Here is a 45,751-nt window from a genome sequence, read left to right on the forward strand (position 1 = left end):
GGGCCACGGCGCCGGCACCAAGGGCGCCCCCAAGCCCCTCGGATGACCCGACCCCGCCAGGACGGATCCCTAACCAGACGCCCCCGGCTCCCCCCGACATCCCCCCAACTCGCGAACCCCGCTCCCGTCCCCGGACGAGAGCGGGGTTCGTCGCGTCCGGAGGGGGCCGCGTCCCGGTGGCGGCGGGCGACAATTGCCGCTGATCGGGGAAGAGCGTAACTTCTTGGCGGGATCCGGATGCCGAGCGAAGGCGGGGCGATGGCGGCAGGCGGTTCGGCCGGGGAACGGGGACGGCGCGCCCGCGAGCAGGCGCTCGAACTGGCCCGGCGCTCCCGGGAGGCCTACCGGCTGGCCGGGCGCTGGCAGGCCGCCGCCGAGGCCGAGCGGGCGGTCGCCGCCACGCTCGTCGGGCTGACGGCGGTCGGCTGGCGGCTGCTCGTGGACCGCCGTTGGCCGGGGACGCGGGCGGCGAACATCGACATGATCCTCATCGGTCCCGCCGGCGTGTTCGTCATCGACGTGAAGCGCTGGCATGACCGCCCGGTCGTCAGCGACGGGCGGCTGGCCGCCGGGGGCGTGCCCCGGGACGAGGAGATCCGCAAGCTGCTGGCGATGACGCGGACCGCCGAGGAGGAGGTCGCGGCGCTGGGGCTGTCGCCGGTCGCGCTGGTCCCGGTCATGGCGTTCGCCGGGCACCGCCTCGACACGCGGGTGGGGCGGGTCCGGCTGCTCGGCCATCCCGACCTCGTCCACGCGCTGGTCGCCGAGCCGAAGCGGCTGACGCCCGCGCTGGTGGGGGTCGTCGCCGCGCACCTGGCGGAGGCGTTCCCCGCCTACGAGCCCGCCGCGCTCAAGGAGGGCGGCACCGGCGGCGGCCCCGGTCTCGAGGACGACGGCGCGGCCCTGTTCGCGACCGAAGAGGTCGAGAAGGCCGCCCTGGAGTCGCTCCTGCACGCGCCCATCGAGCGGTGGATGACGTTCCTGCACCCGGACCAGGTGGCGATCGCCCGCCGCGACTGGAACGGACCCGCACGCATCAGCGGTCCGGCGGGGACGGGGAAGACCGTCGTCGGGCTGCACCGGGCGGCCCATCTCGCCGGGCGCGGCCGCGACCGCGTCCTCTACGTCACCTTCGTCAACAACCTGCCGCGCGTGCAGCGGCGGCTCTTCGAGCGGATGGCCGGCGTGTTCGCCGACCGCGTCGAGTTCTCCAGCCTGCACGGCTGGGCGACGGCGTTCCTCGCCGAGCGCGGCGCCGAGGTGCCGCTCAACGCGGCCCGCGCGGACGACGCCTTCTCGCGCGCCTGGCTGACGATCGGCCGCGACAGCGCCCTCGCCGAGATCGACCCGATGCCGGGGTACTGGCGCGAGGAGATCGACCACGTCATCAAGGGGCGCGGGCTGACCTCCCTGGAGGAGTACCGGACGGTGGCCCGGCACGGCCGCCGGACCGCGCTCCAGCCCGTGCACCGGGAGGCCGCCTGGCTCCTCTACGAGGAGTACGAGCTGCTGCGCGAGGAGCGCGGCGTCTGCGACTTCAACGACGTCCTGCTGGCGGCCCTGGCGGAGCTGAAGGAGCGGCCCGCCGATCCGCCGTACTCGGCCGTCATCGTGGACGAGGTGCAGGACCTCACGCTCGTCGGCGTGAAGCTGCTGCACGCGCTGGCGGGCGACGGCCCGAACGGGCTGCTGCTGATCGGCGACGGGCAGCAGGCGGTGTATCCGGGCGGGTTCCGGCTCGGCGACGCCGGCATCGCGGTCAAGGGCCGGGGCGCGGTCCTGCGCACCAACTACCGGAACGCGGCGGCGATCCTCGAGGCGGCGATGGACCTGGTGTCCGGCGACCCCTTCGACGATCTGGACGGCCCGAGCCCGAACGGCCGCCGAGCCGTCGACCTCACCTACCACGAGGGGCGGGTCGTCCGGGTGGAGGCCGGGGACGAGGAGGAGCACGACCGCGGGCTGGTCGAGGCGCTCCGGGCGCTGGCGGACGAGGAGCCGGACGGCTCCGGGCCGTGGGCGGGCGCGGTGGTGCTGTGCCCGTCGCGCCGGGAGATCGGCCGCTACGACCGGCTCCTGACCCGCGCGGGCATTCCGGTGGTGCGGCTGGAGGGCTACGACGGGCGGCCGGTCGAGGCGGTGAAGCTCGGAACCTACCGCCGGGCCAAGGGGCTGGAGTTCAAGCACGTCTTCCTGCCGCACCACGACGCCGCCCTCACCGCTGCGGACGGGGGCACCGCGGACGCGGCGGCTCGGGAGCGGGCCGAACTGGCCCGCCGGCAGCTTTTCGTCGCCATGACGCGCGCCCGTGACCTGCTCTGGCTGGGGTCGGTCGCCGGCGGCGGCGCCCGCTGAACGCGCCGCGCCCGAGGCGCCGTCCCGGCGCACCTCACCGGGTTTCCCGGGTCCGGGAAATGGAAAGGCCCTCCGGGTGCGAGCCTTGCTCGCGACCATGGAGGGCCAGCGCGTGCGCCGTCAGGGACTTGAACCCCGAACCCGCGGATTAAGAGTCCGCTGCTCTGCCAATTGAGCTAACGGCGCTTGTCTTGAGGGCCTCCGGCCTTGGCCGGTGTCCCTGGCGACAGGAAGAACAGTAGCAGGACCCGCGGACCAGTGCGAATCGGTTACTCCCTGCCCGGCAGGACGCTCACGATGCCCCGCCACAGCGCGATCGCGGTGGCGCGGGAGCTGACGCCGAGCTTGCCGTAGATGCGGTTGACGTGGTTCTTCACCGTCTTCTCGCTGAGGAACAGCTGCCGGGCGATCTCGCCGTTGGAGCGGCCGGTGGCGATCAGGTCCATCACCTCGGCCTCGCGCGCCGACAGGCCCAGCGAGACCCGGTTGGCGTCGCGGACGCTGCGGATGAGGTCGTGGACGGTGAACGCGCCGGGCACGAGGTGCCCGCAGGCGCCGCCGCGGATCGCCGTCTCGACGGCGGGGCCGTCGTCGGGGGAGGCCAGTACGAACACCCGGGACGAGCGGCTGAGCGGGGTCGCGTGGTGCGCGGCGCCGGCGTCCAGCAGCACGATGTCGGGCCGCAGCCGCTCCGCCAGCGGCACGGCCGCCGCCGCGTCGTGGGTCTCGGCCACGACCTGCAGCTCGCTGCTGCCGTCGAGCAGGGAGATCACATCCGCCCGCACGTGGGCGTCGCCGTCCACCACAAGCACGCGCAGTGGGGCGGTCTCATCGACACTCATCCGTCGCCCTTGGGGTGTCGTTGGCGTTTATAAGGACGGAGCATAACCGTCCGATCATCCTGAGCCAACGAACGAGCACGCGCGCCGTGCAGGCGAATGCCCCGGTCCGCCGGGATCGGGACCCCGGAATCAGGGCGCGGGGGCCGTCTCGGGGCCGTTGAAGCAGAACCGGGGCGGCACGGTCGCGAGGGGCGCCTCGTCGGTGGGCTCGCCGATCCGGACGCCTTCGCGCGCCGCCATCGCCGTCACCGCCGGCAGGTGGTCGTCGTTGACGACCGGGACGCGGCGGCCGGACGGTTCGCCCTGGCCGGCGGGCAGTTCGGGCAGGACGGCGTCCCGCGTGACGCCCGCGCGGGCGGCGACGTCCAGCGCCTCGCGGGCGTCGCTTCCGTGCAGGTCCAGTGAGGCGAGCAGCGCTTCGACGGCGGCCCGGTCCACGGTGCCCTCGGTCACCGCGCGCATCAGGTTTCCGTGGGCCTCCGCCGAGGGGGAGCCGTCCTCGCCGATGATCCCGTCCAGGCTCACGGCGTCGTCGGCGAGGATGATCGGCAGGCCGTCGTCGACGTCCTCGGGGATCGGGGCACCGGCCCAGGCGCCGTCCCACCAGCGCAGGAACGCCACCGACCAGCCCTCCTTCACCAGGAGACCCTGGAGCCACTCCCAGGGCAGCCAGGCCGGGCCGCCGGCGAGCAGGTCGGCGGGCAGGTCCTGGATGTGCGTGTCCGGGTAGTCGTTGTCGTAGCCGTACAGCACGGCCCGGCCGCCTTCGACCCACCTCAGCGCCCAGTAGCCGTTCCCGATGTCCTCGGTGCGCAGGCCGCCGCCGTCGACGTGGAGCCTTCCGGCGCAGTCGTCGAGGTAGGGGGCGAGCATGGCCTTGACGACGCCGCGGGCCCAGAGTTCGGCGGGCGGCGGGACGTCCGTGCGGACCGACGGGGCGTAGGACATGGCGATCTCCTTGCGTGGGGGGAAAGGAAGAAGCCCTGGCCGTCACGACGGCCAGGGCTTCTCTCGCCTGGGGTGAGTGAGGGGACTTGAACCCCCGACATCTTGGACCACAACCAAGTGCTCTGCCAGCTGAGCTACACCCACCGTGGCCGGAATCGCTTCCGGCTCCCAGTAGTGTAGCGGCTCCCGGGGAGTGGGTCAGCCGCGGCGGGCGTCAGCCGGCCGAGATGTCCGCGGCGAGCGCGCGGGCCGTCTCGGAGTCGGGGCCGGGCTGCGGGACGAACACGGCGGCGCGGTAGTAGCGCAGCTCCTGGATGCTCTCGGTGATGTCGGCGAGGGCGCGGTGCCCGCCCTTCTTCTCCGGGCTGGCGAAGTAGACGCGCGGGTACCAGCGGCGGGCCAGCTCCTTGATGGAGGAGACGTCCACCATGCGGTAGTGCAGGTGGGAGTCCAGGGCGGGCATGTCGCGGGCCAGGAAGGACCGGTCGGTGGCGATGGAGTTGCCGCAGAGCGGGGCCTTCTTGGCGTCCTTGACGTGGGACCGCACGTAGTTCAGCACGATCTCCTCGGCCTCGGTCAGCGTGATGCCGCCCGGGAGCTCCTCCAGCAGGCCGGACGTGGTGTGCATGTCGCGGACGACCTTGGTCATCTGCGCGACGGACTCCGGCGGCGGCTTGATGATCACGTCGACGCCCTCGTCCAGGATGTTCAGCTCGCTGTCGGTGACCAGAGCGGCTATCTCGATGAGCGCGTCGGCGCGCAGGTCGAGTCCCGTCATTTCGCAGTCGATCCACACGAGCCGCTCGTTCATGGGGTTCACCCTACGACCATGGACGACTGCGCGGGGCATCGAGTTACCGGGCGGCGATGTGCGCGGGGACGGAAATGCCCGGGGCGAGGGCCGGGTCGGGGACGGGGGCGCCGAACGCCTGCCGGACGGGCAGGACGCCGGCCCAGACCGGCAGGGCGTAGTCCTCGTCCTCGTCGCCGGGCGGGCCCTGGCGGACCTTGACCGACGCCTCGTCGAGCGGGAGCGCGAGGACGGCGACGCCGGCGAGCTCCTTGCGGGTGGGCTGCCGGGCGGCGTCCCACTGGCCGGGGGCGAGCTGCTCGGTGATGACGCGGAGCGCGGCGCGCTTCTCGTCGTCGCCGGTCACCGGGGACGGGACGCCGTAGACCATGGCGCTGCGGTAGTTGATCGAGTGGTGGAAGAGCGAGCGGGCGAGGACGAGGCCGTCGAGGTGGGTGACGGTGACGCAGACCTCCTGGGACGGCGCCGTCATCATGCTGGACGCGCCGGTGGAGCCGTGCACGTAGAGGGTGTCGCCCAGGCGGCCGTAGCAGGTGGGGACGGCGCGGGGCGCGCCGTTCACGACCACGCCGAGGTGGCAGATCAGGCCGGCGTCGAGGATCTCGTAGAGGACGGCCCGGTCGGGCGTGGAGCGTTCCGGGTAGCGGCCGAGGCTGGTGCGGGGCGTGGCGGAAAGCGGCTTCATGTCCGTTTACGCTAGGACGCGAGTGGCCTGGTCAGTAGAGCCACTTGGAACGGAAAGCCGGAGACCACTTTGTCGATCGATCTGCCGCTCACCATCGACCGCGCCGCGGCCGAGCCGATGAACGCCCAGCTCGTCGGGCAGTTGCGGGCCGCGATGCGGGAGGGGCGGCTGGCCGCGGGGGAGCGGCTGCCCGCGAGCCGGGCGCTGGCCGCGCTGCTGGGCGTCAGCCGGACGGTGGTGACGGAGGCGTACGAGCAGCTGTACGCGGAGGGCTGGCTGGAGGGCCGGCACGGGTCCGGGACGTACGTGACGGACGGCGTCGCGGCCGATCCGGCGCCGGGCCGGGAGCCGCCGCGCGGCCTGGCCGGGCGGACCCGCAGGCCCGCCCGGCCGGGCGAGGTCGACCTGCGGCCGGGGATGGCGTGGGTCGGCGCGCTGGACACCCCGGCGTGGCGGCGGGCGTGGCGGCTCGCGGCGGGCATGCCGCCGCAGCAGCGGCAGGAGCCGCACGGGGTGCCGGAGCTTCGGGTGGCGCTGGCCGAGTACATCCGGCGCAGCCGCGGCGTGGCCTGCCCGGTCGACGGCCTGCTGATCACGCGCGGCGCGACGAACGGCCTGGACCTGCTGGCCGCGACGGTGCTGCGGCCGGGCGACCGGGTCGGCGTGGAGGAGCCGGGGTACCGGCGCGCGCGCTCGGTGCTGGAGGGGCGCGGCGCCGAGATCGTCTCGTGCCCGGTGGACGAGCACGGCCTGATCGTCGACGGCCTTCCGGACGATCTGCGCCTGGTGTACACGACGCCGTCCCACCAGTACCCGATGGGCGGGGTGCTGCCGGTTCCGCGGCGGCAAGCGCTGTTGGCGTGGGCGCGGCGCACGGGCGCGCTGATCGCCGAGGACGACTACGACGGCGAGTTCCGCTACGACGTCGCGCCGCTGCCCGCCCTGTACGGGCTGGACCCGGACGTGGTCGTCTACCTCGGCACGTCGGCGAAGATCCTCACCGCGGACATGGGCGTCGGCTGGCTCGTGGGGCGTCCCGACCTGGTGGCGGCGATCGCGCTGCGGCGCGAGGAGCTGAACGACCGGACGGCGGTCGTCCCGCAGCACGCGCTCCGGCTGTTCCTCGAACGCGGCGACCTGGACCGGCACGTCCGGCGAATGCGCGGGGAGTACGCGCGGCGCCGCGAGGTCGTGGTGCGGGCGCTGGACGGGCTGCGGCTGCGCGGCGACACGGCCGGGCTGCACCTCGTCGTGGACCTGCCGCACGCGGTCGCGGAGCGGGTCGCGCGGGACGCGGCGGACCGCGGCGTCCTGGTGGACCCGCTGGAGCGCCACCACGCGGGGCCGCGCTCGTTCAGCGGGCTCGTCGTCGGCTACGGCTCGGCGGGCAGCCCCGCCGAGCTGCGGGCCGGATGCGCGATCGTCCGCGAGCTGGCGTGCGCGGCACGGCCCGCGCCGGTATCCGGGGACGCGGCGGTATCCGGGGACGCGGCGGAATCCGGGCGGGACGCGTCCGGCGCCCCGCTCTGAGCCGGGCGCCGGATCCGCTGGAGACCGTGCCGGGAGCTAGTTCGACAGCGCCGGCGAACCGACCGGCACCGGTTCGCCCTGCGGCGGCGGATGGTCGGGGGTCGATTGGGGGGCGGGCAGCGGCGCCGTCCTCGCCGGGCGTGCGGGCGCGTCGGCCGCGTCCGCCCGGACGGGGTCGTGGGCCCGGGGCGGGCGCGCCCGCAGCAGCGGCGCGCCGGGCGGCTCAGGGATCGGCGCGCGGGGCGCCGGGATCGGCGCGACCGGGGTCTCGGGGCCGGTGATGCGGCGGATGTCGATGCCGCCGGGGTCGGGGCGTTCGGCCATCGGCACCTGCGAGGCGCCGAAGTGGCCGCCGCGCGCCCAGTCCCGGCGGGACCGCAGCGCGTGGTACGACTGCGGCGACGGCAGCGGGGGGCCGGCGGGCCAGCGGCGGGCGACGCCCCAGGTCTCCAGCCACGCGACGATCGCCTCGACGCCGAGGAGCAGCGAGCCGGTGAACGGTACCCGCGACTGGCCGACCACCATGATCTGCACGCAGGCGCGGCCCTCGCGGCCGGCCGGCAGGCCGAGCAGGAGCGCCGCCCGGGTGGCGGGCACGAGCTGGACGACGTCCCCGGAGCCGGGGTGCCAGACCAGGTGCGGCGGCCGTTCCTCCTTCAGCAGGTCGGCGGCCGCCGACCGCGCCGAGACGCTGCGGGGATCGCACTCACCGGACAGCCATACGGCACGGGGCGCACCTCCCCGTAGCGCTCCACCGTCGTGTCGTGCCGGCATGCGGCCGGCTCCCGGCAGCCATGCGTCTGCCACGGTTGCGTCCCCCCAATCGGGCGGTCTAGCCCCGAATGGTCTAGTCCTCTTCTCTTAGCCCAGCGGGACCCATGAGTCCAGCTTGCCGCCACGGGCTGGGAACAACGGCAGGCGCGTGCGACCACGACGAAGCCCACTCTTCGCGGCAGTCGATGCAGAGGCGTACCCATGGCGTCTTCCGAATCCACCCGAGCAAACCCGTTTTCTCCGCAAGTTTCAGCGCCTCGGAGGTTTAACGGCATTTCGGACATCATCGTCGCAGGTCACCACCGTGATGGGGGTACGGTTTACCGGCTTCGGCCGGTGTCCGGATGTGGCCGAGGGGTTACCGAGCGCATCATCCGGCCCGTCCGGGGGATGCTGCGGGCCGCACTCTGCGGGCCCCACTCCGGGGGGCGGCTGCACGGCCCGGACCGAGCCGCGTTCTAATGGTGGGTCATGACCGTTGACGCTGACCTTCCGGCCGGGGTGCCCGGCATCGACGTCCCCCGCCTCGCGGACTGGCTGGCCCGCGAACTGCCCGGCGCCGGCCGCATCAGCGCGATCGACCTGATCGCGGGCGGCCGCTCCAACCTCACCTACGGGCTCACCCTCGCCGGCGGGCGGCGGATCGTGCTGCGGAGGCCGCCGCTCGGGCACGTCCTGCCGACCGCCCACGACATGGGCCGCGAGTACCGGGTGCTGTCCGCGCTCGGCGACGCCGGCTCCGTGCCCGTCCCGCGCACCCTCGCGTTCTGCGACGACGAGGACGTCATCGGCGCCCGCTTCTACCTCATGGACTACGTCGACGGCCGCGTGCTGCGCACCCGCGAGGACGCCGACGACCTCACCCCGGAGCAGGCGCGCGGCCTCAGCGAGGCGCTCGCCGGCGCGCTCGCCGCCATCCACACCGTGGACGTGAAGGCCGCCGGGCTGGAGGACTTCGGCCGCCCCACCGGCTACATGGCCCGGCAGCTCAAGCGCTGGGGCAAGCAGTGGGACGGCTCACAGGACGCGATCAAGGCCACCGGCAACACCCACGACCTGCCCGAGTACGACCGGCTCGTGGCGCGGCTCGCCGAGCGGCTCCCCGCCGACGCCCCGGCCCGGCTCGTCCACGGCGACTTCCGGCTCGACAACGCGCTGGCCCGGCTGGAGCCGCGCCCCGAGATCGTCGCCGTCGTGGACTGGGAGATGTCGACGCTCGGCGACCCGCTGTCCGACCTCGGCCTCACCCTCGTCTACTGGGCCGAGCCCGGCGACGCCGAGCAGCTCCCCGTCGGCGCCACGATCACGGCCGCGCCGGGGTTCTTCAGCCGTCGCGAGTTCACCGAGCGCTACGCCGAGCTGACCGGCTTCGACCTCGCCGACCTCGACTTCTACGTCGCGTTCGCGTGCTTCAAGCTCGCCGTCATCCTGGAGGGCATCCACGCCCGCTTCCTGCAGAACGCGACCGTCGGCGAGGGCTTCGACCAGATCGGCGCCGCAGTCCCGCTCCTGCTCGGCCGAGCCCACGCCGTCCTCGACGCCGGCTCCCCCTGGTGACCCTCCCGGGCGGGCCGCGTCAGCAGTACCCGACGGACGCGGACCCGCCCGGGGCGAACGAGACGGACCCGTTCCTCGAGCCCCAGCACAGGCCGTTCGTCCGCGACACCGACACGCCGGCGCTCTGGCCGGCCGCCAGGTGCCCGGACCCGTGCGCGCTCAGCTCGCCGGAGGTCCCCGTGACGCGCCAGTTCACCGGGCCGCCGACGGCCCGGACGGTGACCGTGCAGGAATCGCTCACGTGCATGTCGCATCCGCTGACCGCCAGATGGCCCGTCCGGGGCGGCGGGGGCGGCGCCTGCGTGGTGGGCTGGGACGGCGGCTTGGTCGTCGCCGACGTCGACGAGGACTTCGACGCGGACGGCGACTCCGACGGGGACTTCGACGGTGACGGCGACGTGGTCGACACCGTCGGGGACGGGTCGCTCGGCATCGGCTCGGCCGGGACGCTCGGGTCGCCGGAACCGCCGGCGCCGGCGCCGGTCGACGCCGACGACGGCGTGCCCGCCGCGTCCGGCTCGCCCTCGCCGCCGAACGCCGTCATCGCCCCGGCCAGCACCACGACGGCGGCCACGGCGGCCGCGGCCGCACCGATGATCGGGCCGCGCCGCCGGCCGCCGGTGCCGCGGTCCTTCGCCCGCGCAGGCGTCGCGTCGTAGGGCAGCGGCCAGCCGTACTCGTCGAACGGCTCCGTCCACGCCGCGATGGCCCGGCGGTTGCCGGCCCGGTCCTCGGCCGTCGCCGCCGTCAGCACGTCCAGCCGCAGGTCGGCGGGGATCGCCGCGATCGGCAGCACCGACAGCAGCCGGTCCGCGGGCAGCGGCGGCGTCTCCAGCTCCGCGCACACCGGGCAGCTCGCCACGTGCCGGACCAGCGACGCCGCCGTCTGCGGCGCCAGCGGCCACGACTCCGTCAGCGCCGAGACGCTCGGGCAGTCCTTCCAGTGGTTCTGCGCGATCAGCGCGGCGCGGATCGCGGCGTCCAGCCCGGTCCGCGACCGCTCCACGAGCTCGAGGGTCTCCTCCAGCGGGATGCCGAACACGCCGGACAGGTCCACCTCGTCCAGCTCGTGCCGGACGGACAGGTCGATCGCCTCGCGCTGGCGGCCGTTGAGCGCGGCGAGCGCGCTGTGCGCGAGCAGCCGCCGCTCCTCGCGGCGGGCCAGCTGCTCGGCGGACAGGTCGTCCTCCGCCTCCGGCGCCTCCTGCCCGAGGTGCCGGTTCGGGCTCTCGCGGCGCCGCATGCACTCCTTGCGGGCGATCGCGTACAGCCAGCCGCGCAGCCGGTCCGGCTCGCCGAGCCGCCCGACGTGCTCGCGGGCCGAGATCACGCAGTTGCGCAGGGCCCCGGCCGCCTCGACGCGGTCGCGCAGCAGGCCGTGGCAGTAGTCGAAGAGGAATGGAGCGTAGGCGTCGTACACCTCGGTCAGCGCGATGACGTCCCCGGCCCGCAGCGACTCCGCCAGCCTCAGGTCGTCGTTGCGCGCGGACCCCGGCTCACCGGCCACGGAACCCTCCAGTCGAATCAGTGTCGTCGATCGTGCCCCCGGTGAGCGCCGGCGTCTGGACGCCTACAGGCGCGCTCTGGTTGCCCGATCTTGCCACCAACTTGATGGAATTTCTCCCGTTGGTCCGAATTTTGTGACCGTGACGGTACGCGGCGTGGCCGTATCGCCTTCCGGAACAGCGACTACGCAAGCGAATGTGATCTGGGTCTCACTGCCCGCCGGAGCCGCCGCCTTGCCCGTTCGGCGAGGCGCAGGTCCAGGTGACGGACGCGGCCGCGCCGGGCGAGAAGGAGACCGTCCCGCCGCCGGATTCGGTGCAGGAGTCCGCCAGGGTGACGGTGACGGTGGTCGAGCCGCCGCTCGGGAGCGTACCGCTACCGCCAGCGCTGATGAGGGACGACGACGTGCCCGTCACGGACCAGCTGACGCTCCCGCCGACCGCGCGCACGGACACGGGACAGCTGCCGCCGGGTCCGGAGATGCTGCATCCGGTCACCGACAGGGTGCCCTTGGTGGGCTTGCTGTGGGTGGGGGCGGGCTTGCTGGAGTGGGACGCCCGCGTGTGGGTGCGCGTCGGCGTGGGCGTGGCCGAGGTGCGCGTGGGCGTCGGCGTCGGGGACGTGCTGGTCGCCGACGGCGTCGGCGACTTCGTGGGGTCCAGCGACGTCGTGGACTCCGACGGGTCCGGTGCCGACGACGAGCCCGACGGCGCGGACTGCGCGCTCGTGTTCCCCGGCGACCCGCCCGGCATCAGGAAGAAGGCCCCCACGACGATCAGCACGACCGCCGCGGCGGCGGCGAGCGCGGGCCACAGGGCGCGCGGCGTGCCGCGGCGCCGCTGCTCCGCGTGCGCCTCCCCGGGGTGCTCGGGCCAGCCCCACGCGTCGAACGGCCCGGCCCGGTGCGCGATGGCCGCCATGTCGGCGGCGAGCGCCGCGTCCGTCGCGGTCGCCATGACGTGCCCGCGCAGGTCGGTCGGCATCATCGCGACCGGCAGGACGTTCAGCAGCCGCGCCGCCGACACGTTCCGCTCGCGCCGCTCGGAGCAGACCGGGCACCCCTGGATGTGGTGGACGAGCCGGCGGACGGCGGGCGGCGGCAGCGGCCAGTCGCCGTCGGGGGCGAGGTCGGCGACCGCCGGGCAGTCGTCGCGCCCGGAGTGCGCGATGTGCGCGGCGGCGAGCGCGTCGTCGAGGCGGGCCAGGGCGGTGCCGGTCAGGTCGGTGGCCTCCTGCGCGTCCAGGCCGAGGACGGCGCCGATGTCCGCCGCGTCCAGGCCGTGCCGCAGCATGAGGTCGAGGGCCTCCCGCTCGCGGCCGCGCAGCCCCGCCAGCGCGCCGTGCACCAGCCGCCGCGCCTCCAGCCGCCGGGTGAGCTCCTCGCCGTCCAGGAAGCCGTCCCCGACCTCGGGCGCCTCGTGGCGTTCGGTGGGGCGGTCCGGGTCGCGCAGCCGCCGCATGCACTCGTTGCGGGCGAGCGCGTACAGCCAGCCGCGGAACCTTTCCGGCTCGCGCAGCACCGGCACCTGCGCGTACGCGGCGACGAGGGCGTCGTGGAGGGCGCTCGCCGCGGGCTCCTGGTCGCGCAGCAGCGCGTGGCAGTAGTCGTACAGGCGGGCCGCGTAGCGATCCATGACCTGGATGAGGGCGCCGGGATCGCCGGCCGCCAGCTCCCGCGCGAGACGTTCGTCGTCCGCGCGGTCGAGGGTGGGCCAACCGGACACAGGGTCCTCCCGCGGGATCAGGGTGCTGCCTCTGGGGCGGTCCTCGTCCGCGGCGTCGCGGACGGACTCAGGGAAGTCAGGGGAGCGGTCCGCTCTCCCGGCCCGCGCTCCGGGCGGCTCCCCGTCGCGGGCCGGGGAGGAGAAGAGGTCGGAGGCCCGACGGCCCCGCTCCCCGTCGGGCCTCCACATGAAATGACGATCGACCCCCGCGCCCGGTTGACGCCGAATCCAAGAAAATCACGGAACTACCGGGCGCGGTCGGAGCGCTACGAGGTGATGCGCCGCGACAGCATCTTCAGGAAGATCTTGGAGATCTCCTGCGGCGTCATCGCGACTTGGACGTTCCCGTTGGTCGCCGCGGCGATCTTCTCCAGCTCGCCCCGGTCGACGCCCTTGCCGAAGCCGATCATGTTGACCTGGATCGGCTTGTTCGGGTCCTTCAGCCGCCTCAGCTCCGCCAGGGTCTGGTCGAGCGTCGGCCCGTCCGGGTCGTCGTTCTGGCCGTCGGTGAGCAGCAGGATCGAGTTGCCGAACTCCGGCTTGTAGGTCTTGTTCATCAGCTTGTAGGCGTCCAGCATCGTCCGGTAGAGCCCGGTGTCGCCGGTCGGCTTCGGCTTCATCTGGTTGAGCCAGGACAGCACCAGCCCGCGCCGCGTGGTGGACCCGATGCGGTCGCCGAGCGCGCCGATCGGCACCGTCTGCTTGTACGGCGTCTTGCCGTTCATGTTCGTGGAGAACAGCCACTGGCCGAGCTCGGTGTCGTTCGACATCATCGCCAGGCCGCCCTGCGACACCTGCGCGATCGCCTGCAGCCGGTTGGTGTGCGGGGCGACCTGCTCGGCCATCGAGCCGGACACGTCGATCAGCGTGAGCATCCGCAGCCCGAGCGTCAGCTTCGACCACGCCTGCATGACCTGCGCGACGTCGCCGCTCTTCGGCGACGGGAGCTGCCGCGGGCGCGCCGGGCTGACCCCGGCCGCCGCGCCGAAGCCGGTGGGCGCCTTGCCGTCGGACGTCCGGAACCCGAGCTGCCGCAGGTCGTTGCGGGTCGCGTCGGTGGTCATCGCCTTCTCGAGCAGCTGCGCGGCCTTCTGCTCATCGCCGCCCTGCGCGGTGACGGTGTACGGGTAGTCCATCGACAGCGTGCCCTCGGTCGGGTACAGCGCCACCGCGGGCTGGGCCGGCTTGGTCTGGTTGTAGCTCCACAGCGCCTGCTCCGACGACAGGGAGATCGGCTGCTTGCCGGTGCGGTCCTTGCTGAAGTGGGCGAACTCCTCCGTGGTTGACGGAACGAGGTTCTCCCGGACGGTCCTGACGATGCCGGTGAAGATGGAGTCCTTGTTGGGGTCGTTCGCCAGCAGCATGCTGGTGATCATCAACGACCCCATGCCGGCGGCGTTCTTGGTCGGGTCCGGGACCACCATCCGGACCGAGCCGGCCGGGATCATCTGGTTCTTGGTCACCGCGCCGCCCGCGACACCGCCCGCGGCCTTCAGCAGGTTGTCCCAGGACGGGCTGGCCGTGACGCCCTGCTTCTTCAGCTGGACGGCCAGCGACTTCGGCAGGCCCACCACGATCGGGCTGCTCGCGAGCGAGGTCTTCGCCGACTCCAGGTTCTTGTCGCCGCCCTCGCCGCGGGCGAGCGCCGTCCACAGCGAGGAGTCGGGGATCCACACGTCCGGCCGCTCGTTCGCCGAGTCCGCGACGCCCTGGCCGGACAGCAGCGTCGCCACCGACGCCGGGTCGGCCTTCTTCACGTCGGCCCGTACGCACTTGCCACCGACCTTGTGCTTGGCGTCGTTGAACCGGCCCGCCGCCTTCACGACCACCGGCTGGATGTCGGGCGCCGCCGCGACCGACAGGCTCAGCGCGTCGTCGCCGGAGCAGCCGCCGCCGCTCTCGGCGAACGCGTACACGCCGACGCCGAGCAGCAGCGCCAGGCCCACCGCACCGGCCATCGGCCCGATCAGCGCGGCCTTGCTCCGCTTCCGCTTGCGCTTGCCGTACTCGTAGCCGCCGGTGCCGCCGCCATAGCCGCCGGATCCGCCGGATCCGCCGCCGCCGCCCGATCCGCCGCCGTAGCCGCCGGAGCCGCCCGACCCCGCGGACCCGCCGCCGAAGAACCCGGCCGGCGTCTCGTCCGAGCTGCGGATCGCGTCGTACTCGCTGTAGCCCGTCCCGGCCAGCGGGGACGAGGACCGGCCGGGCGGCGGCTCCTGCGGCGTGGGCGCCGCCATCGGGTCCTGCGCGCCGTACCCGCCGGACCGCCCGAGCCCGTACCCGCCCGCGTCGGACGCGCCGGTGAAGCCGCCGGCGCCGTAGACCGGCTCCTCGGCCGAGCGGCGCGGCGTGAACCATTCGGGCGTCTCGCCCGGCCCGGACGCCTGCGGCGGGGCGGGGGGCGGGGCCGCGGGCGCGCCCGGCGGCCCGGCCTGCGGCTCCTGGGTCAGCGGGCGGCTCTGGGAGTCCCTGGTGCCGAACCAGTCGGAGGACCCGTCGTTCGCGGGTCCGAACACGGGCGTGGACGGGTCGTGACCGCCCCCGTCCCCCTCAGGGAAGTCATTGCGATGACGTCCGCTCATGGCTGCCCTCGATTCACCAGAAACCCGCCGATGTTCCACGGCACTGTAGTAGTACGAACTAGAGGTTACAAAGAACTCAAAATCGATGATGACGCAGGTCATCAGCGTATGTCCGGACGATCCTGGCATTGCCTCCCCACCGTCACGCCCCGCGTTCGGGGCGGCACGGGGCGGCGCCGGGGCCGCGATCATGGGTGGACCGGGCCCGCGCGGACGCCGGGACCGAGCGTGATCCTGCCGCAAACCGGAAGCGTCGCGCGCGGCCGGAACCGGCCGCCCCGCCCCCTTGCCGCGACCCGGGCACCGCGCTCCCTCCGGCACAATCGAGGCATGGCCAGCTTCGTCACCGTCACTTCCCCGGCCGACCCGCGGCTGGCCGACTACACCCGGCTCCGGGACGTCAACCTGCGCAAAAGCCTCGAGGCCGAGCACGGACTCTTCCTCGCCGAGGGGGAGAAGGTGATCCGCCGCGCGATCGCCGCCGGCCACCCCGTCCGCTCCCTGCTGATGGCGGACCGCTGGACCGCCCCCCTCGCGGACGTCCTTGACAGCGTCGACGCGCCGGTCTACGTGGCCGACGACGCCACCCTCGAAGGCGTCACCGGCTTCCCCGTCCACCGCGGCGCCCTCGCCTCCCTCGAACGCCTCCCGCTCCCGCCCCTCGGCGCCGTCGTGGAGGACGCCCGCCGCATCCTCGTCCTCGAGGACCTCGTCGACCACGCGAACGTCGGCTCGATCTTCAGGTGCGCCGCCGCCCTCGGCATCGACGCGATCGTCCTGTCGCCCCGCTGCGCCGACCCGCTCTACCGGCGCGCGGTGAAGGTGTCCATGGGCGCGGTCTTCGCGATCCCCTACGCCCGGATGGGCAACTGGCACGATGACCTGGGCCTACTGCGCGCCGCCGGCTTCACGCTCCTGGCCCTGACCCCCGACCAGACCGCCACGCCGCTCGACAAGGCCCCGCTGGGCGACCGCGCGGCCCTGCTCCTCGGGTCCGAAGGCGACGGCCTGACGTCCCACTGGCTCGACGAGGCCGACGAGCGCGTCTGCATCCCGATGAGCCCCGGCGCCCTCGCCGCTGGCGTCGACTCCCTCAACGTCACCGCCGCGGCCGCCATCGCCTGCCACGCCCTCGGCCGCGCATGACGTGACCTGCGGTCCTGCCGCAGAGCCGGCCGCGCCTGATATCGTCTTTCGCCGCGCCGCCACAAGGAGTCGCTTCTGTGGGACGAAAGACCGAGCGATCCCGCCGGGCGAGGAAGCGCCGCGACCTCGCTCTGCGCCTGGAACGTCCGCCTCGCTGGGCCACCGCGACCCTGCTGATCTCGTCTTTCCTTCTGGCCGTCGAGTTCCTGCTCGCGCCGTTGTCGTTCGTCCGCAACGGCGGCAAGACCCTGACCGTGGACACCGCCACGGTGACGTCCTGCCACCGCGACGCCATCACCGGCTGGGCGCAGTACGGATGTGCGCTCGAGAAGGACGGAGCGCCGTACGAGCCCTCGTTCGTCCACCGGCCCCGGCTCAAGACCTGGCGGCCGGTGCACGGCAAGGTCACGTTCGAGATCCGCGAAGAGCACGGGAAGGCCGGAACGTCCTACGAAATAGTCAAGAAAGGGACGTCACGGCCCTCGTTCATATGGGCCATCCTGTGCGCGCTCGTCTACTTCGGGGCGGGCGGCGCCATCTTCCTCCTGCTGCTGAAACTGCTGAAGGGATGCGCCGGCCTGCTGCGCCGCTCAGCGGACCGCGCGGCAGGTCAGGGCGCCGCTGAAACAGCCCAGGCCAATGCCGCCAAAACACGGAAGAGCGGTTGAAAAACGGCACGCTAAAGCCGGTGGCGCGCACCATGACAATGGCTTGCCCGGATGACTGCGTCGCTCACTTGCCGAACATGCCGCGGCGCGTCCGGCGGTGCATGCCCTTCGCGCGGCGCATGGCGGCCGCGGCGGCGCCGGCGGGAGCGCGCCGCTTGCCGAGCCGCAGCTGCGTGAGCAGCACCGCGATCGCCACCATCAGCGCCGCCAGCCACGCGACCTGCGTGCTCGCGACCCGCTCGAAGGTGAGGTCCTGCGCGACGGGGGCCTTGTTCCCGCGCAGCCTGCTCTCCGGCGTCACCGACACGGTGTTCGGCGCGATCGACGGGCTCGGCGCCGCGATCGGCGGCAACGCCACCTGCGGGTTCTTCGCCTGGAACGACGAGTTCGGCTCCGGCGGCACGTAACCGCTACCGGACGTCGTCCCGCTGCCCCCGGTCGTCCCGCTCGTGCCGCCCGACGATCCGCTGCCGCTGCCGCCGCCGGACGAGGAGCCGTGCCCGCCGCCGGACGCCGACGCCGACGGCGTCGCGCTCTTGGACGGCGAAGGCGACTTGGACGGCGACTTCGTCGGCTTCGACGTGGTCGGCGGCGCCGACGTCTTCAGCGGGCGGTAGGTGACCGCCGCCGTGTCGCTGCCGGTCAGGTCCTTGCCGTCGGCGGTCCCCGCCACGGTGACGGTGACGGTGACGATCATGGACTTGGGCAGGCTCTTGGGAACGAAGACGGAGGTCGTGACCGTCTTCGGGTCGGCGCCCACGTTGCCGAAGTCGCAGAGCTTGACCGTCGACGGGGGCCGGCATCCTTCGGTGAACGACGCCTTCGCGGCCTTGTTCGACGTGCTCAGGGTGACGGAGACCACATGGACGGCCTCGGCGGTGCCCGTGGTGGTGGACGCCCGCGTCGTGACGAGGGCGTTCGTTCCCGCGTTCGCCGGGCTCTCGACCGACGCCACCACCGTGAGCTTCGGCGCCGGACTGGGTGATGCGGAGGCCGAGTCGGAAGGGGCCGGCGACGTGGTGTCATCGGCGGAGGCGGACGCGCCTCCGGCGGCGAGGACGGCCGCCGCCCCGAGCCCAACAAAGATCGGTTTCACCGCCGGTCGGCAGTACACCGCCCCAGCACCTCCGTCGCATCGCCTTTGAGCGCCTGTGCCCGCTGTACCCGGGAGATCGTCCCAGGACTCATGCGAACACGGATGAACGGGCCAAAGCAACCCCGGGGACGTTCACATGACTTCCTCTCGGACGTCCTCTATCTCCGTGGCGGGCGCCCACGCCTGCCAAACGCCCTGGTCAATGCGTTCGAGGCCGAGCGATTCGGCCACCGGGGCGCGGCCGCCGACATATTCGACGCGCAGCCACGTCTCGTGCTCGCCGACGATGACGAACCGCTCCCCGCGCCACCGGCACGTCGTCCGGACGTACCGGAGCTCCTCGACCTCCGACGCCGGCACGATCCGCCGGAACCGGCCGGGGCGCAGCTCCTCGAACCCGTCCGTCGGCCCCGGCGTGTAGAGCCGGACCTCGCCGTCGGCGCCCGGCGCCGCCTCGAAGTCGCGGCCGAGCCAGCGCGCCACGTAGCCGTCCCTGATCACTGCGCCGCTCCCGCCCGGCCGTCGCGCCCGTCGGAACCGGTGGACGCGTCGGGCCGCAGCCACGCGAGCCGGTCGGGGTCGTACATCGCGACGAACCTCTCCGAACGATCCATGCCCAGGTAGTACATCTCGGCGCCGTACGGGAGCCGGACGCTGTCCACCTTGTACTCGCGGATGGAGCCCGCGCTGCCGGGCGCGAACCCGCCGCCGACGAACGGGGGCCGCTCGATCACCCAGCCCGCGTCGCCCCAGGAGGCCATCTCCTCCGCGTCGCGCCCGCCGAACGGGATCCGGTACAGGTCGGGGCAGTACGCGGGCCACCGGATGACGTACACGCCCTCGTCGGCGGGCGAGAACGGCGTGTCCTCATAGAGGAGCCCCAGCGCCTCGTACAGCTGGACGGGCGTCTGGAGTTCCGCGACGTCGCCCGTCGGGTGGACGAACCCGCCGACGCGGTCGTAGCCCTGCTCCAGGTACCAGCCGACGTGCCCGTGCGGGACGACCTTCTGCATGATCGTCGGCTGGGACACGCGGTCGTCGAGGTCCTCGGTCCGCGCCGGGGCCGCCGTGACGACGTCCTGCACGGTCATGTCCGCGGCGGGTTCCCGCGGGGCGGGCGGCGCGGCCGGACGCGCCTGGACGAGGCCGACGCGCAGGGCCCACTCGCTCAGCGCCCGCACCTGGTCACCGCGCAGGGACGCGCCGATCCGCGTGCCCGGGTTGAGTAGCAGCGCCCAGTCGTCGCGGGGCCACGCGCCGATCAGCTCACGGAAGTCGGCGTAGACGAACCGGGACTCCGGCAGGACCTCCCGCAGCCGGACGAGGGAGGTGAACACCCGGACGGCGGTGCCGTCGCGCAGCGCCGCGTCCCACCGGAACTCGCGCTGCACCGGCGTCACTTCGAGCGGGGCGTCCGCCGGGATGGGCACGAGGACGTTCGCGTTCAGCAGGACGCGGAGGAACGCGTCGGAGTCGCCGCCGAGGGCCGCCTCGTAGAGCTCCTGGTCGATGCGGTTGCCGGGCTCGAACTCTGGCTCGGGGGCGCCGACCGGCCGCAGCCGCCGCTCCGGCGCCTGCGGGTCGCCCGGCGGTTCCGTCGCGGCGGTCGACTCCGGGGCGGGCGAGTCGCTCGCGGGACCCAGGCCGACGATCGCGTGGCCGCCGGTCACGGTGGACGCGTTGGCTTCGGGCGCGTAACCGCCCGCCGCGTCCGGCACTGACGGCTCGGGCTCTGCCGGCGCTTCCGTGGCGGGGAGGTGCTGCGGGCCGGTGTCTCCGGGCAGGGCCGTGTTGTACGCACCGTAGGACGGCTCTGCGGCCGGCGGCTGCGGCCCGTAAGCGGGCGCGTCTTCTCTCCCACCGGGCGGAACCGGCGGCGCCACCGGTTCACCGCCCCCCGGAACGCCGACCTGCGGCTGCGGCGGCACGACCGTGGGGTGCCCGCCGGAGGTGGTGGACGGTGCCGCCGGCTCGTGGTCCGCTGCGCTGACCTGAGGCTGGGGACCGGTCTGGTGCGGACCGTCTCCCGGCGCGTTGAGGCCGGGCTGTTCGGTCGGCGGTGTGGGGCCGGTGGTGGGGTATCCGCCGGAGGTGGTCGAGGGTGCCGTGGGTTCGTGGTTGGGTGCGCTGACCTGCGGTTGTGGCCCGGTGTGGCGCGGGTCGTTTCCCGGTGCGGGGACAGGGTCCGCCGCGTTGAAGCCCGGCGATTCCGTCGGCGGTGTGGGGCCGGTGGTGGGGTATCCGCCGGAGGTGGCCGAGGGCGCCGAGGGCTCGTGGTTGGGTGCGCTGACCTGCGGTTGTGGCCCGGTGTGGCGCGGATCGTCTCCCGGCGCGGGGGCAGGGGCCGGCGCGTTGAGGCCGGGCTGTTCGGTCGGTGGTGTGGGGCCGGTGGTGGGGTATCCGCCGGAGGTGGCCGAGGGCACCGTGGGCTCGTGGTTCGGCGCGCTGACCTGGGGTTGCGGGCCCGTGTCGTGGCGCGGGTCGGCTCCCGGGGCGGGGTCTGGAGCGCCGAAGGCGGGCTGCTCCGCCGGAAGGGGCGGGACGGCGGTCGGGTGACCGCCGGTCGTGACCGAAGGTGCCGCTGGAGCCTGGTCCGGCGGCCCGGGGACGGCGGGATCGGCAGCGGGAAAGGCGGGCTGCTCAGGCTCGGCAGGGCTCGGGGCGGCGTGGCTACCGGACGGCTGGGCCGCCTCGCCGGTCGGGATCGCCGCCACGCCGGGGTCGGACGGGACGTAGCCGGGCCGCTGCTGCGGGCCGGTGCCGGTGCCGGTGGAGGCCGGTTCGCTTGGCGCGCCGTCGGGCACCGGGGACGCGTCCGTGGACGGGACGGCCGGTGCGACGGGAACGGCGGGGTTCTCCGGGGGAGGAGGAGTAGCGGCCGACGGCGGGGTGGCGGCCTTCTCGGGCGCGGTGCGCGGCGGCCCGCTGAGCGCGCGGACCTGCTCGCCGGGCATCGTGGCGTCGATCGGGGTGCCGGGGTTGAGGACGAGCGTCCACTCGGGGTCGGGCCAGGCGGACACGACGTCCAGCAGGCTCGGCATCACGAAGCGGGACGAGCCGATCGCCTCGTTCATCCACTTGAGGGACGTGAACAGCTGCACGGACGTGCGGCCGTGGACGGTGACGGGCCGCCACGGGAACGCCGGGTCGTCGGGCGCGATGCCCCACGGGGTGTCGGGGTCGGCGGGGACGAGGACCTGCGCGCCGAGGAGCACCTTGAAGAAGGTGTCGGTGTCGCGGCGGCGGGCGGCGTCGAAGAGGCGCTGCTCGATGTCGTTCTGCGGCTCGAACCGGTCGGTCATCCGGGCGGCGGCGCGCTGGTCGGCCCAGGTGGCGAGGCCGGGGAGCTGGGCGGCCATGACGGTGCCGCCGGCGGGGGAGCCGGAGTTGATGGCGAGGAGCCAGCCGTGGTCGGGCCAGTAGCGCAGCGCGACGGTGAACGGCAGCTTGATGTACTCGGTGCCGGTCCCGGCGGCGTGGGCGGCCTCGATGAGGCGCTCGGGGGAGGTGAAGACGGGGACGACGGTGTTGCCGTCGATCTCGCGGGTCCGCCACGGGAAGCCGGGGCGGCCGGGGCGGAGCGTGTAGTCGGTGTCGTCCGGGACGGGCAGCAGGATCTCGGTGTCCGCCATCGTCTGCAGGAACAGGTCGTGGTCGTTGTTCGCAGCGGCGCGCAGCAGTTCGCGTTCGACGTCGTTGGCGGGGTGGAACTCGGGCCGGGCCGGTTCGCGGGGCGCCTCGCGGGGCAGCTCGCGGTGCTGGCCCTGCAGCTCCTCCCACGGCGACTCGTCCGACGCCGGCGATGACGGGGCCGGCGGCGACGGGGCCGAGGGGGCCGGCGGCGCTGCGGCCTGAGCCGGAGCGGGTGGCGCCGCGGGCTCGGGAGCGGGTTCGGGAGCCGGTTCCGGTGCGGGCTCCGCCACGGGGGCGGGCGGCTCCGGCGCCGGCGGTGCCGCCGGGGCAGGCGTAGATGCGGGTGCGGGTGCCGGGGCGGCGGCGGACGCGAGGTCGGGGCGGCCGACCTGCGGCGGGCGGCCGTCGCCGTCGGCGACCTGCCGGACGAACCAGGCGGGCATCCGCGCCTCGATCGGCAGCGGGACGCCGCCCGGGTGGCCGGGCGCGTCGACGGCCAGCCACCAGCGGGCGTCGGGCCAGGTCTCGGCGAGGTCGCCGAAGCGCAGCGTCATGAAGTGCCGCCAGGACGGGCCGAGGCAGGCGCGCATCGCGGCGGCGGAGGTGTAGGCGAGGACGTGGACGCGGCCGTCCTCCTCGCGGGTCGGCCAGGCGGGCCCCGACCGCCCGGCGAGCACCCCGTCGACGGCGTCGTCCGGGACGGGCACCACGAGCTCGCTGCCCGCGAGGATGCGGAAGTAGCCCTCCTGGTCTCCGGCCCGTACGCTCTCCTCCAGTCGGCGTTCCAAGTCCGACGTGGGTCGCCACGCGTCGGCCACCGCCGCCACCCCCTGTTTCGTCCGTGCTCATCCCCGACCCGCCGGGTCCCGGTGGGAGATCCGGCGGGAAGTAGCGCGACTGCCTACGCTACAGGGGCGAACAGGACCAAAGGCCATAAACGTCTGTGCTCGCCGGCGAGTCCGCAGGTCAGCGCGGTGCCAGTCGCGCCAGCGCGGTGCACAGCCGGTCGATGTGCTCCTCGGTGGTCCCGATCCCGATGCTCGCGCGGACGGCCGCCCCCTCGCCGCCGCAGCCGGCGGAGTCGTCCCCGCCCAGCAGGTGCCGGACGAGCGGGTGCGCGCAGAACTTGCCGTCCCGCACGCCGATGCCGTGCTCACCGGACAGCGTAAGCGCCACGTCGCGCGCGTTCCAGCCGGTCACGGTGAAAGACACGATTCCCACGCGCGGCGACCGGTCGCCCCACAGGGTGAGCTCGCGGACGTGGGGGAGCGCGGCGAGCCCGGCGCGCAGCCGGGCGAGGAGCCGCTCCTCGCGGGCGGCGAGCGCGTCCCAGCCGGCGGCGGTGAGGGCCTCGCAGGCGGCGGCGAGCGCGATGACGCCGAGGACGTTGGGGGTGCCGGCCTCGTGCCGCTGCTCCGCCGCCGGCGCCCACCGGACCGCGCCGGCGACGGACGCGCTGGCGCCGCCGCCCTTGAGGTACGGGTCGGCGGCGCGCAGCCAGTCGGCGCGCCCGGCGAGCACGCCCGCGCCGAACGGCGCGTACAGCTTGTGGCCGGAGAACGCGACGTAGTCCAGGCCGAGCGCGGTCATGTCGAGCGGGCGGTGCGGGACGAGCTGCGCGGCGTCCACCGCGATGCGGGCGCCGTGCCGGCGGGCGACCTGCGCCAGCTCGCGGACCGGCCACAGCTCGCCGGTGACGTTGGACGCGGCGGTGACGACGAGCAGCCGCGCGCCGACCGGGGTCGCGGCGAGCGCGCGGTCGGCGGCGCCGATCGCCTCGGCGGGCGTGGCGGGGACGGGGAGCCGCACGGGCCGCTTCCACGGGAGCAGCGACGCGTGGTGCTCGGAGTCGAACACGACGACGCTCGTCCCGGACGGGACGGCGTGCGCGAGCAGGTTCATCGCGTCGGTGGTGTTGCGGGTGAACACGATGGCGGCGCGGCGCCACGCGCCGAGGAACTCGCGGACGGTCTCGCGCGCGCTCTCGTACGCCTCCGTCGTGACCTGCGAGGCGTAGCCGGCGCCGCGGTGCACGCTGCTGTAGTAGGGCAGCGCACGGGTGACGGCCTCGTGCACCGCCTCCAGACAAGGCGCGCTGGCGGCGTAGTCGAGGTTGGCGTAGGGGACGTGGCGGCCGTCGTTCAGCGGGACGGGCGCGTCCGCGCCGACGACGCGCGGGAAGGCGCGAACTTCCCGTGCGGTGCCCGGCGTCTCAGCAGGCGTGAGCGGGGCGAGGGACGGTGCGGAGGCGAGCGTGGCGGGCATGCCGGTTCCTTCCGGGGTCAGGGACCCCGGGGCCGTGCCTGCGGGATCCGCGCTTGCCGGAACGCGGTGCCGCGTCCGGCCAGGTCCTCACCCGGGGCACCCCATCGCGGACGAAGGGTTGCCGGCCAGCGAGCCGGGGCTTGGCGCTGGCGCTCATGACCTAGTGCGGAAGTATATGCGGAGCCTGTGGCAGATCAAGGGGGAGGGTGCGATGCGGTACCGGGTGGTTCGGGCGCTTGCCGGGGGCGTGGTGATGCTCGGCGTGTCCGGCCTGCTGGGCGCGTGCGGGGCGCTGGGGGGCAACTCCGGCCAGGTCTGCAGCGACACCAAGAAGGCGTTCCAGCAGTACATCACCCAGGTCAGGAGCGTGCCGGCGGCGGAGCCCGCGCAGTGGGGCCAGGCGACGCAGCGGCTCGCGACCCGCCTCGACGCGCTGGCGAAGGAGGCCGACGACGGGGCGCTGAAGAAGGCGCTGCGGGCCGAGTCGCAGCGGCTGCGCGCGGCGGCCACGACCGTCGGCACCGGGGACGCCTCGCAGCTCAGCGCCGTGATGAACGACACACCGGCCCGTATCGGAAAGGCGTGCGCCTAGCGGCACGGGGTGGGGCGGACGCGCAGGGGCCCGGCGGTGCGACCGCCGGGCCCCTCGCGCTCAGTTGAACATCTGGCCGCCGGTGCCGTCGCCGGTACCGCCGCCGCCGTCGTTCCCTCCACCGCCGTCGGTGCCGCCGCCGCCGTTGCCTCCGCCGTCGGTGCCTCCACCGCCGTTCCCGCCGTCACCGCCGCCGGGCAGCGTCGGGATGATGGTCGGCAGGTCCGTCGGCGGCTTCGGCTGGCGCGGCCCGCCCGTCCCGCCGGAGGGACGGTGCGTCGGGCCGTCGGTGCGCGGCCCCTCGGTGCTCGGCGCGCCGCCGCCCGGTGACGGGACGCCCCAGCCGCTGCCCGGCGTCTCCGACGGCGACCCGAACGTCTTCGGGTCGTAGCCCTTGATGTCGACCGCGTCGGTCATGTACGAGCGCCAGATCTGGGTGGGCAGCTGCCCGCCGTAGGAGCCGTACCCGGGGATGTTCAGCGCCTTGTTGTCCTCGCGGAACATCGCCACGCTCGTCGCCATCTGCGGGACGAACCCGTTGAACCAGATCGCCCGGCCCTCGTCGGTGGTGCCGGTCTTGCCGGCGACGTCGCGGCCGTCGGGCAGCTGCGCGCCGGTGCCGGTGCCGCCCTGGACGACCTGCTGCATCGCGTACGTGGCGTCCCGCGCGACCTGCGTGCCGAACGCCCGCTCGCCCTTCTCGGAGAACTTGCGGGCCTGGCCCTCGTTGTCGGTCACCGACTTCACCACGTACGGCTGCCGGTACACGCCCTCGTCGGCGAACGTCGCGTACACCCCGGCCTGCTGCACCGGGTGCAGCGACACGATGCCGAGCGGGAACGACGCCGCGGCGCGCTGGTCCGGCGTCATCTGCGACGCCGAGATGCCGAGCTTCTCGGCCATCGCGGCGATCTTGTCGTTGCCGATGTCCTGGCCGAGGTTGACGTAGGCGGTGTTGACCGAGTGCTCGGTCGCGGTGACGAGGTTGATGTTCCCGAAGCTCTCGCCGCTGTCGTTCTTGATGGAGTGGCCGCCGAAGTACTGCGGGGAGCTGCCGTCATAGGTGTCGGACAGGCTCTTGCCGTCCTCCAGCGCGGCGGCCAGCGCGATCGGCTTGAAGCCCGACCCGGCCTGCGCGGTGTCGTAGAACGCGCTGCTCGCCGCCTCCGTCAGGTAGTCGCGGCCGCCGTAGAAGGCCAGCACCTGCCCGGTGTTCGGGTCGACCGACACCAGCCCGGTCCGGATCTTCTTGCTCGTCCCGGCCGGGACGTTGTTCTCCACGGCCTGCTTCGCCGCGTCCATCAGCCGCTTGTCGAACGTCGTGGTGATCTTCAGGCCGCTGCGGTTGATCTCGTCCTCGGTGTAGCCGCGCCGCTCCTCCAGCTCCTTCTTGGCCAGGTTGACCATGTAGCCCTTCTGGCCCTTGAGGACGTCGGTGATCTTCTCCTTGCCGGGTGCCGGGAACGTCATCGACGCGGCGTCGGCGGGGGACAGCGCCCCGTCCCGGACCATGTTGTTCACCACGGCGTGCCAGCGCTGCTCGGCGTAGACGCGGTGCTGGCCGGTCGGGTCGGCGAAGTTGCTCGGCTGCTGGATCGCGGCCGCCAGGTACGCCGACTCGGCGGGCGTGAGGTCCTTGACGTCCTTGTTGTAGTAGGCGTGCGCGGCGGCCTGCACGCCGTAGGCGTCGCGGCCGAAGTAGATGGTGTTGAGGTACTGCTCGAGGATCCAGTCCTTGGACTTCTCCCGGCCCACCTTCAGGGAGACCATGATCTCCTTGAGCTTGCGGGTGACCGAGCGCTCCTTGCCGATGCCGCCGTAGTAGTTGCGGACCATCTGCTGGGTGATGGTGGAGCCGCCCTGCAGCTGCTCGCCGGTCGCGGTGGACCAGAACGCCCGCGCGGTGCCCTGGATCGACACGCCCGGGTCCTGGTAGAAGCTGCGGTTCTCGGCCGCGATGACCGCGTCGCGGGTGCTCTTCGGGATCTGGTCGAACTTCACCGCGTCCCGGTTCATGCCGGTCTTGGCGATCAGGGTCTTGCCGTCGGAGTAGTAGAAGGCGGGCCCCTGCGCGAGCGCCTGCTGCTGCGGCGAGGGGACCGGCGTGAAGATGTAGGCGATCGCGAACGCCGCGACGAGGAACCCGAGGATGCCGAGCAGCGTGAACAGGATGCGCCGCAGGTAGCGGACGCGGCGGCTGCGCGGCTTCTTCGGTCCCTTGCCGCCGCCGCCCGAACCGCCGCCGGGGCCGCGCCCCGGCGGGCCTCCTTGCCTCGACGACGCAGCCGACATGGTCTTGGTATCTCCGGCCGGGGAGCCGCTCACACCAGCGCTTCCGGAGCCGTCCGGATCGTCCCGCCCGGGGCGGTCGTTATCGGGGGACGTGCCCTTTTCGGTGGCCGGAGCGCCCGGCCCGGCGGCGGGGGATTGCGCGGTCGCGGCGGGCGCCGCGCTCTCCGCGGGGCCCTCCCCGGCGCTCTCCACAGGACCCTCTGCGGGGTCCTTGTCGCGATTCTGAGATATGTCGGTGTTCGGGGAGTTTTTCAGGTCTGGGGTGGTTTCTCCGGAGTCCACGGTGAGCGTCGCCGTCCGGGCCGCGGGGGCCTGCGCCGCGCGCCCGGCCGCCCCGTCCCGTTCCTGGTCACGGGCCTGGCCGTCGACATCGGCGGGCGCGCCCGCCGACTCCGGGCGCGGCGCGGAATCGTCTGATCCGCCCGCCGGAGCGGCCTTCGCACCGTCCTCGCGGAGATCGTCCGCAGTGCCCGGTGCGCCCTCTTCCTGACCTTTTTCCGTGCTGCTCACAAGCCCCCCGTGATTATTGCGTTACCGACGATACCTGAGGGGATCCATGCGATGGGCCGCCCAATGCACATCCTTGGCTTCCCGATAAGAGGACGGTCAAAGCGCCCTCGGGGTTGTCGTGACGGATCTCGCACGCCCCCCGGGAACCCTCGCCCCGCCAACGCGAGCGGCGGGGACCCCCACCGGGGGCGCCCGCCGCTCGTCTCCGCCTGCGCGCCGTCACGCGGCGCGGGCGCTCACTTCTGCACCTTGGCGAGGATGTCCACCACGAACACCAGCGTGTCGGTGCCCTTGATCCCGGCCTGCGCGTTGCCGTTCTTGCCGTAGCCCTCGGCCGGCGGCAGGACCAGCAGCACCCGGCTGCCGACCTTCGCGCCGGTCAGGCCCTTGTCGAAGCCGGGAACGGTGCCGCCGGTGCCGATCGGGAACATCGCCGGCTGGCCGTTCTTCCAGCTGGAGTCGAAGACCTTGCCGTCCTTCCAGATCTGCCCCTGGTAGTTGACGACCGCGTCGTCGCCCTTGGCCAGCGCCGGGCCGGTGCCCTGGACGAGCGTCTTGACCTGCAGCTTGGACGGCGCGTCCACCTTCGGGACCGTCACCTTCGGGGCCTTGCCGGCGCCCTGGTCCTCGACCTTCGGCAGGTTCTTGTCGTCCAGCTTCTGCGGGGCGCCCTGCGGGCCGGCGTTCTTCTTCACGACGGCCGCGACGTCCACGACGAAGACGACCGAGTCGTTCTTGCCGAGGCCGAGCTGCGAGCCCTGGTCGCCGAAGCCCATCGACGGCGGGACCTCCACCAGGACCCGGCTGCCGCCCGTCTTGCCGAGCAGGCCCTTGTCGAGGCCCTTGACGCCGCTCTTGCCGACGGTGAGCGCCTGCGGCCCGCCCGACCCCTGCGTCTGCTGCTCGTAGGAAGAGCCGATCTTCTTGCTCGTGCTCTTCTTCTTGGAGTCGTCGGAGTCGGTCTGCTTCGCCCACTGGTAGAAGGAGTACTGCACGAACATCGTGTCGCCGTCGGCGATCGCCGGGCCGCTGCCCTTGATCAGCGTCCGGGTCTTCAGCGACTTGTTCGGTGCGAGCTTCGTCGGGATCTTCACCTTCGACTCGGCCCCGAACTTGCCGGACACCTCGATCTTCGGCCCGGGCCGCGTCACGTAGTAGGTGACGCCGCCCGCGATGGCGAGCACGGCCACCACGATGCCGGCGATCGTCGCGATCCGCCGCTTGCGGGCCTGGGCCGCGGTCAGCGCGGACGGCCGGTTCAGCCCGCTGCCGCGCCCGGCGCTGATCCCGTGCGGGGTGAACTCCGGGCTGCGGATGTTCTTGGCGTTAGGGATCTTCGCCTTGACCGCCGGCTTGTCATCCTCGGCCATGGTTCCTCACTCGCTCCGGGGTCGACGACATCACGAAAGTGACCACCCTTCCAGCACCGGCCTAAGAACAGCGTGAAAACCGCGCAAAGGAGGCCGACCTGCAATCTACCGGTCACTCGCCGTGGAAGAGCGTTCCTGCCAGGGGGCCGCCCATGAGGACGGTCTCCGCAGGACACAGGGACTCGTCAGGATACTGCCGCGGGACCGCGGGCGAGCAAACGCCGCTTCTGGCCGTCCGGCAGGTCGTCCTGCTCCAGGACCGCGAAGCCCCCGTCCAGCAGGGACGCGGGCTCGCAGTCGCCGAGGCACCACTCGGCCGGCAGCGCGTCGCGGACGCGCCGGGCCTCCGCCGTGAACGCCTCCCAGGCCAGCAGCCCGCCCGGGACGACGGCCCCGGCGGCCCGCAGGAACACGGCGCGGTCCCAGAAGCCCGTGCACAGGACGAGCGCGTACGTCGCCGGCGCGGGCCGGAACGCCCCGAGATCGTCCTGGACGAGCGTGATCAGCCCGTCCAGGCCGCGGCGGCGCGCCTCCGCGCCGAGCCGGTCGAGCGCCACCTCGGAGACGTCCACCGCCGTGACGCGCCGACCCTCCTCGGCGGCCAGCAGCGCCGACCCGGCCGTCCCGCACGCCAGGTCCAGGACGGGCCCGTCCGGCGGCGCCTCGGCCAGCGCCCGCACAGCCAGCGGGTGCGGCGCGAACGACGGCTCGGGAGCGCTCTCGTACTTGGCGTTCCACCGGAGCCTGTCGGGATGCCCCGCGAGCGCCGCCGGCACCCCGCCCTCACCGGATTCCATGTCCCGACCCTATGCGCCGCCCCCGCCCCCCACCTCACGTTGAGCTGCGGCGTGTTGTCGCCACGAGCGCCCCATGACGACGACCCGCCGCAGCGCAACAGGGGGAGGTCAGCGGCGTTCGGCGATCAAGAGCATGAACAGGGCCGTCGGGAAGCCCTCGCGCCACCACGGGTCGTCGCGCAGCTGCTCCGGGGTCGGATGCGGCTCGCGGAGGTCGGCGATCACGAACCCGTTGTCTCGGAGCGTTCCAGAGTAGAACTCCAGCGGACGGAGCCACGATGTGATCATCGACGGCGACTCCAGCCCGTCCACCAGGAACCGCTGGTCGACCCCGCGGGACGCGAAGTACTGCGCGGCCGGCACGCTCTGCCTCGCGCCGTGCTCGGAGTTCTCCACGTAGAAGCACGGGTGCAGGGTCAGCGACACCAGCCGCCCGCCGCTCTTCAGCACCCGGCCGAACTCCGCGATCGCGCGCGACGGGTCCTGCAGATGGCTGAACAGATGGTTGCAGACGACCAGGTCGAACCCGCCGTCCTCCACGGGCAGCGCGTCGACGCTGGCCCGGGTGAACGACAGCGAGCCCCCGATCCCGGTCGCCGGCACCGCCGTGCCGGCCACGTCCCGGGCCGCGTCGATCAACCCCTGGCAGGCGTCCACGCCGACGACGTCGGCGCCCTCGGCGGCCAGCGTCCGCGCGATGTAGCCCTCCCCGCAGCCGGCGTCCAGCACCCGCAGCCCCTTGCACGGCCCGATCGCGTCGAGCATGGCGGCGTCGGTGAGCTCGGTGCGGTACCGGTCGCGGCCCTCCCTGATCACCTTCACCCAGTAGTCCGCGTTGGCCTCCCACCGCTCCCTGGTGAGATTTGCGATGGCTTCCGCCGTCTCTTCCACCGGCTCCCCATTCCCCGGCCCGCTCGCGGGCCTTTCACCTCAACGACCTGCAATGCGCGGCTCATGCGCCGCGCGGCACCCCCGAGAACGCAGCACCCGCTATGGCAGCTCTTTCAGCCGCCGCACCAGGGTGTTGCACGTCTCTCTGATCCTCCGGTCCTCGCAGTCGGCGCCGCGCAGTTCCAGTGCCCGCGTCAGCTCGGCGAGCCGCCCGCCGAAGGCCGGGTCGCGTCTCAGTGCCAGCGGAATGTACGTCGACGCCAGGTAGTACACGTAGGCGTCGTTGTAGTCGGCGATCTCCCGCAGCACCTCGTTCGCCGTGTTCCGCAGCGAAAGGGAACTGGGCAGGGTGAAGTCGGAGCTGATCCGGCCGTCCCTCATGTAGGTCGGGAACGACCATTCCTCCAGCGCCGCGTACACCGGCGTCGCGTCCAGTTCCCTGCGGTACCGCTCGGCCAGGTCGAGGTCGTTCGAACTGATCAGCGAGCCCATCACCACGCCGCGCATCATGAACGCGGTCTGCCGGCCCGGCACCTCGAACCCGAGGTCGGCCTCCATCTCACCGGTCACCTTGCTGACCTGGTGGGTGAGGATGTTCAGAGCGAGGATCGAATGGAAGGAGTAGGTCTTGCGGTTCAGCCTGGGCGCGAGCTCGACCGACGACTCGAAGAGCTTGGCGGGGTCGATCAACAAGCCGTGCCCGCGCTCGGTGGAATAGAGCGCCTCCAGCGCCGTGTCAGGCTCCCGGCCCCAGAACCGCGCGATGAACGACGACGTCCGCTGGTTCGCCTCGCCCCGGACGATCCGCAGCCCCGCCTCCAGCGCGTTCAGCAGCAGCTGCTGCGGGACGGGGGACCCGTCGAGCGCGTCCAGATCGACGGCCAGGCCCTCCGCGCCGAGGTCGGAGACGAGCCCGTCCAGCCGTTTGCGGATCGCGTGCGCCCGGGAGTACTCCGCGATTCCCGGAATGGACGCCATCAGGCTCTGCAGGGACCGCCCGCTGACCCGGTCGAGCCATTCCGCGTTGTCCCAGAGCCGGAAGACCGTGCTCTCGTCGAGCCCCGAGAACGCGGCCACGTCCGACATGTTCAGGCCCATGTCCCGGGTGATCTCCGAGAGGGACCTCGGCTCGCCGTCCGCTGTCATCACTCGCCCCAGAGCCGCCGGTCGCCGACGCTCCGATCGTAGCGAAACGCGCGGCGGCGGGACCGGTTCGCGGGGATATGCGGCCGCCTTGTGATCGAGGGTGGAGAGCATCGCGGAGGTCAGCCCGGCTTGCGCCCGACGAAGCCGGCGAGCGGCAGCGGACCGTCCAGGTCGGCGGTGTCCGCGAGCGGCAGCGCCGCCGGGTACGGGCCGGCCGGCTCCAGCGGCGCGCAGATCTCCGCGATCTCAGCGCGGTCCCGCGGCGTGAACGCCAGCCCGGCGCGGCGGGCCGTCTCCGCCAGCGACTCCAGCTGCGGCGTCCGCTCGGTGTGCGTGATGACCATGTGGCTGCCGGCGGGCAGGCCGCCGAGCAGCGTCCGGACGATCCCGCGCGGGTCCTCGGCGTCCGTCACGAAGTCCAGCACGCCGAGGAGTAGCAGCGCGACCGGCCGGCCAAAGTCGATCAGCCGCCGCAGCCCCGGATGGCCGAGCAGCGCCGCCGGGACCCGGACGTCCCCGCCGAACGCGCCGGTGCCGCGCTCGCCCGCCAGCAGCGCCCGCGCGTGCACGAGGACGAGCGGGTCGTTGTCGATGTAGGCGATCCGGCAGGACGGGTCGACGCGGCGGACGATGTCGCCGACGTTGCGCCGCGCCGGCAGGCCGCAGCCCACGTCCACGAACTGCCGCAGCCCGGACTCGGCGAGCCGCGCGGCGGCGTGCTCCAGGAAGCCCCTGTTCACCTGGGCGAGCCGCGCGACGACCGGTGCCCGGTCCAGGGCCCGTTCCGCCATCTCCCGGTCGACGGCGTAGTTGTCCTTGCCGCCGAGGAAGTAGTCGTACATCCGGGCGACGCTGGGGGCGCGCAGGAAGGCGGACGCGGCGCCGACCGGCCCGCCGGTGGAGGACTCCTCCTCCCACCGGCTCAGGCTCGGCACCGGTCCCGGGATCACGGGCGCCTCCACCGCTCCCCTACGGGCACCCCGAACCAGGTCGTGGTCGTCCCGTTGCGGTTGCGGTGGGCTCCCTGGTCGGCGGCGAGCGCCTGCATCAGCACCCGGCCCCGGCCGCCGCCGGGAAGCTGGTCGTCCGGCGGCCGGGGCGGCCCCGGCGGGACGCCGCCCTCGGTGATCTCCACCCGGACGAACCGGTCCAGGTGCACCACGGTCACGGTCAGGGTGCCGTCCCGGCGCGACCGCGGGCGCAGGACCGACTCCGTCATGGCCTCGCTGGTCAGCAGTTCGAGGTCGGCGAGCTCGGCCCGGCTCACGCCGAAGTACTGCCCGACCAGCTCCCGGACGTAGCCGCGGGCGATCCGGACGGCGGCGGGAGTCGCGGCGAGGTCGATCTCGCCGAGCAGCCGGCCGGCGGCCGTGCCGTTGCGGGCGGCGGTGCTGCCGAGTTCCAGCGAGGGGGCGGGGGAGAGGGCCGGAAGAAGCGCGGGCGTCCCCGCGTCGGTTGCGTTCATGGCAGCGGCGGTCTCACGTCTCCGTGTCGGGCTGTAAGCGAACATGTGCTCTCGGCCTGGTGTGGAGTCGGCTGTGGACGTGGAACGCGCGAGCGGCCACGGCCTTCGAGCGCCATGACGCGGCTCACACGACAGACACTCTTACGCACGGAGCAGGAGTCAGTCACCGTCGCTTGCGCGCGTGCAAGGGCCCTGCGGCACGCTGCGGGCCGTCACCGTCCGTCCAAGATCCGCCACGTCACGGCCGGTGCGGAGACCGGGTCAGGACCCGCGGCGGCGAGACGGGCCGCCGTGCCCGTCCCGCCGCCGGTCGGCTCAGCAGGACGCGGCGCCCACCGGCGCGAGCAGCCCGGCGACCGCCTCGGCGGCCTGCGGATGGCGGTCCAGGAGGCCGCGCACCTCACCATGGCCCCCACCGACGCCGGTCGCGCCCGGCTCGTCCCACTCCACCGGGTGGCCGAGCAGTGCGGCCACGGCGTCGCAGGTCGCCGGGTGCGCGGCGAGCACGTCCGCGACCGGGCCGGACGCGGCGGGAGCGGCGGACGACGCCGGTGCCGCCGCCGACTCCCACGGCGGCGTCCACCCTCGGCGCGGACGATCATGGTCCGCGCAAAGTTCCCCCGCCCGGACCGGGCAGGCGGTGAAAGCCTTGCACCGGGCACCGACAAACCAGAGGAACCGGTGAAAGCGCAGGTCAGCCGGTTTCGAGCAGCCAGTGGCGGCCCGTCGCCCAGCCGGTGAAGCGGCGCGCGGCGGGGGCCGTCCCGTCGTCGAGGCGGCCGCCCGCGAGGACGTGCCGGAGCCCCGCCAGGGCCGGGTCGAGGCGGGCGGCGGTGTGCGGCGGCTGCCGGTCCAGCTCGTCCTGCATCCACGCGATGGCGGAGACCTGCTCCTTGAGCCCGCACAGGGCGAGGAAGAAGACCGCCTGCCGCCACGCGTACGCGGCGTCCTTGACCGTGCCCAGGGGACGCGGGTTGCCGTGCACCTGCCGGACGAGGCGGCAGGCGACGCCGAACGCGCGGCGCGCCAGGTCGTCCCAGCCGGGCGACGGGCTCACCCCGATGGGATGGACGAGCACGGCGAGGTTGTGGGTGGTGAGGATCTGCGCCTGCTCGATGACCTTGCCGTTGTCGGCGACCCACGAGCGTCCCGTGAGGTCGCCCGCGCGGGACCGGCACAGCGCGTCGAAGGCGTCGGACGTGTGCCGTCCGCCCTGCATCGCGCGTACGGCCGCATAGTCGATCCCGTAGTAGCGCTCGTACAGGGTGCCTTCGAGCACCTCCGCCGCTATCTGCGCGGCCCGGAAGTACTTGGTGGAGAACGTGCCCATGAAGATGTCGGCCGCCAGTTCCTCGACGAACGGCACCCGCAGGCCCGCGCGCTTGGCGAGGGCACCCAGCTCGCTGAGCAGCGGGTTGGGCAGGACGGTCCCGGGGAAGCCCTGGAGCGCCAGTTCACCGAGCTGGACGAGGACGGCGCGCGCCTCGCGCTCACCGGTCCCGTCCGCGCGGCGGTAGCGCTGCACGGCGCGCACCCAAGGCAGCTCCTCCAAACGCACCTGGCTTTCCAGGTTCAGCAGGAGCAGGCTGCGCCTGTTGCGGAACGCCGTGTACTGCGCCGCCATCAGGCGGCGAAGCGCCGGGTCCGGATAGGAGGACGCGGTGGTGGCGCCCACGAGCTGCGGAGTGAGCTCCGCCAGCACCTCCGCCGACGGGACGATCCCGCGCTCGATGAGCGTCGGCACCGGTGCGCGGAGCGCGCTCTTGACGATGTCGCGCAGCCACTCCGGCAGTTCCGCGCCCGCCGCGACGCCGGTACGGCGCGACTCGTCGTCCGTGATGGGCGCCACGAACGGGTCGATGGACGGCACCCCGGAGTCCTGGCGGGCGTCCGCGAGGCGCGCAAGCACGATCTGCGCGACCGTGTGGTGCGCCGGACGCGCGCCGTCGGCCGCCTGCCGCTCGCGGAGCGCCGCGTGCTCCGGGGAACCGGGGACGCCGCGCTTGGCGACCATCGAGTCGACGGCATGCTGCAGCAGCCGCGACACGCCTTTGCCCGCGAAAAGGCTCTCCAGGGACGACCGGAGAATGGCGAGGTTCTCCTTGGGGTTGCGGTGCTTTCCGCAGAGGGTGTGGTTCCGTGCCAGCCGCCGGTACCGCGCCAGAAGTTCGGCGCCGCGCTCGCCCCAGCCGTGCGGCATCACCGCGAAGACGCGGCCGTCCTCGACGGTCTCGAGCCAATGCTCCAGCAGTTCGTCCGCGAACGGGTTCCACACGACGAGCGCTTCGTTCATCGCGGCGACGGCCTTGTTCTTCGGCTTCGCCTCGATGCGCTCGCGGACCTGGCCGACGGTCTGCCGGTGCACGAGCGAGGCGTCGCCGAGCGGGATTCCGGGACGCGGCGAGAAACGGAGCCGGCCGGCGAACGGGCCGATGGCGTCGAGGACGTCCAGCGCGCCCGCGCGGTCGCCCGCACGCAGCAGCCAGGCGACGGTGAGGAGCGCGCCCTCTTCCGGAAGGACGACGTCGTACTCGCCGCTGTCCAGGAGCGCGTACAGCTCGTCGAGGCCCTCGTCGGTCAGGTGGTGCAGGAACAGCGAGCGCCGGTCGCCCGCGATGCCGGCGCGGCGCGCCGCGTCCTGCTCGCAGGGCAGGAGGGGGCCGCCCGCGGCGGCCGTCCCGGTGGCGAATCCGCCCCTGACGACCTCGGGCGTCACCCATGCGGGAAGTCCCTTGACGGGCGTCCGGGAGCCGATGGAGAGGGACCCGTCCGCCATTCCGGAGAGGACGCGGCGCCAGCGCTCCAGCCGCTTTTCCGCCCGCTCGCGCGTCTCCTCGCTCTCGTGGTTCAGCGCGGTCGCGAAGGCCTTCGACAGCTGTCCCGCGGCGTAGCCGGGATTCGCCTGTACGTCCTTGTTCATAGCCAGCGTGGCGGGTTCCGCCCCCGCGCCCTTCGGGTCTGAAGCCCGATGCTCTGCTGCTGAGCTACACGCTGTCGGCCTCCAGGCTAGAGAACTCCGCCATTTCCGCGCAAAAGGATTTCTCTTTTCCGGGGAATCCCGACGCGGCGACGCGGTGTCCGGACGCGGGGTCAGGGTTTGCGGCCCCAGGCGGAGATCAGCGGCGCGATGGTGATGTCGAGCCGCCCGGCGTCCACGGCGTCGAGGAGCCGGTCGATCTCCTCCCCGGTGGCGTGGCCCGCGGCGATGAGCTGGTCGCGGAGCTGCCTGATCGTCGCCGCCTCCAGGACGCCGCAGGCCGGGGACGTGACGGGGAAGAAGGCGTCGGCGCGGACGTCGGCGAGCCCCGCCTCGCGCAGCAGCCGGGGCAGCGTGCGGCCGTAGGCGAGATCGGCGCCGCGCCCGGCGAGCAGCGCGCGGAAGCCGTTGCGGACCTTGTTCGCGAGGCGCTCCTCGGGGCCGCGCTCGTCGGGGCAGGCGAGCGGCTGCAGCGCCGGGTCCGCGTCCTCGATGAGCAGCGCGCCGCCCGGACGCAGCGCGTCGACCAGCGTCCGCAGCGCCCGCTCGCGGTCGGCCAGGTGGACCAGGACGAGCCGGGCGTGCACCAGGTCGAACGTCTCGGCGGGCGGCGCGTCCTCGACGAGGTCGTGGCGGCGCACCTCCACCGGGCCGCCCGCCGCCGGACGCGTCCAGGACACGTCGATGTCGGTCGCCAGGACCCGCCCCTGCTCGCCTGCGCGCGCGCCGAGCCAGGCGGGAACGGACGGTCCGCCCGCGCCGACCTCCCAGCACCGCATCCCGGGCCCGGCACCCAGCTCGTCGAGGTGCCGGAACGTCCACGGGTCGCACAGCTCGGAGATCGCCTCGAACCGGGTCCCGGCCTCGGTGCGCCGGTTGTCCAGCAGGTATCCGCGGTCGTCGGTCATGGGGCGGCCTCGATCCTTCCGGTCAGCAGTTCGGGGAGCAGCGCGTCTCGCAGCGCGGCGAGCGCGGCGCTCTCGGCCGCGGCGGCCTCGACCCGCTCGGCGATCGCGTCCGCGAACGCGCCGAACTCGCGGGCGCGGGGCTCGCCGGGCCACGGCACCTCGCGGCGGGCGAGGTCGGCCCATTTCACCCGCGGCATCCGGGTGCCGTCGCTGAGCGCCGAGGCGTGCGCCACCACCTCGTCGCTGGACAGCGCCGCCAGCAGCCAGCCGCGGTGGCGGCCGTCCATCGGGCGGACGACGTGCACGTCGGTCGATGCGACGCCGTCCACGAACGCCAGGCCGACCTTGTGGAAATAGGGCCGCAGTTTCGCGAAGAGCACGTCGCCCGCCCGGAACCGCTTCTTCACGCTCAGGACGGCGGACGCGTCCGCCCATCCGGAGAGCCACATGTGCCGTTTCGCGATGTGCTCCAGCCCGATGTAGTTCTCGCCGGGCCGGATGTCCGCCGCAGGGACGTTCACCGTGACCGGGCGGCCGAGCTCGTCCAACCGGACCGAGCCGGGCGCGGACGCGGCGAGCTCGGTGTACCGGGCCCTGACCAGGTCGTCCGCGGCGGCGGCGATCCCCTCGTTGGCGGCGATCTTGTCGTCGAGCGCCCCGAGGATCTCCGCGACGGCGTCCTGCCCCTCGCGCGGCACGTCCCTGACCGCGAGCCCGTTCAGAATGGCGTGGGTGAGGAGCGGCTGCCCGGAGCCGATGCGGTGGTGGTTCAGGCCCAGGCCCTTGAGGAGGTAATAGACGTAACGCGGATTCACGCCCTCCCGCGCCGTCGCGATGATGGCGTTGTCGGTGACCCAGCACCGCTCGTGGGCGTAATGGACGATGCCGCAATACGAGCCCACGCGCCCGACGATGGTGCTGTCCCGTTCAGCGTTGAACCCGTCCGCGGTGCCGATGACGCCGTTGGCCCCGTACATCGGAAAGGCGGCGCTAGCGGACGAGGGGCCGGCGGACGTGGTGCCGGCGGACGAGGGGCCGGAGAGCGGGTGGCCGGCGGGCGGCCGTGCCCTGCCGTTCGTGAAGGCGACGACCTCGCCGAGCCTGGCCATTTCTCAGCGTCCTCAGCTTCCTAGCCGTCCAGCCGTTCCAGCCGCGCGCGGACGACCTCGTCGAGCCGCGCGGACTCGTCCAGCCGGGCGAGCAGTTCCTTGGCCAGCCGCTCGACCCGGTCCCGCACCGGCTCGGTCCCGTCGTCCGCCGTTTCCGCCGCACCGGAATAACGCCCGGGAGTGAGGACGTGGCCGTGGTCGCGGATCTCGTCCAGCGTCGCCGAACGGCAGAAACCGGGCTCGTCCGCGTACGGTCCGCGTGCGCTCGGACCGCCGCGCCAGGAATGGTACGTCCCGGCGATCCTGGCGATGTCGTCGCCGGTCAGGACGCGTTCGGTGCGGTCGAGCAGCGTCCCCATGGAACGGGCGTCGACGAAGAGCACCTGCCCTCTCCGGTCGTCGCGGCCGCCGTCGGGGCCCTTGTCCTTGGAGAAGAACCAGAGGCACGCCGGGATCGGCGTCGTGCGGAACAACTGCGGCGGCAGGGCGACGACGCACGAGACCAGGTCGGCCTCGACCATCGCGGCGCGTATCCCGCTCTCGGCCGACTGCCGCGACGACATCGAGCCGTTCGCCATCACCACTCCGGCGCCGCCCCGCGGGCCGAGTTTGGCGATGATGTGCTGCATCCACGCGAAATTGGCGTTGCCCGCGGGCGGCACGCCGAACCGCCACCGCGGGTCTGCGGGATCGCGATACCAGTCCGACATGTTGAACGGCGGATTGGCCAGCACGTGGTCGGCGAGAAGGCCGGGATGCGCGTCCTCGAAGAAGGTGTCGGCGTGCCGGGCGGACAGGTCCCCTTCGATCCCGTGAATGGCGAGGTTCATCCGGGCCAGCCGCCACGTCCGGGCGTTGGCCTCCTGCCCGTGCACCGCGATGTCCCCGCTGCGGCCCCGCCGGCTCAGCACGAACTTCTCCGCCTGCACGAACATCCCGCCCGAACCGCAGCACGGGTCGTACACCCGCCCCTTGTACGGTTCGAGCATCTCGACCAGCAGTTTCACGACGCTCTTCGGCGTGTAGAACTCGCCGCCCCGGCGGCCCTCCGCGCGGGCGAACGTCTCCAGGAAGTACTCGTAGACCTCGCCCAGCAGATCCCGCGCACCCGCCCCGCCGTCCCCGCCGCCTTGGCCGGGGCTGTCATCGCGTCCGTCCCGGCCGGTGAAGCGGGCGTCGCCGATGACCGCCGCCAGGTCCGCGAGGCGCCGCTGGTCGACGTTCTCCGCGCCGAAGATCAGCGGGAGCGCGCCGTCCAGCGACGGCTCGGCCCGCATCACCGCCGCCATCGCCGCGTCGATCCGCGCGCCGATCGGCCCGGGACCGGAGACGACGGCGGGCCACCGGGCCGATTCCGGCACGGACGCGAACGCCGACGAGGCGTACTTGAGGAAGACGAGCCCGAGCACGAAGTCCCGGTACTGGGAGGAGTCCATGGACCCGCGCAGTTTCGCGGCGGCCTTCCACAGGACGTCCTGCAGTTCCGCGATCCCGGTCTCCGTCACACCGGCGACTCTAGGGAGTCGGCGCCCGCCCCGCGAGCACCGGCCGCCGGGCGCCTCCGCCGGGCGCCGCCGTCTCGGTCCGCGTGCCCGCCGGCGGCCGTTTCCGGACGGCCGGCCGCGTCGTGCGAGGTCGTCCGAGAAAACGTGAATTCGGCTCACGGTGGCGGGCTAGGCTGAAGGCCGCTCCGGAGCCGGAGGAGAGGCACGAGGTGGACGACGGCTGGGCGCCCCGCGAAATGGACATGCATGTGCCGAACGTGGCGCGCATGTACGACTATTACCTCGGCGGCAAGGACAACTACGCGGCCGACCGGGAGGCGGCCGAGCAGATCCTCGCCCGCGCGCCGTTCACCCCCGTCCTCGCCCGGCACAACCGGGCCTTCCTGCGGCGCGCCGCCCGGCACCTCGCCGCGTCGGGCGTCCGGCAGTTCCTCGACGTCGGGACGGGGCTGCCGACGCAGGGCAACGTCCACGAGGTCGTCCGGGAGCTCGTGCCGGACGCGCGGGTCGCCTACCTCGACGTCGACCCGGTCGTGGTCGCGCACGGGCGCGCCCTCACCGCCACCGACGACCGGACGATCGTCCTGGAGCACGACCTGCGGAACGTCGAGGGCATCCTCGCCGACCCGGTGCTGCGGGAGACGATCGACTTCGGCGAGCCGGTCGGGCTGATGCTGCTGGCCGTCCTGCACTGCCTGAGCGACGAGGAGGACCCGTACGGGTCCGTCGCGGCGCTGCGCGACGCGCTGCCGCCCGGCAGCCACGTCGTGATCTCGCACATCACCGGCGACGACGCGGTCACGGAGAACTCGACCCAGGTCTACGGCAACGCCAACACGGGCATGACGCACCGCAGCCGCGAGGAGCAGCTGCGCTTCTTCGACGGCTGGACGCTGCTGGAGCCCGGACTGGTCCGGCTGGACGAATGGCGCCCCGACCCCGGCACCGGCACGATCGGCGCCGCCGGCGGCTACTTCCTCTGCGGGGTCGGCGCCAAGACGTCCTGACGCGCCGCCGCGCGGACGGGGGAACCGCGCGGGCCGCGCCGCGGGGCGGGCCGGCTCCGGCGCTGGTCCCGGCTCCGGGGCGCGGTCGGCCGCGCTGGTCTTGTGGGGCGGTTGACAAGAGCGCGCCCGAGGATGCGTCCCGGCGCGCATTGGAATAACTGTCCAATTACCCTAGGGTCGGCTCGCCGTCACCCGGACGGCACGGGGGACGACACGAAGGGTTCACCGTCATGCACAGCAGCGCCCGCCGGGCCCTGCGCGCCGTGCTGGCGTCCTGCCTCGGCGCCGCCATGACGGCGGCCGCCCTGCAGGGGACCGCCGCCGCCGCGCCGCAGGACACCGCGCCTCCCGCCCAGCCTCCCGGCCAGGACCCGTTCTACCGGCCGCCGTCGCCGCTGCCCGCCGGGCAGCCGGGCGACGTCATCCGCTCCCGCCCGTCGCTGTTCACCGTCGACCCGATCGGGCACTCGCCCTACGGCGGAGTGAAGTCCTGGCAGGTGCTGTACCGGTCGCAGACCGCCGCAGGCGCCCCGACCGCCGTGTCCGGCACCGTCCTCGTCCCGGACAAGCCGTGGAAGGGCACCGGCAAGCGCCCGCTCGTCTCCTACGCCGTCGGGACGCGCGGGCTCGGCGACTCCTGCGCCCCGTCCTACACCCTCACCCAGGGCCTGGACTACGAGGAACTGTTCGTCATCGACGCCCTCAACCAGGGCTGGGCCGTCGCCGTCACCGACATGGAGGGCCTCGGCACCCCCGGCCAGCACACCTACGAGGTCGGCCGCTCCCAGGGCATGGCCGTGCTCAACATGGCCCGCGCCGCCGAACGCCTCCCGGACGCCGGGGTCGCCGGCGCCCCCGTCGCGATCAAGGGCTACTCGCAGGGCGGGACGTCCGCCGGATGGGCCGCCGAGCTCGCGGCGTCCTACGCGCCGGACCTCGACCTGAAGGGCGTCGCCGCCGGCGGCGTCCCCGCCGACCTGCGCGCCGTCGCCGCGAGCCTCGACGGCGGCCCGTTCGTCGCGCTGATGTTCATGGCCGCCGTCGGTTACGACGCCGCCTACCCCGAGTTGAAGCTCGACGGCTACCTCAACGACAACGGGCGCGCGCTGCTCGCGAAGGCCAAGGACATGTGCCTGGTCAGCGTCGACGGCCCGCTCACGGTGCTCCAGACCGCCTTCAAGAAGATCGGCGACTACACCACGAGCAACCCGCTGGACACCCCGCAGTGGCGGGCCCGGCTGGACGAGAACAAGCTCGGCTCCACCGCGCCGAGCGTCCCCGTCTTCCAGGGGCAGGCGCTGCTGGACGAGATCATCCCGGCGAAGCAGGCCGAGACCCTCGACCACGACTGGTGCGCCAGGGGCGCCAACGTCACCTACAAGAGCTACCCGATCGCCGAGCACGCGACCGGCCTGCTCGAGAGCGAGGGGGACATGATGGGCTTCCTCGCCGACCGCTTCGCCGGAAAGCCCGTCCAGGGCAACTGCTCCGCCACGTAGCCCGCTCTGGGGCGGGCCGGCGACGGCCCGCCCTTCGGGTCCTCGGCCCGCAGCTCAGCACGGGCTCAAGCCGTGGTCAGGCTTCGCGCCGCCAGGCGTCCGCGATCAGCCGCCGCACCTCCGCCTGCGTGACCGGCGCCAGCCCGCGCCGCTCCCGCTCCCGGCACACCGACGTCATCTCCACGTCCGGCATCCCGCACGGCACCGCCCACGTCCACGGCGCCGGGTCGGCGTCGACGTCCATCGAGAACCCGTGCGCGCTCACGCCCCGCGAGATGTGCATCCCCAGCGAGACGATCTTGCGGCCCTCCGCCGTCCACACCCCTGTGAGCAGCGGGCTGCCCGGCGGGGTGTCGCGCCGCTCCGCCTCGATGCCCAGCTCGCCGAGCACCCCGACCAGCAGGACCTCGATGTCGCGCAGCAGGCCCACCACGTCCCGCGGATCGGCGAGCTTCAGGATGGGGTACCCGACGATCTGCTCCGGCGAGTGGTAGGTGAGCTTCCCGCCGCGCCGCACCTCCACCACCGGGATGCCGAGCGCCGGGTCGGGCCGCTCCTCCGGCGGCGTCCGCCGCCCCACCGTGTACGTGCGCGGATGCGACAGGATCCAGAGCGTGTCGTCGGCGGTCCCGGCCTGCCGGTCCCGCACCATCCGCTCCATGGTCTCGATCGCCTCGGCGTAGTCGACGAGCTCGCTCTCGACCACCCGCAGCGGCCCTCCCTCACGGCGCGCGCGCAGCCCGGTCCGTACCGTGCCCGGCTCGCCGTGGGATGTCGTCAATGACATGGATCCTCCCCGCCGTGAGTGTATCCGGGCGCCGATGTCGGCCCCGCGAGGCAGGATGGGCGCATGGATCTGGTGGAGTTTCTGCGCGCCCGCCTCGCCAAGGACGAACAGGTCGCCCGCGCCTGCTCCGGCGCGTCCTGGACGGCCGGCCCCTCCGGCGCCGTCCACCTCGACGCCGACGGCGAGCCCGCCGTCGTCGCGTCGGCGGAGACCGAGGCCTACGCCGAGCACATCGCCCGCCACGACCCGTCCCGCGCCCTCCAGGAGGTCGCCGCCCGGCGGCAGCTCGTCGACGACCACGAGAAACACGCCTGGATCATCGCCCAGGGCCGGGCCACCCCCGAACAGCGGGCCGCCCAGGCCGTTCGCGAACAGACCCTCCGCCTCATCGCGCTCGCCTACGCCCACCACCCCGACTACAACGAGGAATGGCGCGCCTAGACGGACTCCACGAGCGCGGGGTGGCGCGGGTCGTCCATCTTCAGGACGACGTCGGCGGCCCGCAGCGGCTCCACCTCGCGCTCGTAACGGGCGAACGCGGGCAGCGTCCAAGCGTCCTCGTCCGGGGTGCGGCGCGCCAGCGCGCCCGGCGACAGCGTCAGATGGACGACCATGTCGAGCGGAAGGCCCCGGCCCAGCAGCAGCGCACCGTCCAGCAGCACGACACCGCCGGGCTGCACAGCCGTGTACCGCGCGCGTGTGGCACGGTCGAGCTCGCTGTCCCACAGGCTCGGCAGCACCTTCCCCGACCCGCCCGGCTCCAGAGGCCCCAGCACCTCCCGCACGAGCCCGCCCACGTCGAGCCACTGGTCGTAGTAGACGTCCGGGTCCTCGCGGCCGAACTCGAACCGCAGCGACGCCGGCCGCAGGAAATCGCGCGCCGACACCCGCACCACGTCACGTCCCGCCGCGCGCAACGGTCCCACCAGGGCGTCCGCGAGCACCCACGGCTCCGCCGCCGGCGGCCCGTCCACCGCCACCCGCCGCCACACCTCGCGCGGCGCTCCCGCGATCCGGCCGCACACCTCCTCGACCGCCCGTTCGGGCGTGATCGGTCGCGCACGCATGCCATCCATCCTGCAACACGGCGCCTTGTACCGAACGTGTACCGGCATCCGCGACCATTCGCCCGTCGTTCGAGGGCGGGGAGACAGATGACGGACGGAACGGTGCCGCGCCGCACGGTCCTGCGGGGCCTCGCCCTGGCGGGCGCCGCCGCGCTCGCTTCCGGCTGCGGCCAGGGCCCGGACCTCAGCACCAAGACGACCGGCCGGAAACCACTGTGGAAGCACACGTTCACCACCGCGGACGACGGACACATCGCTCCGGGCTCGGAGAACGCCGACCTGTTCCCGTACTCGATGGCCGCATCCGCAATGACGTTCTACGCATCCTTCGAAGGCAGGCTCTACGCGTTCGACGTTGCGGGCCGCCAGCTGTGGCAATCTCCGTATGGCCACTACAACGCGTCCCCGATGTACGGGCGCACCGCACCGCTCGTCATGGAGGACACCCTCTACACCCTCCGCAACGAGCCCGACGGCAAAGGCACCCTCCAGGCGCTCGACCCCGGCACCGGCAGGCTTCGCTGGAGTTTCTCCCCCGGCGGATGGCTCTCCCCGCCCGCCGCGTCCGGCGGCCACGTCGCCGTCTCCAGCACCGACCACCTCCACTGCCTGGACGCCGCCACCGGCAAGGAACGATGGCGCGCCCGCGGAGACGGCGCCGGTTTCCCCGGCGGCCCCGCGATCGCCGACGGCGTCGTCTGCGCGGTCGACGGCCGGATGTACCTCGCAGGACTCGACGTCAAGACCGGCAGGACCCGCTGGCACGTGTCCGGCGGCACCGGCGGATCCACCGGTGCCGCCGGACTCTTCCAGGCGCAATGCTCGATCACCTCCGACGGCGGCGCCGTCTACATCCACTCACCGAGCGGTCTGTGGGCCGTATCGGCACGCGACGGCAAGGTCCGCTGGTCCGGCACGACCGCAGGCGGCCTGACGCGCGTGGTGCCGTCCGGCCCCTTCGTCTACGCCGCCGGAACCGGCGGTGTGTCCGCGATCGCCGCAGGCAACGCGGCCTGGACCGTCCCCGTCCCCCACTGGGCCTCCGGCGGCGACCGTCCCCTCGCCCTGGCCGACGGCGCCCTCACCTTCACGACGAACGGCCGCGTCTCCAACGTGGACGCGACCAGTGGCGCGCCCCGCTGGACCGCCGCCGTCAAGGACTTCGCGGGCGAGGACGTCCCGCTCTCCAACGCCGCCGCTGCGGCCCGGGTCGTCTGCGTCCTGGCCAAGGACGAGGCCGCCGCCGACGACACCGGCAACAAGCACGGCCCGGTCGACCATCTCTACGCCTTTCCTGCTTAGCCGGGCGGGTGGGTGATCCTCGGCTGGGTGGTTGTGGCTGATCGGTCGGTCGTGGTTGTGATTCTGGGTGCTGTCGTGGGCGGCGGCTTTGCGCGCCAGGTGATGTTGATATTTAGCGGCGTGAGGGTGGGATCGATTGGGGTGGGGTCGTGTAGGCGTGTTCGGCAGTGAATGGCGGTGGGGTGGTCTTCAGGGTGTGGGTGGTCTTCAGGGGGTGGGTTTATCGGAGATCAGGGTGTCTGGGTGGTCTTCGGGAGAGCGGCGAGGGTGTTCGGAAGATCTGCAAGATGGGTGTTCGGGAGATCGGCGTGAGGGGTGTTCGGGTGGTGGGGTGGCGCTTGCGTACGGGGCCGCCCCTCCAAAGTCAAGGGCGCCTTCGGCGTCGCTTCGCGATGGACTTCGTCC

The 45,751-nt window shown here is 73.4% G+C and carries 36 protein-coding genes, 2 tRNA genes and 1 riboswitch; of the genes, 10 read left to right on the plus strand and 28 right to left on the minus strand.

All coding sequences use genetic code 11. The features are described 5' to 3' along the window. Positions 1 to 258 precede the first annotated feature (258 nt). Positions 259 to 2,355 (plus strand): nuclease-related domain-containing DEAD/DEAH box helicase, encoded by a 2,097-nt coding sequence (locus tag ABT299_RS42080; RefSeq protein ID WP_500254174.1) that lies wholly within the window; start codon positions 259 to 261, stop codon positions 2,353 to 2,355. Between the two features lie 113 nt (positions 2,356 to 2,468). Here ABT299_RS42080 and ABT299_RS42085 read toward each other — a convergent pair. The 6 genes from ABT299_RS42085 to ABT299_RS42110 form a co-directional block, all read right to left on the minus strand. Further along, positions 2,469 to 2,541 (minus strand) — tRNA-Lys (locus ABT299_RS42085). Between the two features lie 83 nt (positions 2,542 to 2,624). Further along, positions 2,625 to 3,197, minus strand: coding sequence for a response regulator transcription factor (locus ABT299_RS42090; protein WP_190866522.1), 573 nt, complete (start codon positions 3,195 to 3,197; stop codon positions 2,625 to 2,627). A 129-nt stretch (positions 3,198 to 3,326) separates the two neighbouring features. Next, a complete protein-coding gene (locus ABT299_RS42095; RefSeq protein WP_500254175.1) occupies positions 3,327 to 4,145 on the minus strand; it encodes a hypothetical protein in 819 nt (272 codons plus the stop codon). A 68-nt stretch (positions 4,146 to 4,213) separates the two neighbouring features. Next, positions 4,214 to 4,289 (minus strand) — tRNA-His (locus tag ABT299_RS42100). 70 nt (positions 4,290 to 4,359) lie between these two features. Beyond that, the gene (gene orn, locus ABT299_RS42105; protein WP_190866527.1) at positions 4,360 to 4,956 is read right to left on the minus strand and encodes an oligoribonuclease; all 597 of its coding nucleotides are present in this window, start codon (positions 4,954 to 4,956) and stop codon (positions 4,360 to 4,362) included. Positions 4,957 to 4,999: 43 nt separating this feature from the next. Further along, a complete protein-coding gene (locus ABT299_RS42110; protein ID WP_500254176.1) occupies positions 5,000 to 5,641 on the minus strand; it encodes a pyridoxamine 5'-phosphate oxidase family protein in 642 nt (213 codons plus the stop codon). A gap of 69 nt (positions 5,642 to 5,710) precedes the next feature. Here ABT299_RS42110 and pdxR point away from each other — a divergent pair, with 69 nt between their 5' ends. Beyond that, complete coding sequence (gene pdxR / locus ABT299_RS42115; RefSeq protein WP_500254177.1) at positions 5,711 to 7,171, plus strand: MocR-like pyridoxine biosynthesis transcription factor PdxR; 1,461 nt, start codon at positions 5,711 to 5,713, stop codon at positions 7,169 to 7,171. A 36-nt stretch (positions 7,172 to 7,207) separates the two neighbouring features. Here pdxR and ABT299_RS42120 read toward each other — a convergent pair whose 3' ends face one another. Next, positions 7,208 to 7,945, minus strand: a complete 738-nt coding sequence (locus tag ABT299_RS42120; protein WP_500254178.1) for a hypothetical protein — start codon at positions 7,943 to 7,945, stop codon at positions 7,208 to 7,210. Positions 7,946 to 8,416: 471 nt separating this feature from the next. On the opposite strand from ABT299_RS42120, the gene ABT299_RS42125 reads away from it, so the two are divergent. Beyond that, entirely contained in the window at positions 8,417 to 9,502 is a 1,086-nt protein-coding gene (locus tag ABT299_RS42125) for a phosphotransferase family protein (protein WP_500254179.1), read from the plus strand. Positions 9,503 to 9,521: 19 nt separating this feature from the next. Here ABT299_RS42125 and ABT299_RS42130 read toward each other — a convergent pair whose 3' ends face one another. The 3 genes from ABT299_RS42130 to ABT299_RS42140 all read right to left on the minus strand — a co-directional run bounded on the left by ABT299_RS42130 (position 9,522) and on the right by ABT299_RS42140 (position 15,314). After that, the gene (locus ABT299_RS42130) at positions 9,522 to 11,009 is read right to left on the minus strand and encodes an RNA polymerase sigma factor (RefSeq protein ID WP_190866533.1); all 1,488 of its coding nucleotides are present in this window, start codon (positions 11,007 to 11,009) and stop codon (positions 9,522 to 9,524) included. Between the two features lie 208 nt (positions 11,010 to 11,217). After that, on the minus strand, positions 11,218 to 12,732 hold the full coding sequence (locus ABT299_RS42135; RefSeq protein ID WP_500254180.1) for an RNA polymerase sigma factor: 1,515 nt from the start codon (positions 12,730 to 12,732) through the stop codon (positions 11,218 to 11,220). Between the two features lie 266 nt (positions 12,733 to 12,998). Beyond that, positions 12,999 to 15,314: a substrate-binding domain-containing protein gene (locus ABT299_RS42140; protein ID WP_500254181.1), complete on the minus strand. Its 2,316-nt coding sequence runs from the start codon at positions 15,312 to 15,314 to the stop codon at positions 12,999 to 13,001. Positions 15,315 to 15,644: 330 nt separating this feature from the next. Here ABT299_RS42140 and ABT299_RS42145 point away from each other — a divergent pair, with 330 nt between their 5' ends. Both ABT299_RS42145 and ABT299_RS42150 read left to right on the plus strand, forming a co-directional pair. Then, the gene (locus ABT299_RS42145) at positions 15,645 to 16,460 is read left to right on the plus strand and encodes a TrmH family RNA methyltransferase (RefSeq protein ID WP_500254182.1); all 816 of its coding nucleotides are present in this window, start codon (positions 15,645 to 15,647) and stop codon (positions 16,458 to 16,460) included. A gap of 77 nt (positions 16,461 to 16,537) precedes the next feature. Next, positions 16,538 to 17,128, plus strand: coding sequence for a hypothetical protein (locus ABT299_RS42150; protein ID WP_500254183.1), 591 nt, complete (start codon positions 16,538 to 16,540; stop codon positions 17,126 to 17,128). 64 nt (positions 17,129 to 17,192) lie between these two features. On the opposite strand, the gene ABT299_RS42155 is transcribed toward ABT299_RS42150, so the two are convergent. The 4 genes from ABT299_RS42155 to ABT299_RS42170 all read right to left on the minus strand — a co-directional run bounded on the left by ABT299_RS42155 (position 17,193) and on the right by ABT299_RS42170 (position 24,122). Next, on the minus strand, positions 17,193 to 18,083 hold the full coding sequence (locus ABT299_RS42155; RefSeq protein WP_500254184.1) for a hypothetical protein: 891 nt from the start codon (positions 18,081 to 18,083) through the stop codon (positions 17,193 to 17,195). Between the two features lie 273 nt (positions 18,084 to 18,356). Continuing rightward, positions 18,357 to 18,725: a UCP033725 family protein gene (locus ABT299_RS42160; protein WP_190866548.1), complete on the minus strand. Its 369-nt coding sequence runs from the start codon at positions 18,723 to 18,725 to the stop codon at positions 18,357 to 18,359. After that, positions 18,722 to 22,645 carry an SseB family protein gene (locus tag ABT299_RS42165; RefSeq protein WP_500254185.1) on the minus strand — a complete coding sequence of 1,308 codons (3,924 nt, stop codon included), beginning with the start codon at positions 22,643 to 22,645 and terminating at the stop codon, positions 18,722 to 18,724. Before ABT299_RS42165 ends, ABT299_RS42160 begins: the two co-directional genes overlap by 4 nt. A 178-nt stretch (positions 22,646 to 22,823) precedes the next feature. Then, the gene (locus ABT299_RS42170) at positions 22,824 to 24,122 is read right to left on the minus strand and encodes an aminotransferase class V-fold PLP-dependent enzyme (protein WP_500254186.1); all 1,299 of its coding nucleotides are present in this window, start codon (positions 24,120 to 24,122) and stop codon (positions 22,824 to 22,826) included. 44 nt (positions 24,123 to 24,166) lie between these two features. Continuing rightward, positions 24,167 to 24,283, minus strand: a riboswitch (SAM riboswitch). A gap of 50 nt (positions 24,284 to 24,333) precedes the next feature. On the opposite strand from ABT299_RS42170, the gene ABT299_RS42175 reads away from it, so the two are divergent. Next, on the plus strand, positions 24,334 to 24,714 hold the full coding sequence (locus ABT299_RS42175) for a DUF8711 family protein (RefSeq protein WP_190866554.1): 381 nt from the start codon (positions 24,334 to 24,336) through the stop codon (positions 24,712 to 24,714). Positions 24,715 to 24,774: 60 nt separating this feature from the next. Here ABT299_RS42175 and ABT299_RS42180 read toward each other — a convergent pair whose 3' ends face one another. The 12 genes from ABT299_RS42180 to ABT299_RS42235 all read right to left on the minus strand — a co-directional run bounded on the left by ABT299_RS42180 (position 24,775) and on the right by ABT299_RS42235 (position 39,684). Then, positions 24,775 to 27,006 (minus strand): transglycosylase domain-containing protein, encoded by a 2,232-nt coding sequence (locus ABT299_RS42180; protein ID WP_500254187.1) that lies wholly within the window; start codon positions 27,004 to 27,006, stop codon positions 24,775 to 24,777. 746 nt (positions 27,007 to 27,752) lie between these two features. Then, positions 27,753 to 28,886 (minus strand): FKBP-type peptidyl-prolyl cis-trans isomerase, encoded by a 1,134-nt coding sequence (locus ABT299_RS42185; RefSeq protein ID WP_500254188.1) that lies wholly within the window; start codon positions 28,884 to 28,886, stop codon positions 27,753 to 27,755. A gap of 185 nt (positions 28,887 to 29,071) precedes the next feature. Then, on the minus strand, positions 29,072 to 29,683 hold the full coding sequence (locus tag ABT299_RS42190) for a class I SAM-dependent DNA methyltransferase (RefSeq protein WP_190866561.1): 612 nt from the start codon (positions 29,681 to 29,683) through the stop codon (positions 29,072 to 29,074). A 108-nt stretch (positions 29,684 to 29,791) separates the two neighbouring features. Further along, positions 29,792 to 30,574, minus strand: coding sequence for a class I SAM-dependent methyltransferase (locus ABT299_RS42195; RefSeq protein WP_500254189.1), 783 nt, complete (start codon positions 30,572 to 30,574; stop codon positions 29,792 to 29,794). A gap of 99 nt (positions 30,575 to 30,673) precedes the next feature. Further along, a complete protein-coding gene (locus ABT299_RS42200) occupies positions 30,674 to 31,720 on the minus strand; it encodes a hypothetical protein (RefSeq protein ID WP_190866566.1) in 1,047 nt (348 codons plus the stop codon). Positions 31,721 to 31,839: 119 nt separating this feature from the next. Continuing rightward, on the minus strand, positions 31,840 to 32,670 hold the full coding sequence (locus tag ABT299_RS42205; protein WP_190866568.1) for an SAM-dependent methyltransferase: 831 nt from the start codon (positions 32,668 to 32,670) through the stop codon (positions 31,840 to 31,842). Beyond that, positions 32,667 to 33,185, minus strand: coding sequence for an ATP-binding protein (locus ABT299_RS42210; protein ID WP_190866570.1), 519 nt, complete (start codon positions 33,183 to 33,185; stop codon positions 32,667 to 32,669). Before ABT299_RS42210 ends, ABT299_RS42205 begins: the two co-directional genes overlap by 4 nt. 315 nt (positions 33,186 to 33,500) lie before the next feature. Next, complete coding sequence (locus ABT299_RS42215; protein ID WP_500254190.1) at positions 33,501 to 33,692, minus strand: hypothetical protein; 192 nt, start codon at positions 33,690 to 33,692, stop codon at positions 33,501 to 33,503. A 187-nt stretch (positions 33,693 to 33,879) separates the two neighbouring features. Then, positions 33,880 to 36,105 (minus strand): transcriptional regulator, encoded by a 2,226-nt coding sequence (locus ABT299_RS42220; RefSeq protein ID WP_500254191.1) that lies wholly within the window; start codon positions 36,103 to 36,105, stop codon positions 33,880 to 33,882. A gap of 170 nt (positions 36,106 to 36,275) precedes the next feature. Then, positions 36,276 to 37,070 (minus strand): class I SAM-dependent methyltransferase, encoded by a 795-nt coding sequence (locus ABT299_RS42225; RefSeq protein ID WP_500254192.1) that lies wholly within the window; start codon positions 37,068 to 37,070, stop codon positions 36,276 to 36,278. Continuing rightward, complete coding sequence (locus ABT299_RS42230; protein ID WP_500254193.1) at positions 37,067 to 38,179, minus strand: restriction endonuclease subunit S; 1,113 nt, start codon at positions 38,177 to 38,179, stop codon at positions 37,067 to 37,069. Before ABT299_RS42230 ends, ABT299_RS42225 begins: the two co-directional genes overlap by 4 nt. A gap of 20 nt (positions 38,180 to 38,199) precedes the next feature. Beyond that, on the minus strand, positions 38,200 to 39,684 hold the full coding sequence (locus ABT299_RS42235; protein WP_500254194.1) for a type I restriction-modification system subunit M: 1,485 nt from the start codon (positions 39,682 to 39,684) through the stop codon (positions 38,200 to 38,202). Between the two features lie 209 nt (positions 39,685 to 39,893). Between ABT299_RS42235 and ABT299_RS42240 the strand changes: the two genes are divergently transcribed. Next, entirely contained in the window at positions 39,894 to 40,691 is a 798-nt protein-coding gene (locus tag ABT299_RS42240; RefSeq protein WP_387029822.1) for an SAM-dependent methyltransferase, read from the plus strand. Positions 40,692 to 40,921: 230 nt separating this feature from the next. Further along, entirely contained in the window at positions 40,922 to 42,190 is a 1,269-nt protein-coding gene (locus ABT299_RS42245) for a lipase family protein (RefSeq protein ID WP_500254195.1), read from the plus strand. A gap of 76 nt (positions 42,191 to 42,266) precedes the next feature. Here the strand turns inward: ABT299_RS42245 and lipB are convergent, their stop codons facing one another. Then, positions 42,267 to 42,977, minus strand: a complete 711-nt coding sequence (gene lipB, locus ABT299_RS42250; RefSeq protein ID WP_190866578.1) for a lipoyl(octanoyl) transferase LipB — start codon at positions 42,975 to 42,977, stop codon at positions 42,267 to 42,269. Positions 42,978 to 43,040: 63 nt separating this feature from the next. Between lipB and ABT299_RS42255 the strand changes: the two genes are divergently transcribed. Beyond that, entirely contained in the window at positions 43,041 to 43,418 is a 378-nt protein-coding gene (locus ABT299_RS42255) for a DUF6221 family protein (protein WP_190866580.1), read from the plus strand. On the opposite strand, the gene ABT299_RS42260 is transcribed toward ABT299_RS42255, so the two are convergent. Beyond that, positions 43,415 to 44,044: a nucleoside/nucleotide kinase family protein gene (locus ABT299_RS42260; RefSeq protein ID WP_433149456.1), complete on the minus strand. Its 630-nt coding sequence runs from the start codon at positions 44,042 to 44,044 to the stop codon at positions 43,415 to 43,417. The two genes, ABT299_RS42255 and ABT299_RS42260, sit on opposite strands and share 4 nt — an antisense overlap. Before the next feature lie 87 nt (positions 44,045 to 44,131). Between ABT299_RS42260 and ABT299_RS42265 the strand changes: the two genes are divergently transcribed. Beyond that, complete coding sequence (locus tag ABT299_RS42265; RefSeq protein ID WP_500254196.1) at positions 44,132 to 45,346, plus strand: PQQ-binding-like beta-propeller repeat protein; 1,215 nt, start codon at positions 44,132 to 44,134, stop codon at positions 45,344 to 45,346. Positions 45,347 to 45,751 lie beyond the last annotated feature (405 nt).

The organism is Spirillospora sp. NPDC000708, from assembly GCF_040299565.1.
GTDB lineage: Bacteria > Actinomycetota > Actinomycetes > Streptosporangiales > Streptosporangiaceae > Spirillospora.

Bases quoted from the DNA above. Each gene is read 5' to 3' on its own strand.
- ABT299_RS42080 (WP_500254174.1), top strand. From the start codon at position 259: ATGGCGGCAGGCGGTTCGGCCGGGGAACGGGGACGGCGCGCCCGCGAG.
- ABT299_RS42090 (WP_190866522.1), bottom strand. From the start codon at position 3,197: ATGAGTGTCGATGAGACCGCCCCACTGCGCGTGCTTGTGGTGGACGGC.
- ABT299_RS42095 (WP_500254175.1), bottom strand. From the start codon at position 4,145: ATGTCCTACGCCCCGTCGGTCCGCACGGACGTCCCGCCGCCCGCCGAA.
- orn (WP_190866527.1), bottom strand. From the start codon at position 4,956: ATGAACGAGCGGCTCGTGTGGATCGACTGCGAAATGACGGGACTCGAC.
- ABT299_RS42110 (WP_500254176.1), bottom strand. From the start codon at position 5,641: ATGAAGCCGCTTTCCGCCACGCCCCGCACCAGCCTCGGCCGCTACCCG.
- ABT299_RS42120 (WP_500254178.1), bottom strand. From the start codon at position 7,945: ATGCCGGCACGACACGACGGTGGAGCGCTACGGGGAGGTGCGCCCCGT.
- ABT299_RS42125 (WP_500254179.1), top strand. From the start codon at position 8,417: ATGACCGTTGACGCTGACCTTCCGGCCGGGGTGCCCGGCATCGACGTC.
- ABT299_RS42140 (WP_500254181.1), bottom strand. From the start codon at position 15,314: ATGAGCGGACGTCATCGCAATGACTTCCCTGAGGGGGACGGGGGCGGT.
- ABT299_RS42145 (WP_500254182.1), top strand. From the start codon at position 15,645: ATGGCCAGCTTCGTCACCGTCACTTCCCCGGCCGACCCGCGGCTGGCC.
- ABT299_RS42170 (WP_500254186.1), bottom strand. From the start codon at position 24,122: ATGCCCGCCACGCTCGCCTCCGCACCGTCCCTCGCCCCGCTCACGCCT.
- ABT299_RS42175 (WP_190866554.1), top strand. From the start codon at position 24,334: ATGCGGTACCGGGTGGTTCGGGCGCTTGCCGGGGGCGTGGTGATGCTC.
- ABT299_RS42180 (WP_500254187.1), bottom strand. From the start codon at position 27,006: ATGTCGGCTGCGTCGTCGAGGCAAGGAGGCCCGCCGGGGCGCGGCCCC.
- ABT299_RS42185 (WP_500254188.1), bottom strand. From the start codon at position 28,886: ATGGCCGAGGATGACAAGCCGGCGGTCAAGGCGAAGATCCCTAACGCC.
- ABT299_RS42190 (WP_190866561.1), bottom strand. From the start codon at position 29,683: ATGGAATCCGGTGAGGGCGGGGTGCCGGCGGCGCTCGCGGGGCATCCC.
- ABT299_RS42200 (WP_190866566.1), bottom strand. From the start codon at position 31,720: ATGACAGCGGACGGCGAGCCGAGGTCCCTCTCGGAGATCACCCGGGAC.
- ABT299_RS42210 (WP_190866570.1), bottom strand. From the start codon at position 33,185: ATGAACGCAACCGACGCGGGGACGCCCGCGCTTCTTCCGGCCCTCTCC.
- ABT299_RS42220 (WP_500254191.1), bottom strand. From the start codon at position 36,105: ATGAACAAGGACGTACAGGCGAATCCCGGCTACGCCGCGGGACAGCTG.
- ABT299_RS42225 (WP_500254192.1), bottom strand. From the start codon at position 37,070: ATGACCGACGACCGCGGATACCTGCTGGACAACCGGCGCACCGAGGCC.
- ABT299_RS42230 (WP_500254193.1), bottom strand. From the start codon at position 38,179: ATGGCCAGGCTCGGCGAGGTCGTCGCCTTCACGAACGGCAGGGCACGG.
- ABT299_RS42245 (WP_500254195.1), top strand. From the start codon at position 40,922: ATGCACAGCAGCGCCCGCCGGGCCCTGCGCGCCGTGCTGGCGTCCTGC.
- lipB (WP_190866578.1), bottom strand. From the start codon at position 42,977: ATGTCATTGACGACATCCCACGGCGAGCCGGGCACGGTACGGACCGGG.
- ABT299_RS42255 (WP_190866580.1), top strand. From the start codon at position 43,041: ATGGATCTGGTGGAGTTTCTGCGCGCCCGCCTCGCCAAGGACGAACAG.
- ABT299_RS42260 (WP_433149456.1), bottom strand. From the start codon at position 44,044: ATGCGTGCGCGACCGATCACGCCCGAACGGGCGGTCGAGGAGGTGTGC.
- ABT299_RS42265 (WP_500254196.1), top strand. From the start codon at position 44,132: ATGACGGACGGAACGGTGCCGCGCCGCACGGTCCTGCGGGGCCTCGCC.